The 44450-nt window shown below is 71.4% G+C and carries 38 protein-coding genes, 2 tRNA genes and 1 pseudogene; 17 read left to right on the top strand and 24 right to left on the bottom strand.

The genetic code is table 11. The features are described from left to right. From QSK31_RS09075 to QSK31_RS09060, 4 genes and pseudogenes are all read left to right on the top strand, one after another. A pseudogene (locus QSK31_RS09075) lies at nt 1-844 on the top strand (DAK2 domain-containing protein); the annotation flags it as partial. Beyond that, the gene (recG, locus tag QSK31_RS09070; RefSeq protein ID WP_285682758.1) at nt 841-3096 is read left to right on the top strand and encodes an ATP-dependent DNA helicase RecG; all 2256 of its coding nucleotides are present in this window, start codon (nt 841-843) and stop codon (nt 3094-3096) included. The pseudogene QSK31_RS09075 and the gene recG, both read left to right, overlap by 4 nt. Continuing rightward, on the top strand, nt 3093-3422 hold the full coding sequence (locus tag QSK31_RS09065; protein ID WP_285682756.1) for a DUF952 domain-containing protein: 330 nt from the start codon (nt 3093-3095) through the stop codon (nt 3420-3422). Before recG ends, QSK31_RS09065 begins: the two co-directional genes overlap by 4 nt. Continuing rightward, on the top strand, nt 3419-3886 hold the full coding sequence (locus tag QSK31_RS09060) for an ATP-binding protein (protein WP_285682755.1): 468 nt from the start codon (nt 3419-3421) through the stop codon (nt 3884-3886). Before QSK31_RS09065 ends, QSK31_RS09060 begins: the two co-directional genes overlap by 4 nt. Here the strand turns inward: QSK31_RS09060 and QSK31_RS09055 are convergent. The 4 genes from QSK31_RS09055 to QSK31_RS09040 are packed head-to-tail and all read right to left on the bottom strand — an operon-like array spanning nt 3852 to nt 12175. Further along, complete coding sequence (locus tag QSK31_RS09055; protein ID WP_502872918.1) at nt 3852-9332, bottom strand: ATP-binding protein; 5481 nt, start codon at nt 9330-9332, stop codon at nt 3852-3854. The two genes, QSK31_RS09060 and QSK31_RS09055, sit on opposite strands and share 35 nt — an antisense overlap. A gap of 28 nt (nt 9333-9360) precedes the next feature. Then, nucleotides 9361-10458, bottom strand: coding sequence for a cystathionine gamma-lyase (locus tag QSK31_RS09050; RefSeq protein ID WP_285682753.1), 1098 nt, complete (start codon nt 10456-10458; stop codon nt 9361-9363). Then, entirely contained in the window at nt 10455-11450 is a 996-nt protein-coding gene (locus tag QSK31_RS09045) for an NAD(P)H-dependent glycerol-3-phosphate dehydrogenase (protein ID WP_285682752.1), read from the bottom strand. Before QSK31_RS09045 ends, QSK31_RS09050 begins: the two co-directional genes overlap by 4 nt. Beyond that, a complete protein-coding gene (locus QSK31_RS09040; protein ID WP_285682751.1) occupies nt 11447-12175 on the bottom strand; it encodes a lysophospholipid acyltransferase family protein in 729 nt (242 codons plus the stop codon). The genes QSK31_RS09045 and QSK31_RS09040 overlap by 4 nt, the downstream gene beginning before the upstream one ends. A gap of 212 nt (nt 12176-12387) precedes the next feature. Here QSK31_RS09040 and cofC point away from each other — a divergent pair, with 212 nt between their 5' ends. From cofC to QSK31_RS09020, 4 genes are read left to right on the top strand one after another with little or no spacing between them, the layout of a single operon-like run. Next, the gene (gene cofC / locus QSK31_RS09035; RefSeq protein ID WP_285682750.1) at nt 12388-13032 is read left to right on the top strand and encodes a 2-phospho-L-lactate guanylyltransferase; all 645 of its coding nucleotides are present in this window, start codon (nt 12388-12390) and stop codon (nt 13030-13032) included. Between the two features lie 19 nt (nt 13033-13051). After that, nucleotides 13052-13255, top strand: a complete 204-nt coding sequence (locus QSK31_RS09030; protein WP_285682748.1) for a cold-shock protein — start codon at nt 13052-13054, stop codon at nt 13253-13255. A gap of 50 nt (nt 13256-13305) precedes the next feature. Continuing rightward, nucleotides 13306-15516 carry an RNA degradosome polyphosphate kinase gene (locus QSK31_RS09025; protein WP_285682746.1) on the top strand — a complete coding sequence of 737 codons (2211 nt, stop codon included), beginning with the start codon at nt 13306-13308 and terminating at the stop codon, nt 15514-15516. Nucleotides 15517-15518: 2 nt separating this feature from the next. Then, nucleotides 15519-16391, top strand: a complete 873-nt coding sequence (locus QSK31_RS09020) for an NUDIX hydrolase (RefSeq protein ID WP_285682744.1) — start codon at nt 15519-15521, stop codon at nt 16389-16391. Here QSK31_RS09020 and QSK31_RS09015 read toward each other — a convergent pair. The 4 genes from QSK31_RS09015 to leuC all read right to left on the bottom strand — a co-directional run bounded on the left by QSK31_RS09015 (nt 16375) and on the right by leuC (nt 20006). Beyond that, on the bottom strand, nt 16375-16812 hold the full coding sequence (locus QSK31_RS09015; protein WP_285682742.1) for a hypothetical protein: 438 nt from the start codon (nt 16810-16812) through the stop codon (nt 16375-16377). The genes QSK31_RS09020 and QSK31_RS09015 overlap by 17 nt on opposite strands. 103 nt (nt 16813-16915) lie before the next feature. Further along, a complete protein-coding gene (locus QSK31_RS09010; protein ID WP_285682740.1) occupies nt 16916-17779 on the bottom strand; it encodes an HU family DNA-binding protein in 864 nt (287 codons plus the stop codon). A 176-nt stretch (nt 17780-17955) separates the two neighbouring features. Beyond that, on the bottom strand, nt 17956-18543 hold the full coding sequence (gene leuD, locus QSK31_RS09005; protein ID WP_285682738.1) for a 3-isopropylmalate dehydratase small subunit: 588 nt from the start codon (nt 18541-18543) through the stop codon (nt 17956-17958). Nucleotides 18544-18548: 5 nt separating this feature from the next. Further along, on the bottom strand, nt 18549-20006 hold the full coding sequence (gene leuC, locus QSK31_RS09000) for a 3-isopropylmalate dehydratase large subunit (protein WP_285682736.1): 1458 nt from the start codon (nt 20004-20006) through the stop codon (nt 18549-18551). A 49-nt stretch (nt 20007-20055) separates the two neighbouring features. On the opposite strand from leuC, the gene QSK31_RS08995 reads away from it, so the two are divergent. Then, nucleotides 20056-20742, top strand: a complete 687-nt coding sequence (locus QSK31_RS08995; RefSeq protein ID WP_285682734.1) for an IclR family transcriptional regulator — start codon at nt 20056-20058, stop codon at nt 20740-20742. 806 nt (nt 20743-21548) lie between these two features. Here QSK31_RS08995 and QSK31_RS08990 read toward each other — a convergent pair. The 4 genes from QSK31_RS08990 to QSK31_RS08975 form a co-directional block, all read right to left on the bottom strand. After that, nucleotides 21549-22220 carry an N-acyl homoserine lactonase family protein gene (locus QSK31_RS08990; RefSeq protein WP_285682732.1) on the bottom strand — a complete coding sequence of 224 codons (672 nt, stop codon included), beginning with the start codon at nt 22218-22220 and terminating at the stop codon, nt 21549-21551. A 224-nt stretch (nt 22221-22444) separates the two neighbouring features. After that, nucleotides 22445-22517: transfer RNA gene (locus QSK31_RS08985), tRNA-Glu, on the bottom strand. 80 nt (nt 22518-22597) lie between these two features. Beyond that, nucleotides 22598-22669, bottom strand: a tRNA-Gln gene (locus QSK31_RS08980). A 64-nt stretch (nt 22670-22733) separates the two neighbouring features. Next, a complete protein-coding gene (locus tag QSK31_RS08975) occupies nt 22734-23576 on the bottom strand; it encodes an NAD(P)H-binding protein (RefSeq protein WP_285682731.1) in 843 nt (280 codons plus the stop codon). Nucleotides 23577-23585: 9 nt separating this feature from the next. Between QSK31_RS08975 and QSK31_RS08970 the strand changes: the two genes are divergently transcribed. Continuing rightward, nucleotides 23586-24335, top strand: a complete 750-nt coding sequence (locus QSK31_RS08970; RefSeq protein ID WP_285682729.1) for a TetR/AcrR family transcriptional regulator — start codon at nt 23586-23588, stop codon at nt 24333-24335. Here the strand turns inward: QSK31_RS08970 and QSK31_RS08965 are convergent. Then, nucleotides 24322-25113 carry a fumarylacetoacetate hydrolase family protein gene (locus tag QSK31_RS08965; protein WP_285682728.1) on the bottom strand — a complete coding sequence of 264 codons (792 nt, stop codon included), beginning with the start codon at nt 25111-25113 and terminating at the stop codon, nt 24322-24324. The genes QSK31_RS08970 and QSK31_RS08965 overlap by 14 nt on opposite strands. Nucleotides 25114-25183: 70 nt before the next feature. On the opposite strand from QSK31_RS08965, the gene QSK31_RS08960 reads away from it, so the two are divergent. Continuing rightward, a complete protein-coding gene (locus QSK31_RS08960; protein WP_285682725.1) occupies nt 25184-26101 on the top strand; it encodes a 3-methyladenine DNA glycosylase in 918 nt (305 codons plus the stop codon). Between the two features lie 100 nt (nt 26102-26201). On the opposite strand, the gene QSK31_RS08955 is transcribed toward QSK31_RS08960, so the two are convergent. From QSK31_RS08955 to QSK31_RS08920, 8 genes are all read right to left on the bottom strand, one after another. After that, on the bottom strand, nt 26202-26651 hold the full coding sequence (locus tag QSK31_RS08955) for a DUF6228 family protein (protein ID WP_285682723.1): 450 nt from the start codon (nt 26649-26651) through the stop codon (nt 26202-26204). A 10-nt stretch (nt 26652-26661) separates the two neighbouring features. Continuing rightward, a complete protein-coding gene (gene arfB / locus QSK31_RS08950; protein ID WP_285683302.1) occupies nt 26662-27099 on the bottom strand; it encodes an alternative ribosome rescue aminoacyl-tRNA hydrolase ArfB in 438 nt (145 codons plus the stop codon). A 107-nt stretch (nt 27100-27206) separates the two neighbouring features. Beyond that, the gene (locus tag QSK31_RS08945) at nt 27207-28454 is read right to left on the bottom strand and encodes a sensor histidine kinase (protein WP_285683300.1); all 1248 of its coding nucleotides are present in this window, start codon (nt 28452-28454) and stop codon (nt 27207-27209) included. Next, entirely contained in the window at nt 28454-29134 is a 681-nt protein-coding gene (locus QSK31_RS08940; protein ID WP_285682721.1) for a response regulator transcription factor, read from the bottom strand. Before QSK31_RS08940 ends, QSK31_RS08945 begins: the two co-directional genes overlap by 1 nt. A 7-nt stretch (nt 29135-29141) precedes the next feature. After that, nucleotides 29142-30011 carry a S1C family serine protease gene (locus QSK31_RS08935; protein WP_285682719.1) on the bottom strand — a complete coding sequence of 290 codons (870 nt, stop codon included), beginning with the start codon at nt 30009-30011 and terminating at the stop codon, nt 29142-29144. 33 nt (nt 30012-30044) lie between these two features. After that, on the bottom strand, nt 30045-30995 hold the full coding sequence (locus QSK31_RS08930) for a VWA domain-containing protein (RefSeq protein ID WP_285682716.1): 951 nt from the start codon (nt 30993-30995) through the stop codon (nt 30045-30047). Further along, nucleotides 30992-31969 carry a DUF58 domain-containing protein gene (locus tag QSK31_RS08925; protein WP_285682714.1) on the bottom strand — a complete coding sequence of 326 codons (978 nt, stop codon included), beginning with the start codon at nt 31967-31969 and terminating at the stop codon, nt 30992-30994. The genes QSK31_RS08930 and QSK31_RS08925 overlap by 4 nt, the downstream gene beginning before the upstream one ends. Beyond that, nucleotides 31966-32976 carry an AAA family ATPase gene (locus tag QSK31_RS08920; RefSeq protein ID WP_502872917.1) on the bottom strand — a complete coding sequence of 337 codons (1011 nt, stop codon included), beginning with the start codon at nt 32974-32976 and terminating at the stop codon, nt 31966-31968. Before QSK31_RS08920 ends, QSK31_RS08925 begins: the two co-directional genes overlap by 4 nt. A 133-nt stretch (nt 32977-33109) precedes the next feature. Between QSK31_RS08920 and QSK31_RS08915 the strand changes: the two genes are divergently transcribed. The 4 genes from QSK31_RS08915 (at nt 33110) to QSK31_RS08900 (ending at nt 38580) form a co-directional block, all read left to right on the top strand. Further along, nucleotides 33110-34417 (top strand): M16 family metallopeptidase, encoded by a 1308-nt coding sequence (locus QSK31_RS08915; RefSeq protein ID WP_285682712.1) that lies wholly within the window; start codon nt 33110-33112, stop codon nt 34415-34417. Further along, the gene (locus tag QSK31_RS08910; protein ID WP_285682710.1) at nt 34414-35760 is read left to right on the top strand and encodes a M16 family metallopeptidase; all 1347 of its coding nucleotides are present in this window, start codon (nt 34414-34416) and stop codon (nt 35758-35760) included. The genes QSK31_RS08915 and QSK31_RS08910 overlap by 4 nt, the downstream gene beginning before the upstream one ends. Nucleotides 35761-36024: 264 nt before the next feature. Next, the gene (locus tag QSK31_RS08905; RefSeq protein WP_285682709.1) at nt 36025-37494 is read left to right on the top strand and encodes a hypothetical protein; all 1470 of its coding nucleotides are present in this window, start codon (nt 36025-36027) and stop codon (nt 37492-37494) included. An 81-nt stretch (nt 37495-37575) separates the two neighbouring features. After that, complete coding sequence (locus tag QSK31_RS08900; RefSeq protein WP_285682707.1) at nt 37576-38580, top strand: endonuclease/exonuclease/phosphatase family protein; 1005 nt, start codon at nt 37576-37578, stop codon at nt 38578-38580. Here QSK31_RS08900 and cimA read toward each other — a convergent pair. Then, nucleotides 38550-40160 carry a citramalate synthase gene (gene cimA / locus QSK31_RS08895; protein ID WP_285682705.1) on the bottom strand — a complete coding sequence of 537 codons (1611 nt, stop codon included), beginning with the start codon at nt 40158-40160 and terminating at the stop codon, nt 38550-38552. The genes QSK31_RS08900 and cimA overlap by 31 nt on opposite strands. A gap of 201 nt (nt 40161-40361) precedes the next feature. Between cimA and QSK31_RS08890 the strand changes: the two genes are divergently transcribed. Next, the gene (locus QSK31_RS08890; protein ID WP_285682703.1) at nt 40362-41111 is read left to right on the top strand and encodes a tyrosine-protein phosphatase; all 750 of its coding nucleotides are present in this window, start codon (nt 40362-40364) and stop codon (nt 41109-41111) included. Here QSK31_RS08890 and QSK31_RS08885 read toward each other — a convergent pair. Both QSK31_RS08885 and QSK31_RS08880 read right to left on the bottom strand, forming a co-directional pair. Then, nucleotides 41108-42223: a branched-chain amino acid aminotransferase gene (locus tag QSK31_RS08885; protein ID WP_285682702.1), complete on the bottom strand. Its 1116-nt coding sequence runs from the start codon at nt 42221-42223 to the stop codon at nt 41108-41110. The genes QSK31_RS08890 and QSK31_RS08885 overlap by 4 nt on opposite strands. A gap of 120 nt (nt 42224-42343) precedes the next feature. Beyond that, a complete protein-coding gene (locus tag QSK31_RS08880; RefSeq protein ID WP_285683299.1) occupies nt 42344-43369 on the bottom strand; it encodes a 3-isopropylmalate dehydrogenase in 1026 nt (341 codons plus the stop codon). 394 nt (nt 43370-43763) lie between these two features. On the opposite strand from QSK31_RS08880, the gene QSK31_RS08875 reads away from it, so the two are divergent. After that, the gene (locus QSK31_RS08875; protein ID WP_502872929.1) at nt 43764-44084 is read left to right on the top strand and encodes a hypothetical protein; all 321 of its coding nucleotides are present in this window, start codon (nt 43764-43766) and stop codon (nt 44082-44084) included. Nucleotides 44085-44450: the final 366 nt, after the last annotated feature.

Raw genomic sequence — 44450 nt, 5'->3', positions numbered from 1 at the left:
AGGCGGCGAACGCGCCCGAGATCAGCTGGGCGGCGAGCGCACCTGGGACGGGCTGGGCGGCGAGCACGCGCATGAGCACGGCGGGGACGGGCTGGACGGACGGGACGGGCTGGACGAGTTGGACGAGCTTCCGGCGGAGCCTCGACGGCGGGTCGATGACGCGGACGGGCGGACGGCGCGGGCGGACGGGCGGACGGCGCGCGGGGCCGTTGTCGTGGCCGCCGGGGACGGGCTGACGGCGTTGTTCGTGGCGGAGGGGACAGTCGTCGTCGACCGGAACCCCTCGATCGCCGAGATGATCGAGGCGATCGAGCGGACCGGCGCGGGCCGGGTCGTGCTGCTGCCCAACGATGCCAACACTCACGCGGTGGCCAGTGCGGCGGCGCGTGAGGCCGCCGAGCGGGGGATCCGGGCGAGTGTCGTGCCGACCTCGTCGCCGGTGCAGGCGATGGCCGCCCTGGCCGTGCGGGATGCGGGGCGGTCGTTCGCGGACGACGTGATCGCCATGGCCGAGGCCGCGGGCGCCTGCCGGTACGGCGAGGTGTGCACGGCCCGGCGGGAGGCGCTGACCGTCGCGGGGCGGTGCCGGCCCGGTGACCTGCTCGGGCTGGTCGACGGCGAGGTGCACATCATCGGCGACGACCTCGCCGAGGTGGCCTGCCGGCTCGCCGACCGGATGCTCGGCGGCGGCGGTGAGCTGGTCACGCTGGTGCTGGGCGCGGACGCGCCGGCCAGCCTGGACGGGCGACTGAGAGCACACATCAGCCAGGGCTGGCCGTTCGCCGAGGTGCAATCCTTCACCGGTGGGCAGCCGCGTTACCACCTCTTGGTAGGAGTCGAGTGAGCGAGACGACGACCGCCGCCACCACGACCACGACGCCGCTCGGCAAGGTGCTCGGCGACAAGACCGCGAAGGCGCTCGCCGAGCATCTGGACCTGCACACCGCAGGCGATCTGGTCTACCACTTCCCTCGGCGCTACGACGAGCGTGGCGAGCACACCGACATGCGCAAGCTCGAGGTCGGCGAGCAGGTCACGTTGCTGGCGCAGGTGCGCTCGATCAATGTGCGGCCGATGCGGCAGCGCCGCGGTTCGATGCTCGAGGTCACCATCGGCGACGGGTCCGGCGCCACGCTCAGCTGCACGTTCTTCAATCAGGCGTGGCGGCAGCGCGAGCTGCGTACCGGAAGATGGGGTCTCTTCGCCGGGAAGGTGACCGATTTCCGGGGCAAGCGGCAGCTCAACGGCCCGGCCTACCAGCTGCTGTCGGCGGACGCGACGGAGGACGAGGCGGCCGAGGAGATCGAGGAGTTCGCGGGCGCGCTGATCCCGGTCTACCCGGCGGCGCAGGCGGTGCCGACCTGGGTGATCGCCAAGTGCGTGCGGACCGTGCTGGACACCTTTCAGCCGCCGGACGACCCGCTGCCACCGGCCACCCGGGCGACGAACAGCCTGGTGGGCATCGGGAAGGCCCTGCACGAGATCCACCGGCCGAGCTCCAAGGAGGACATGTACCGGGCGCAGTACCGGCTCAAGTGGGACGAGGCCTTCGCCGTACAGCTGACTCTGGTGCAGCGCAAGGCCCGCGCGGCCGCCGCACCGGCAATCGCGCGACCCCCCGCCGAGGCCGGTTTGCTCGCGAGGTTCGACGCGTCGCTGCCCTACGAGCTGACCGAGGGCCAGCGCGACGTCGGGGTCGAGATCGCCGCCGACCTGGCCCGGCCGCACCCGATGCACCGGCTGCTGCAGGGCGAGGTGGGTTCGGGCAAAACCTTGGTTTCGGTACGCGCGATGCTTCAGGTCGTCGACGCCGGTGGGCAGGCGGCTCTGCTCGCCCCCACCGAGGTGCTCGCCACCCAGCACTTCCGCGGGATCAGCGCCCAGCTCGGGCCGCTCGGCCGGGCCGGTGAGATCGACGGTGGCCCGGACGGCACCCGGATCACCCTGGTCACCGGTTCGCAGGGGGCGAAGGCGCGGCGGGCGGCGCTGGCCACGGTCGCGGACGGCACCGCCGGCATCGTGATCGGCACCCACGCCCTGCTGTACGAGGGGGTGGACTTCAAGGATCTGGGCCTGGTCGTGGTGGACGAGCAGCACCGCTTCGGGGTGGAGCAGCGGGACGCGTTGCGCGCGAAGGCCGCCCAGCCGCCACACGTGCTGGTGATGACCGCGACGCCCATCCCCCGCACCGTGGCGATGACGGTCTACGGCGACCTGGAGACGTCGGTGCTGTCCCAGTTGCCGCGCGGCCGTTCGCCGATCGCCTCGCATGTCGTGCCCGCCCTGGAGAAACCGGCCTTCCTGGACCGCGCGTGGCGCCGGCTGCGCGAGGAGGTGCAGAAGGGCCATCAGGCGTACGTGGTGTGCCCGCGGATCGGCACCGGGCCCGGCGACGACAACGAGGACGGCGAGCCGCTGAGTGACGCTGCCTTTAGTCCGGCCAAGGGTGGTGGCGGGGCTGCGGACGGCGAGTCGACCAAGCGGCCTCCGCTGGCCGTGACCGAGGTGGCGCCGATCCTCGAGGAGGGGCCGCTCAAGGGACTGCGGATCGGCGTGCTGCACGGCAAGCTGCCGGCCGACGAGAAGGACGCGGTGATGCGCTCGTTCGCGGGCGGCGACCTGGACGTGCTGGTGGCGACCACGGTGATCGAGGTGGGCGTGGACGTGCCCAACGCCACCGTGATGATCATCATGGACGCCGACCGGTTCGGCGTCTCCCAGCTGCACCAGTTGCGGGGCCGGGTGGGCCGGGGTTCGGCCGCCGGCATCTGCCTGCTGGTCAGCGAGGCAGCAGAGGGGTCGAACGCCCGGGAGCGGCTGGAGGCGGTGGCGTCCACCACGGACGGCTTCAAGCTTTCCGAGATCGACCTGGAGCAACGCCGGGAGGGCGACGTGCTGGGCGCCTCGCAATCCGGGAGGCATTCGCATTTGCGCTTGCTGTCGCTGCTGCGGGACGAGAAGCTCATCAAGGAGGCGCGCGCCGAGGCCGCTTCACTCGTCGAGGACGATCCGACGCTGTCGCGCTACCCCGCGCTGGCCGCGTCGGTGACCGCGCTGGTCGACGAGGAACGCGCCGAGTTCCTGGAGAAGGGATGATCTACCACTTCTGCCGGCGGGCCGACTTCGCCGCCGACGCCGAGCTCTACATCACCGAGACATTGTCGACGCAGGGGTTCATCCACTGCTCGCCGCGCGACCACGTGCATGTCCCGGCGACGATCCGTGCCCGCGGCCAGACCGACCTGGTGGTGCTGGAGATCGACGAGAAACGGCTGCCGAAGCCGCCGGTCTGGGAGGACGGCGACCCGCCGGACCCGGACGGGCGGTTGTTCCCGCACGTCTACGGCCCGATCCCGACGGCGGCCGTGGTCGCGGTGCACGAGCTGCCGCCCCGCCCGGACGGCTCCTTCGCGCCGCTGTGACCGTCTTCATCACCGGGATGTCCGGTGCGGGCAAGTCGACGCTCCTGGCGGAACTGGCCCGTCGCGGCCGCCACGTGGTCGACACCGACTACGGCGGCTACGCGGTGGAGACCGCCGACGGTCAGGTGTGGATTGAGGCCCGCATCAGCGAGCTGCTCGACGAACACCCGGACTATGTGGCCGGCTGCGTACCGAACCAGGGCGTGTTCTACCCGCGCTTCGCCGCGGTGGTGCTGCTGAGCGCGCCCCTCGAGGTTCTCCTGGAACGTGTGGCCGCCCGCACCACGAACCCCTTCGGCAAGACACCCGAGCAGCGGGCCCGGATCGTCGCGGACCACGCCGAGGTCGAGCCGCTGTTGCGGGCGGGCGCCACAGCCGAGCTGGACGCCCGCCAGCCACCAGCGGACCTGGCCGACGAGATCGAGGCGATCAGCGCTTCAGGCCGTGCTCGATCGCCTCGATGATGCGTGGCCGCAGCTCGGCGGCCTTGATGATGGCGTCCACCGACCCGACGTCCACTGCCCGCTGGATGCTGTGCACCCGGTCGAACTCGGCGGCCACCTCGCTCACCTTCTCCGCCCGCACCGCCGCCTGCACCTCGGCGAGTTCCACGTTCAGGGCCGCGCGGTCGGCGCCGCTGGCGGCGGACACCCGGGACACCAGGTCGGTGACCCGCGGGTCGTTCGCCGTGCGGTTGTTGACCTCGCCCGAGAAGACCACCGCCGCCGCGGGGGCGCCGCCCAGCACCGAGGCGAACGAGCCCTCCAGCGCCAGCACGGTCATGTTCGGGTTGAGCGCCTTGGAGAACACCACGAACGCGCCGCCGTGGTAGCGGGAGATCACGCAGAACACGATCGGGCCCTGGTAGTTCACGATCGCCCGGCCGATCTCCGCGCCGTACTCCAGCTGGAGCTTGAGCAGCGACTCCGGTGAGCCGTCGAAGCCGGACAGGTTGGCCAGCACCACCAGCGGGCGGTTGCCGGACGCCGCGTTGATCGCCCGGGCGGTCTTCTTCGACGACTGCGGGAACAACGTGCCCGCGGTGTAGGTGTCCGGCCCGTCGGTGGGCGGGAACCCGCGGCGCGGCACCGAGCGTGACTCGATGCCGATCAGGCAGACCGGCCAGCCGCCGATGTGGGCGTCCTGCACGACCGAGGTGTCCGCGTCGGCCATCCCGGCCCAGCGCTCCAGCACCTGGTGGTCCTGGTCGGCGAGGGCGCGCATCACCGTACGGATGTCGAAGGCCTTCTTGCGGTCGGGGTTGTGCGTCGCCGAGAAGATCTGGCCGACCGTGGTGAAGTCGCTGCCCGCGAAGGTGTGCGGGTAGCCGGAGACGTCCCGGTCGGCCGGATCGGTGGTGGTCGCCCGGCGCGGACCGGCCTCGCCCGGCACGACGTACGTGTGGTCGTAGTGCGCCATCAGCACGTCGCGGGCGGACGCCAGGTCGGGCGCCCAGTACTGCGCCTGCCCGTTCGGGCCCATCACCCGGTCGTAGCCGCCGATGCCGTAGTTGTCCTCGGCGGACACGCCGCCGGAGAAGTCCAGCGCCTGCTTGCCGGTGAGCACCATCGCCGAGTCCGGGGTCATGACCAGGACGCCCTTGGTGTGCATCAGCATGGTGGCCTCGGCGTTCCAGTACGGCTGGGCGCCCACGTTGATGCCGGTGACCACGACGTTGATCTCGCCGCCGTCCTGGGTGAACGTGACGATCCGCTTGAGCGCGGCGGCCACCCAGTCCATGTTCTCGGTGCCGGAGCTCATCGAGATCCGGGCGCCGGCCGACAGCGCGAACCACTCCAGCGGCACCCGCATCCGCTCGGCCAGGTCGAGCGCCGCGATCACCCGCGAGCACTCCGGCTCGGACAGCGCGCCGAGCGCCTTGGTCGGGTCGCCGAGCAGGATCACCCGGCTGACGCCCTCCGGGTGACGCGTGGTCGGCGTGCTGACCACCCCGGCGACGATGGCCGCCTTGTTGCGGCCGGGCTGCCGGTCCACCGGCACCAGGACGCCCGCCTCGTCGAGGTCGTGCTCGACGAAGGTGCCACGCGGCCCGGCCAGCATGCTGGTCAGCTCGTACGGGTAGACGTTGCCCCGGCGGGCGGCGCGCAGCACCTTCTGCCGGTAGTCGTCGAGCGGCTGCACCGGGTCGGTGGTCGGCTTGTCGACGTGCAGCCGGGCGCCGTCCCGCGAGTCGATGGTGATCCGCACGGCGACCTCGCTCAGCTCGCCGGACGCCCCGCGCTGCCGGGCGAGGAACTGGACCTCCTCGAGGCCCGCGCCGGCCGTGGTCGGCAGGATGCGCTGCACCAGGGCGTTGAGCTCCTCGGGCGACAGCTCGGTGGACGGCCAGACGTACATCATGATCCGGTTGGTGTCGAACCGCTTGTTCTGCGGCCGCTGCGCCTGGATGTTCCGGATCGCGTCCAGGCCCGCGGTGATCGCGTCCTCGACCGCCGGGAGCGCCACCAGCCGGCCGTCGGCCTCGCGCAGCGGCGTGAGGTCGCGCACCTGGCCCATCGCGATCAGCCGCTCGTCGGCCGGGTTGCTGTGCGCCACGGCCTTGAAGAGGTAGATCTCCTCGTCCGCCGACGGCAGCCGGGTGAGGTGGAACTCGCGCAGCCGCTGGAGCTGGAGGCGCCGGGCGATCTGCGGGTGCAGGCCGCGGATGAGCCGGTCCTCGACGAGACCGGGTCCGGCCTCCGACGGCCGGAAGGTGAAGTGGTGGTGCATCACGCCGCTGCTGCCGGCGATCGTGGTGGTGATCCGGCGCACGCCGGCCGGGAGGGAATGCGCGGCCAGGAACTCGGCGAGCCGCGCCGCCATGACGTCGACGTCCTCCGGCTGGCCGTCCCAGGTCATGTAGAGGTCGGCGACCAGCCCGCGGTCCTCCACGTCGGCCGCGAAGGCGCCGACCGCGGCGATCGCGGCGGGCAGGGCGGCGATGTCGACCGCGGTGGTGACCACCCGGGTCACCCTGTCCGGGGCGGTGTGCCGGGCGACGACGAAGCGGCAGCCGCCGGCCTCCTCGGTGACGATGCCGGAGAGCGACCTGTTGCCGTAGTAGCGGCGGGTGACCACCTCGAGCAGCGGGCCGAGGTCGCGGCCGGGCCGGCCGACGCGCTGGCCGATCAGCCGGACCAGCGGCTCGGAGCTCGCCACCATGGCCTGGATCCGCTCGTCGCGGTCCGGCGCGTCCGGGTTCTGGTCCAGGTGGCGCAGGTGGTTGCGGACGGCCGCGTACACGGTCGCGCGGGTACGCCGCAGCAACGGCTGGGCGAACCACCGGAACACCACGCCGCGGGCCAGGTCGGACAGGGCCGGGAAGCGGACCTGGGTGGCCTCGACGACGTGTTCCAGGGTGAGGCCGGCGGCCTCATCGAGCGGGGCCGCCGGCGGCGGTCCGGCGATCCACTGCCGGAGCAACTCGGACACCACCGAGACGTCGGCCGAGATCCGCTGCTGCGCCAGGAAGATGCGGAAGACCGCGGCCTCCAGCTCGGGCGTGCGGTCGAGGCCGATGACGCCGTAGTGCGCGAGCACCCGCTCCAGGCGGGCCTGGAAGGCCTCGGTGACCCCGGCCCGCTCGACGTCGAGGCTCTTCAGGTAGCTGTGCAGGTATTCGCGCGGGCTGTGCACCGGGCTGCCCGGCTCCAGCTCGATCTCGCCGCCGGGCTTGTTCCGGCTGAGCTCGAGCAGGTCGGCGAAGACGGTGAGCAGGCCGACCTCGCCCGCGCTGACCCGGCCGCCGGACTCGGCCCGGGCGGCCAGGTAGCCGGTGAGCACCCGGCCGCGGTCCTGCGGGTCGACGTCGAAGCCGAGCAGCAGGCTGCGCAGGTCTTCCAGGCCACGCGTGACGCGCTCGGCCGCGGGCGGGTGTGCCGCCTCGGGGGGCAGGTCGATGATGCCGTCCGCGGCGGCGGACTCCTCCTCCGCGTCGCCGAGGGGCTCCAGGCGCAGCACCGGCGCGCCGGTCTCGACCTGGCTGCCGACCGACACCGGCAGCTCGCGGACCCGGGCGCGGAACGGGGCGCGCAGGACGTTCTCCATCTTCATGCTCTCCAGCACGAGGATGGGCGCGCCCGCGTCGACGTCGTCGCCGACCGCCACCGGGGTGGCGACCACCAGCGCGGGGGCGGGAGAACGCACCACGCCGCCCTCGTCCCGGCTGACCCGGTGCGTGACGCCGTCGATCTCGACCAGGTGGATCGGGCCGTGGGTGGCGGTCACCAGGCGGAAGCGGTGGCCGTTGACCAGCATCCGGCCGCTGTGCTCGTCGTACCGCTCGATCTCGACGTCGGCGGGATACACCTCGGCGCCGCTGGAGATGCCGACCCGGAACCGGGTCTGGCCGACCCGGAAGACCCGCACCCGGTAGCTCGCCCCGCGCAGCTTGAGGTCGAGGGGCCGTCCGCTGTCGTGCCGGACCTGCGGGCGTCCGCCGTGCGCGGTGGCCAGCAGGCGCTGCCGGCTGACCTCTTCCTCGTCCTCGTACGCCTCGATCGCGGCGGCGGCCAGCGCTACCGCGGAGTGCCGGTGGCTGACCAGCCGGCCCTCGGCGCGCACCCGGTCGATCCAGCCGGTGTCGGCGCTGCCGTCGATCACCTCGGGCTGGTCGAGCAGGTCGAGCACGAAGCTCTTGTTGGTGGCGCCACCCTCGATGATCACGGTGGTCTCGGCCATCGCCCGGCGCAGACGGCCGAGCGCCTCGTCACGGTCCCGGCCGTACGCGATGATCTTGGCGATCATCGAGTCGAAGGCGGCCGGGATGGTGTCGCCCTCGGCAACGCCGGTGTCCACCCGGATGCCCGGGCCGGCCGGCAGCACCAGGCGCGTGATCCGGCCGGGCGAGGGCGCGAAGTCCCGGTCGGGGTCCTCGGCGTTGAGCCGCGCCTCGACCGCGTGCCCGCTCTCCGGCGGCTGCGGGCCCTCGAGCCGGCCGCCGCCCGCCACGTGCAGCTGCAGCTTGACCAGGTCGGTGCCGGTGGTGATCTCGGTGATCGGGTGCTCGACCTGGAGGCGGGTGTTGACCTCGAGGAAGGCGAACAGCTTGTCGGCCGGGTGGTAGAGGAACTCGACGGTGCCGGCGCCGCGGTAGCCCACGGCCAGGGCCAGGCGTACGGCCGACTCCTTGAGCTCGGCGGCCTGGTCCGGGCTCATCACCGGGGAGGACGACTCCTCGATGATCTTCTGGTTGCGGCGCTGCACCGAGCAGTCCCGCACGCCGAGCGCCCAGGCGCCACCCTGCCCGTCGGCGATGAGCTGCACCTCGACGTGCCGGGCACCGATCACCAGGCGCTCCAGGAAGACCACGCCGGAACCGAAGGCACGCAGCGCCTCCTGGCTGGTGCGCTCGTACGCGTCGGTGAGATCCGCCGCCGAGTCGACCCGGCGGATGCCCCGTCCGCCGCCACCGGCGGTCGCCTTGAGCATCAGCGGGTAGCCGATCTCGGCGCCGGCCCGCAGCGCCTCCTCGAGGGTCGCGACCTCGCCGCGGCTCCACGGCGCGACCGGGACGCCGACCTCCTCGGCGATCAGCTTCGACCCGATCTTGTCGCCGAGTTTGCGCATCGCCTCGGCGCCCGGCCCGACGAAGGTGACGCCGATCCGGTCGCAGAGCTCGGCGAACGCCGGGTCCTCGGCGACGAATCCCCAGCCGACCCAGGCGGCGTCGGCCCGCACCTCGACCAGTGCGGCCTCGAGGAGGGCGTGGTTCAGATAGGGGCGGCCGGACGCGGGGCCCAGCGGGTAGGCGACGTCGGCCTCCCGGACGAACGAGGAGTTACGGTCCTCGTCGGTGTAGAGGGCCACCGTCTCGATCCGGGCCCCCGTCTCGGCGGACAGATCGCGGACGGCATGGATGAGCCGCATCGCGGCCTCTCCACGATTGACGATGGCGACACGACTGAACAACGGTTGAGCCCTCCACTTGTCCTTGCGACTAGGACCGGTCGAGAGCGACGGTCAGGTCGGCGATCAGGTCCTCGGTGTCTTCGATCCCGCAGGAGAGCCGGACGAAGCCCTCCGCGGTGTCATCGCCCCACTGCGCGCGCCGGTCGGCGCTGGTGTGCAGCCCGCCGAACGACGTGGCCGCGAAGACCAGTGCCGACGCCTTCAGGAACCGGGCCACGCGGTCGGCGCCGCCCAGGTCGAAGGAGAGCACGCCGGGGATGCGGCGCATCTGCCGGGCGCAGATCTCGTACGACGGGTCGTCCGGCAACCCCGGCCAGCGCACGCCGGTCACGTCGGACCGGTCCCGCAGCATCGCCGCGATCGCCGCGGCGTTCGCCGTCTGCCGGCCCAGCCGCAGGTCGAGCGTGGCCAGCGACCGGTGGGCGAGCCAGCAGTCGAAGGCGCCCGGGATGCCGCCGGTCTGCGTACGCCAGGTGGTGATCTTGTCAAGAAGTTGATCGTCGTTGGTCGCCACGTAACCGAGGAGCACGTCGGAGTGCCCGGTCAGCGCCTTGGTCCCGGAGGCCACCACCAGGTCGGCGCCGAGCTCGAGCGGCCGCTGCCCGAGCGGTGTCGCGGTGGTGTTGTCGACCGCCAGAAGAGCGCCTGCGGCGTGCGCCGCGTCTGCCGTCTCACGCACGTCGCACACGTCCAGGCCGGGGTTGGCCGGTGTCTCGATCAGCACCAGGCGTACGCCGTCCAGCGCGGGACGCGGGCCGGCGGTCGGCGCCAGGATCGTGCTGACGCCGAGGTCCCGCAGCGTCCCCTCGGCGAACGCCCGGACCGGGAAGTACCCGTCGGAGGGCAGCACGACCGTGTCGCCGGAGCGCAGCACGCTCAGCAGCAGCGCGGTGATCGCCGCCTGCCCCGACGCGAACGCCCGGACCTGCCCGCCCTCCAGCGACCCGACGGCCGCCTCCAGACCGCGCCGGGTCGGGTTGTCCGGGCGGCCGTAGCCGTTGAGTCCCGGGCCGGCGTCGGGGTCGAGGTGGTAGGGCGCCGCGAACACCGGACCGGGCAGGAACGGCTGGCCCGGCACCGGCTCGGGCAGCCCCGCGTGCACCACGTGGGTGCCGTCGCCGCTCATTCGGGTTTCATCTCCCGGCCCATCAGCAGCTTCACGGCCACCCGCGGGTCGACGCCCTCGTGGCAGACCCGCTCGACCTGCTCGGTGATCGGCATCTCCACGCCGTGCGCGACGGCCAGGTCGCGGATGGCCAGGCAGCTCTTCACGCCCTCGGCGGTCTGCCGGGTCGCCTTCTGTGCCTGCTCGAGCGTCTCACCGCGGCCCAGGTGCTCGCCGAAGGTGTGGTTCCGGGACAGCGGCGAGGAACAGGTGGCGACCAGGTCGCCGAGCCCGGCCAGGCCGGCGAAGGTCATCGGGTCGGCGCCCAGGGCCACGCCCAGCCGCGCCGTCTCGGCCAGGCCGCGGGTGATCAGCGACGCCTTGGTGTTGTCGCCCATGCCCATCGCGGACGCCATCCCGTACGCCAGCGCGATCACGTTCTTGACCGCGCCGCCGATCTCGCACCCGATCACGTCGTCGCTGGTGTACGGGCGAAGGTAGGGCAACGCGATGGCGTGCTGGACGGCCTGCGCGCGGGCCGGGTCGGCGCTCGCGACGACCGTGGCGGCGGGCTGCTCGGCCGCGATCTCCGGCGCCAGGTTGGGCCCGGAGACGACCACCACCCGCCGCGGGTCGACCTTGGCGGTCTCCACGATGACCTGGCTCATCCGCTTGGTGGTGCCGAGCTCGATGCCCTTCATCAGAGAGATGAGCGTGGCGTCGGCGGGCAGGTGCGGCGCCCAGTCGGCGAGGTTGCCGCGCAGCGTCTGCGACGGCACGGCCAGGAAGACGAGGTCGGCGCCGGCGACGGCGGCGGCCAGGTCGCTGGTCGCGGTGACCCGGTCCGGCAGGCGCACGCCGGGCAGCGAGCCCTCGTTGACGTGCTGCTCGCGGATCGCGGCGGCCACCTGCTCGCGGCGTGCCCACATGGTGACGTCGGCGCCCGCCTCGGCCAGGATCTTGGCGAACGCGGTGCCCCACGCCCCGGAGCCGATCATCGCGGCGCGGGTCATCCGGTCACCTCCGGCGGCGTCTTGGCGCGGCCGGTCGGCTGGTAGAGGGGTGGCGGCGTGCCCTCGCGGATCTCGCCGAGCTGGTCCCGGATGGTCAGCATGATGTGCTCGGTGATCTCCTCGAGCACCTGCCGGGTGGGCTCCTGGCCCTGCCACCTGCCGAGGTCGATCGGCGGTCCGGCGATCGCGGCGACCGGCCGGCGCGGCTTCAGCCCGATCTTCTTGGTCCGCGAGTCGTAGATCTGGTACGCACCCCAGTTCGCCAGGGGGATGATCGGGGCGCCGGTCTTGAGGGCGAGCCGGGCGGCGCCGGTCTTGCCGCGCATCGGCCACAGATCGGGCTCCTTGGACGTGGTGCCCTCCGGGTAGATCACCACGGTCCCGCCGTCGTTCAGGGCGTCGACCAGCGCGTCGAGGCTCTTCACCGCCTCCACACTGCCGCGTTCCACCGGGATCTGCTTGACCTTCTTCAGGAAGGGGCCGAACAGCGGCACCTTCCACAGGCTGGCCTTGGCCAGGAAGCGCGGCCAGCGCCCGTTGTCGTAGAGGAAGTACGAAATGACCAGCGGGTCGAAGTGCGAGGCGTGGTTGGCGACCAGGATCACACCGCCGCCGGCCGGCAGATTGTCGGCGCCGCGCCAGGTCTTGCTGGTCCAGACCTTGAGGACCGGCAGCACGATCGCGACCGCCAGCCGCCGCCAGAACCCCAGCCGGGGTATCGCCACAACTCCTCCTGCACCTGTCGCCGGGGCGGAGAGCGCCGCACCGGTCGTCTGCGACGAAATCATGCCTGCTGGCACCGCGCCAAGCCAGGTCGGCCCGCCCGCCGATGCGTACCTGATGCGTATATGTGCTCAGAGCGGTAACGGAACCGTCCCGTCGCGGCCGGGTGATGCGTATATGTGCTCAGAGCAAAGCGGCGCGGCAGGATGGTGTGGTGAACGACTTGTGGACCGCGGTCATCCCGGTCAAGAGGCTGGGTCTGGCCAAGAGCCGGCTCCGCGGCGCGGTGCCCGCCGCTCGGCATCAGGACCTGGCGCTGGCGATGCTGGCCGACACCGCGGCGGCGGTGCTGGCCTGCGCCGAGATCGGCGAACTGGTGGTGGTCACGGACGATCCCGAGGCGGTGCGGATCACCCGTGAGCTGGGCGCCCGCCCGGTCGCGGACGAGCCGGACGCGGGGCTGAACGCGGCCTTCCGATTCGGCGCGGATGTGATCGCCGGCACCGGGCGCAACCGGGTCGCGCTGGCCGGTGACCTGCCGGCGGTGCGGCCGGCCGAGCTCGGCGAGGCGCTGCGGTCGGTGCGCGGCCGGGCGTTCGTCGCCGACGCGGCGGGCACCGGGACCGTGCTCCTCGGCGTACGCCAGGGAAGTGATCTTGATCCGAGGTTCGGGATCGGGTCGGCGGCGGCGCACGCGGGCTCGGGGGCGACGGCGCTGACCGGGGACTGGCCGGGGCTGCGGCAGGACGTGGACACCGCGGCGGACCTGCGGGAGGTCATGGCGCTCGGCGCGGGACCGCGGACCTGCGGGCTGCTACGTGATCTCGGACTCATCTCATCGTGTCTCCCGGCGGCCTGAAGAGCGGTAACTTCAGGGCATGCAGGGCACCATCGCCACCTTCGATCCCGACGGCCATACCGGGACATTGCTACTGGATGACGGCACTGAGCTGCCCTTCGGCCGGATTGCCTTCGCCGCGTCCGGTTTGCGCCTCCTGCGCCTGGGGCAGCGTGTCGTGATCGAGTCCGACGGCGCCGGATCGGTGACCAGCGTCTCGATACCCGGGATCGACGCCAGTTGATCATGGAGTTGTTCATTCCCCGTTAACCCTGATCGGGCGATGATGGAGCGATGCAAAACCCGCCCCGGACACCGAGCCCCGCGGTCCCCCCGCGGCGGGGACCGAACGGTCGCTTCCTGCCCCGCACCACCGTCGAGGAGGCGCCGACCATGACCGACACGACGGCCGAGATCGAGATCGACACCGACGACTACGAGCTGCCCGACGACCGCTTCCTCAACCGGGAGCTGTCCTGGCTCGACTTCAACGCCCGGGTGCTCGCGCTCGCCGAGGACCCGGAGACCCCGCTGCTCGAGCGGGCCAAGTTCCTCGCCATCTTCGCCAGCAACCTGGACGAGTTCTACATGGTCCGGGTGGCCGGGCTGAAACGGCGCCTCAAGGCCGGCCTGCCGATGCGCGGCGGCGACCGGGTCTCGCTGCGGCACCAGCTCGAGATGATCACCGAGTCGGCCGCCGACCTGGTCACCCGGCACGCCGCCTGCTTCGCCGAGGAGGTCCGGCCCAAGCTCTCCGCCGACGGCATCGAGCTGGTCACCTGGGGCGAGCTCAACGCGCCGGAGCGGGAACGGCTGCGGACCTACTTCCGGGAGCAGGTCTTCCCGGTGCTCACGCCGCTGGCCGTCGACCCGGCGCACCCCTTCCCGTACATCTCCAGCCGCTCACTCAACCTGGCCGTGGTCCTGCGCGACCCGGCCGACGGCAGCGTCGAGCTCTTCGCCCGCGTCAAGGTGCCGAACAACGTGCCGCGGTTCGTGACCGTGCAGAACGACAGCCGCGGCGTGCGCTTCCTGCCCGTCGAGGAGCTCATCGCGGTCCACCTCGGCCAGCTCTTCTCCGGCATGCAGGTGCTCGAGTGGCACCTGTTCCGGGTCACCCGCAACGCCGAGGTGGAGGTCGACGAGGACCGCGACGAGGACCTGCTGCAGGCGCTGGAACGCGAGCTGGCGCAGCGCCGGTTCGGCCCGCCGGTCCGTCTCGAGGTCGCCGCCTCGATCAGCGATCACGTTCTCGACCTGCTGCAACGCGAGCTCGACATGGACGGCAACGACGTGCTCCGGGTGCCCGGCCTGCTCGACCTGTCCGGGCTGTGGCAGGTCTTCGGCGAGTGCGACCGCGACGACCTCAAGGACCGCCCGTTCGTCCCGGCGACCCACCCGCAGCTGGCCGACGGCGAGGTGCCGCGCAGCGTCTTCAACCGGCTGCGCGAGTGCGACATCCTGGTGCACCACCCCTACCACTCGTTCTCGACCAGCGTGCAGCGCTTCATCGAGCAGGCCGCCGCCGACCCGAACGTGCTGGCCATCAAGCAGACGCTCTACCGCACCTCCGGCGACTCCCCGATCGTTGACGCACTGGTCGACGCGGCCGCCGCCGGCAAGCAGGTGGTCGTACTGGTGGAGGTCAAGGCGCGCTTCGACGAGGTGGCCAACATCGGCTGGGCGCGCACCCTGGAACGCGCCGGCTGCCACGTGGTCTACGGCCTGGTGGGTCTCAAGACGCACTGCAAGACCGCCCTGGTCGTGCGGCAGGAGGGCAACCAGATCAAGCGCTACTGCCACATCGGGACGGGCAACTACCACCCCAAGACCGCCCGGCTGTACGAGGACTTCGGCATGCTGACGGCCGACCCCGAGGTGGGCGCCGACGTCACCGACCTGTTCAACGTGCTGACCGGTTACAGCCGGCAGACCGCCTTCCGCCGCCTGCTCGTGGCGCCGCACGGCGTACGCCGGGGACTGATCGAACGGATCGAGGAGCAGGCCCGGATCGCCCGCGAGGGCGGCGAGGCCCTGGTGCAGTTCAAGGTGAACTCGCTGGTCGACGAGGAGAGCATCGACGCGCTCTACCGCGCCTCACAGGACGGTGTGAAGGTCGACCTGATCATCCGCGGCATGTGCGCGCTGCGGCCCGGAGTGCCCGGCCTCTCCGACAACATCCGGGTGCGCTCGATCGTCGGCCGCTTCCTGGAACACTCCCGGGTGTTCCGGTTCGGCGTCGGCGACGAGGCGGAGTACTGGATCGGCTCGGCCGATCTGATGCACCGCAACCTGGACCGCCGGGTCGAGGCGCTGGTCCGGGTGACGCTGCCGTCCGCCCAGGACGACCTGCGCAACGTCCTCGAGCTGTCGATGGCCGACGAGGGCGAGGGCTGGGACCTGTCCGGCGACGGCACCTGGCACCGCCGCCCGACCACGCCGACCGAGCCGCACATGCACCTCCAGGAGGCGTTACTGCGCCGGGTGATCGGGAAAAGCTCCTGACCGTGACCGATGATGTCCGGGCGGCCGGCGCCGTCCTCCGGCGTGGCGCCGAGATCTGCGTGGTGCACCGTCCGGCCTATGACGACTGGACCCTGCCCAAAGGCAAACTCGAGACCGGGGAGCCGTCCCTCACGGCCGCGGTGCGCGAGGTGGTCGAGGAGACGGGGGTACGCGGTGAGCCGCAGCTCCGCCTGCCCGACGTGACGTACACGCTGCCCGACGGCCGCGCCAAACACGTGGAATTCTGGCTGATGCGGGCATCCGGCGACCCGGTCCGCCCGGTCGCCGACCCGGACGAGGTGGACGCCGTCGAGTGGCTGTCGCCGGCCGCGGCGGCCGAGCGGCTCAGCTACCCCGCCGACCGTGACCTGCTCGGCCCGGCGGCCGTCGCCGACCAGCTGACCGGGGTCACACTGCTCGTCCGGCACGCGCACGCCGGGGAACGCAAGAAATGGCAGGGCAACGACGCGCTCCGGCCGATCGACCCGCAGGGCCGGGACGAGGCCGAGCTGATCGCCGGGACGCTGACGCACTTCGGACCGCGGCGGCTGGTCGCGGCCACGCCGTTGCGGTGCAAGCAGACCCTCGAACCCCTGGCTTCCGAACTCGGCCTGCCGATCGTCACCGACCACGCGTTCGCCGAGCCCCCGGACAGGTCCGAGACGCCGGCCCGGGTGCAGGTGGCGCTGACCCGGCTGGCCGAGCTGCGTACCGGCCCGACGGCAGCGGTCTGCAGCCAGGGCAAGCTGATGCCGCACCTGCTGGCGGCGCTGGCCGGCACCGACGACCCGGAGCAGTACCGGACGCCGAAGGGCGGCGGCTGGGCGATCGCCTGGGCCGGCGACCGCGCGGTGGCGATCAGCCGGCTGCTCTGACCTTCTGCGTCTTCTTGCGCACCGGCTGCGCCAGGTCGGTGCGCCAGTAACCGACCAGTTCCCCGGTCAGCCACCGCGCCCGCCACATCTCGTCGGCGCGCGGTTCCCAGTCCCGGTACGGCAGCAGCGCCACCCGCCACGCCAGCACCGCGATCAGATACCAGCCGTACAGCGGCAGCAGCCCGAGCCATGCGTCCCGCCGCCGGTAGGACACCTGCCGGGCGAGCACCGCGACGGCCGCCGCGGAACAGGCGCAGGTGGTCAGCCAGTCCAGCAAAGCGTTGCCGGTCCAGCGTTCGGTCAGGTCGCCGAGTGTCCACCCGGGGACGACCGCGGCGGCGAAGACCGCCACGGCGACGAACGAGCGGCCGGTGAGCCCGCGCGGCGGGCTGAGTGGCGGGCGGCTGGGCCTTCGGTCCATGCCCGGACGGTAGGCTCAGCGGCCCGTTCAGCGCTTGAACACACGAAAGGCGTCCACCGTACGGGTGGACGCCTTTCGTTTCTCAGCGGAGCGCTCAGACCCCTTACTTGGCGGTCTTGCGAGCGGTGGTGGTGGCCCGGGCCGTGGTCGCCTTGGCGGCCGGAGTGGTCCGGGCGGTGGCGGCCGTGGTCTTCTTGGCCGCCGTCTTCTTGGCGGCAGTCGACTTGGTGGCCGTCGACTTGGTGGCCGTCGACTTGGTGGCCGTCGCCTTCTTGGCCGGCGCCGACTTTGCCGCCGTGGCCTTCGTTGCCGTCGTCTTCTTGGCGGCGGTCGTCTTGGCCGGGGCGGACTTGGTCGCCGTGGCCTTGGTCGCCGTCGTCTTCTTGGCGGCGGTCGTCTTCGCCGGCGCCGACTTGGTCGCCGTCGTCTTCTTGGCCGCGGTGGCCGTGGTCTTCTTCGCCGCCGCCGTCTTGGTGGCGGCCGCCTTCGTCGGAGCGGCCTTCGTGGCGGCCGTCTTCCGCGCCGCCGTGGCCGTCGTCTTCTTCGCCGCGGCCGCCTTGGTCGCGGTGGCCTTCGTGGCCGTCGACTTCGCCGGCGCCGCCTTCGTGGCGGTCGCCTTCGTAGCGGTCGCCTTGGTGGCGGTCGACTTGGCCGCTGCCGTGGTCTTCTTCGCCGCGGCAGCCTTGGCGACCTTGCCGCTGGCGACCATCTCCCGGAATGCCGTGCCGGGCTTGAAGGCCGGCACGGACGTCTTCTTCACCTTCACCGGTTCGCCGGTGCGGGGATTCCTAGCGGTACGCGCATTGCGCGCCCGCTTCTCGAAGACGCCGAAGCCGGTGATGGCCACCCGGTCGCCCTTCGTGACAGCGTTCTCCACCTCACTGATGACCGCATCCAGCGCCGCAGTCGCTGTTTTCCGGTCCCCCAGTCGGGCGGCGAGCGCCTCGATGAGCTCGGCCTTGTTCATGGTTTTCCTCCCGAACGCGAGAACTGGCCCAATGCGAGCCATTCTGGCCGCACCGTATGCCCTCTGACCAGCAGACACAAACATCTGCATAAAAAAAAGCGTTGTGTCACAAGGAAATCGCCCCTGCCGGGGGACTCGGCAGGGGCGAAAAGGGGGCTCTGACTAGGGTTTTCGGCCTAGATGGTGACGGGCTTGAAACCAGGGCGAGTTTTCTCGTACGAGGTAATGGTTTCCTCGTGCCGGAGGGTCAGTCCGATGTCGTCGAGGCCCTCCAGCAGGCGCCAGCGGCTGAAATCGTCGATCGGGAAGGTCCAGACCGCATCGTCCACGCGCACCTCGCGGGCGCCCAGGTCGACCGTGATCTGCTTCTGCGGCTCGCTCTCGGCCATGTCCCACAGGGCTTCCACAGCTTTCAGGTCCAGCTGCACCGGCAACAGACCCTCCTTGAGGGCGTTGCCGCGGAAGATGTCGCCGAAACGGGGCGCGATGACGACCTTGAAACCCCAGTCGCGCAGCGCCCAGACGGCGTGCTGCCGGGACGACCCGGTGCCGAAGTTGGGCCCGGCCACCAGGATCGTGGCGCCGCTGTAGGCCGGGTTGTTCAGCACGAACGAGGGGTCGTCCCGCCAGGCCCGGAACAGCCCGTCCTCGAACCCGGTCCGGGTGACCCGCTTGAGGTAGACCGCCGGGATGATCTGGTCCGTGTCCACATCAGAACGGCGCAGCGGCATCACGGTGCCATCGTGGGTGGTGAATTTGTCCATGTCTCTCAGCTCTCCAGATCGGCCGGGGCGGCCAGCTTGCCGGTGACAGCGGTGGCGGCGGCGACCTGCGGCGAGACCAGATGCGTACGCCCGCCCTTGCCCTGCCGGCCCTCGAAGTTGCGGTTGGACGTGGAGGCGGCGCGCTGCCCCGGGCTCAACGTGTCCGGGTTCATGCCCAGGCACATCGAGCACCCGGCGAACCGCCACTCGGCGCCGGCCTCGGTGAAGACCTTGTCCAGCCCTTCCGCCTCGGCGGCCTCCCGGACCTGGTAGGAACCCGGGACGATCATCATGCGTACGTCCTGGTGCACCCGATGCCCGCGGATCACCTCGGCCGCGGCCCGCAGGTCCTCCAGCCGGCCGTTGGTGCAGGAGCCGACGAACACCACGTCCACCGGAACGTCCTTGAGCGGCGTGCCCGGCTCCAGCGCCATGTACTCCAGCGCGCGGCGGGCGGCGTTGCGCTCCACCTCGTCGACGAACTCCTCCGGGTCCGGCACCGCGCCGTCCAGCGCCGCGCCCTGCCCCGGGTTCGTGCCCCAGGTGACGAACGGGCTGATCGCCGACGCGTCCAGGATCACCTCGGTGTCGTACTCGGCGTCGGAGTCGGTGGCCAGCGACCGCCAGTACGCGACGGCGGCGTCCCACTCGGCGCCCTTCGGGGCGTGCTGCTTGCCCTCCAGGTAGGCGAACGTGGTCTCGTCCGGCGCGATCATCCCGGCCTTGGCGCCCCACTCGATGGACATGTTGCAGATCGTCATCCGGCCCTCCATGGAGAGCTTGCGGATGGCCTCGCCGCGGTACTCCACGATGTGGCCGTTGCCACCGCCGGTGCCGACCTGGGTGATCAGCGCGAGGATCAGGTCCTTGGCGGTCACCCCCGGCCGCAGCTCACCGGTGACCGTGACGGCCATCGTCTTCGGCTTCGACTGCGGCAGCGTCTGGGTGGCGAGCACGTGCTCCACCTCGCTGGTGCCGATGCCGAAGGCCAGCGCGCCGAACGCGCCGTGGGTCGCGGTGTGCGAGTCACCGCACACGATCGTCATGCCCGGCTGGGTGAGACCCAGCTGCGGCCCGATCACGTGCACGATGCCCTGCTCGGTGTTGCCGAGCGAGCGGATCTGCACACCGAACTCGGCGCAGTTCTTGCGCAACGTCTCGATCTGCGTACGCGAGACGGTGTCCGCGATCGTCAGCAGATCGCCGCGGCGCGTGTTGAAGGACGGGTCGTCATAGCCCGTCGGGGTGTTGTGGTCCTCTGTCGCCAGTGTGAGATCGACCCGCCGGACCGAGCGCTTCGCCAGCCGCAGCCCGTCGAAGGCCTGCGGGCTGGTGACCTCGTGCAGCAGGTGCAGGTCGATGAAGAGCAGATCGGGCTCACCATCGGCGGACCGGACAACGTGGTCGTCCCAGACCTTCTCGGCCAAGGTCCTCGGCTTGGGTTCTGGCGTGACTCCCACCATCTGGACATCCTAAATTCTGGGAGGTATGTTTCGGCTTGTGGGACACAGTATGAGCGGTGTAGGCGTTCTCGACAAGGCGGTGGTCATCCTCGCCGCCTGCGTCGACGGTGCCAGTCTGGCCGAGCTGGTCGACCGGACCAAACTCCCGCGGGCAACCGCACATCGCCTGGCCCAGGCGTTGGAGATCCACCGGATGCTGGTCCGCGACACCCAGGGCCGCTGGCGCCCCGGCCCCCGCCTCGGCGAGCTCGCGAACGCCGCACCCGACGTCCTGCTGACCGCCGCGGAGCCGCTGCTGTCCGCATTGCGGGACGCGACCGGGGAGAGTGCACAACTTTACTTGCGTCGGGCGGATGAACGCATCTGCGTCGCCGCGGCCGAACGCGCGAGCGGTCTCCGCGACACCGTGCCGGTCGGCTCGGTGCTCCCGATGACGGCCGGCAGCGCCGCGCAGATCCTCCTCGCGTGGGAGCCGCCCGAGGCCGTGATGCCGCTGCTGCCCCGCTGCAAGTTCACCGGCCGCACCCTCGCCGAGGTCCGCCGCCGCGGCTGGGCGCAGAGCGTCGCCGAACGCGAGGCCGGCGTCGCCAGCGTCTCGGCACCCATCCGCGACCGGACGGGGCGGGTCATCGCGTCCATCTCGATAAGCGGTCCGATAGAACGCCTCGGCCGCCGCCCCGGCGAACGCCACGCCATGGCCGTGGTCCGCGCGGGCCAGCGTTTGTCCGGCCTCTGACCCCCGACCCCCACCCGAGCCACCCCACCGCCCGCCGGGCCACCGCCCGCAGCCCCACCGCCCGCCGGGCCACCGCCCGCAGCCCCACCGCCCGCCGGGCCACCGCCCGCAGCCCCACCGCCCGCCGGGCCACCGCCCGCAGCCCCACCGCCCGCCGGGCCACCGCCCGCCGAGCCGTCGCCCGCAGCCCCACCGCCCGCCGAGCCGTCGCCCTGCGCCAAGGCCGCCAACCCGACGCTTGCGACGCGGCTCCAAGGCCGTCGCTGGAGCCAAAGTGGTAGGACAGAGCGGTATCCGGGCCGCGGACAGCGCTCTGTCCCACCATTCGCCCAACCGCCGCGCCGGGTCGCGGTCAGAGCAGGAGCACCACGCCGGCGAGGCGTCCACTCACCCTTCGTGCCGCCGCTCAAGGTCGACCGCCGAACCGCCAATGGTGGAGCAGCGCGACAGCGACAGATCCGGGAGAGAGTGGTGGATCCGGGCGACAGCGGTAGATCCGCGCGACAGCGGTAGATCCGCGCGACAGCGGTAGACCAGAGCGGCATCTGACTCACGAATGCGCGTTCCGCTACCACCGCCCGCGCGGGTGGTGGACCAGCGCGCTATCCGGGCTACGGATGCCGCTCTCCGCTACCACTGCCGACGCGCCGGATCGCGATTGGCGCCCTCCGCTGCAACTGCTCGCCCATCGGACTGCGAATAGCGGCTCCGCTATCACCGCCCGCCCGCCGGCCGGGCCGCGGATTGCGCGCTCCGCTACCACTGGCCGCGCGTTGGGTTGTGAATAGCGCGGTGGGGCACCACTTTCAGGGCGTCCATTCGGCGTTGTCGTGGGCGAAGACGATGCGCCGAGGATCGAACTCCAGCAGCCGGGCCACCCACGCCGGCGGTGTTCCCTCGCCTGCTCGCAGGGCCATCGCGTCGTACGTGAAGAACGATGCGTTGTCGTGGCTCTGGCCGGCCACGATCACTGATCCGTCGCCCTGGCGCACGACCACCGACTGGTGGCCGGCCGTGTGTCCGGGCGTCGGGATGATGTGTACGCCCGGGAGGATCTCGGCTTCGCCGTCCAGCTCGACGTGGGTGATGCCCGGCGGGTCGACCAGTTCGGGCAGGGTGTGGCTGTCGGCGGCGCGGGCGAGCGACAGTTCCGCGCGCTGGGTGAAGATCGGGCGGCCGGGCAGCATCGGGTTGCCGCCGCAGTGGTCGAAGTGCAGGTGGCAGTTCGTCACGTAGCGGATGTCGTCCAGCCGCGCGCCCGCCCGGGCCAACGCTTCCGGCAACGCGATCCGTTTCGGTTGGTAGTGCCCGTCGACCCACGGATCCGACCCCATCCCGCTGTCCACGAGCAACCGCCCGTCGGGGTGCGAGATCAGATAGCCCAGTGTCGGCTCCACCCGTGGGGCGCCGGTGTCGGTCTCCGAGCCGGGCCGGACGAAGTATCCGAAGTCCACCCGCCGCACATCGATCTGATCCATGACTCCACCCTCGCATCACCGACGGGCCGGGAAGCCAAGCCGAGAGCGAACACGGGCCGCGAAGCCAAACCGAGAGCGAACACGGACCGCGAAGCCAAACCGAGAGCGAACACGGACCGCGAAGCCAAACCGAGAGCGAACACGGACCGCGAAGCCAAGCCGAGAGCGCACTATGAAAAGCAAAACGGCCCGCGACCAAACAGGTCACGGACCGAACCGCTTTGTAGCCCCGAAGGGATTCGAACCCTCGCTACCGCCTTGAGAGGGCGGCGTCCTAGGCCGCTAGACGACGGGGCCAGGACTGCCGTTCACGCTCCGAACGACGGTGTAGAACCTATCAGATCCAGCACCGGCGCCCCTCGCGGGAACGTCTTGCGCTGGGGTACCAGGACTCGAACCTAGACTAACTGGACCAGAACCAGTCGGGCTGCCAATTACCCCATACCCCATTCGGTACGGCTTCCCGTACCGGGACAGAACTCTACCCGAGCCCATGGTGCCCGCCAAATCGGGTTACCGTCTGGCGTTTTCCGCAGGTCGGAAGAGGTCGACGTGGTCGCGGGCCCATTCCGCGAAGGTCGTCGCGGGCCGGCCGAGCACGTCGGCGACCGTCGTCAGGGGCGTCTGGGGATGCTCGGCGAGCAGCGGCCGGTCGCGGAAGTACCAGTCGGCGTTGTCGGCGCCCATCGTCGGTGCGTAGTAGGCGATCGCCTCCGCCAGCGGCAGGTCGAGGTAGCGCAGTTCGCGACCCAGGGCCGCCCCGATCTGGGTGACGAGGGAGCATCTGGTGACCGACGCGGGGCCGGTGAGTTCGTACGACCTGCCGGGGTGCCCGCCGTCGAGGAGCACCCGGGCGGCGACGTCGGCGATGTCCTCCAGCGCGATGACCGCCGTGGCCGATTCGCCGGCGTGATCGCGTACCAGATCACCGGTCTTGATCTGCGGCGCCCACATCTGCGTGTTGGTCATGAACTCGCCCGCCTCCAGATGTGTCCACGGGATGCCACTGGCCTCGACGGCCCGCTCGACCGCCTCCCAGGGCGAGCCGGTGACGCCGGCCAGGTCGACGATGTGCCGCACCCCGGCGCCGGCGGCCATCCGGCACACCTCGTCGCATGTCTCGACCTTGGGCGCCAGGTACATCAGGTCCACGCCGTCGAGTGCCGCGAGCAGCGACGACGGCCGGCCGAGGTAGCCGGTGAACACCCCCACCGACGGTGGCAGCGCGGCTCGGGAAGGGTTCACGGTGAGCGCCCGCACGTTCCGGGCGCCGAGGGCGAGCAACGAGTCGACGACCAGCCGGCCGACGTTGCCGGTGGCGCCGGTGACAAGGATGGACGCGTTTTCGTATACCATACGGAAACTATGCCGGAGTTCAGCGGAAGAAGCGACCCCGATCGGATCCTGCCGCTGCTCTGGCGTCGCACAAAAGGGACAAAACCAAGAACCACCGGCCGGCCGTCCAAGCTGACCGTGGACGCCGTCGTCACCACCGCGATCGCCCGCGCCGACACCGACGGCCTGGAGTCCACGTCGATGGCCCGGCTGGCCACCGACCTCAATGTCGGCACGATGACCCTCTACAGCTACGTGCCGTCGCACGACGAACTGGTCGACCTGATGATCGACGAGGTGCTGCTGAGCCGCGACCTGCCCGGCCCAGGCGATCCGCGCCCGGCGCACTGGCGCGAGCAGGTGATGCTCTACGCCGACCGGACGCTGGCCATGTACGCCGCGCATCCGTGGATGGGTCAGGTCTCCCAGATCCGCCCGCCGATCGGGCCCGGCATGCTGGCCGAGAGCGAGTACGTGCTGTCCTGCCTGACTTTCCTCGACGACCCGAACACCGCCGCCGGGGCGATCCAGATGTTCGTGACCGGCGCGGCCCGGGGCGTCGCCGAGACCGAGCTGCTGCGCCGGGCCAGCGGCGAGACCACCAACGAGTGGTGGCTGCACCGCTCGCAACTGTGGGAGGACTGGTTCGACGTCGAGCGGCACCCGACCATGACCGCCCTGTGGAACGCCGGCCGGTTCACCGGCGGGCCGGACGAGCAGGCGGATGCCGCGTACGCCTATGGGCTGGGGTTGATCCTCGACGGGATCAATCCAGGGTGACCACCGGGTTGTTGATCGAGCCGATCCCCTGGACCGTGCACGACACGGTGTCGCCGGTCACGATGGTGCCGACCCCGGCCGGGGTGCCGGTGAGGATCACGTCGCCGGGGAGCAGCGTCATCACGTGCGAGACGTAGGAGATCAGCGTCGGCACGTCGAAGATCATGTCCTTGGTGCGGCCGAGCTGGCGCACCTCCATCGCGTCCGGGTTGCGGCCCACCTCGCAGCGCACCTCGAGGTCGCTGACGTCGAGGTCGGTGACGATCCACGGGCCGAGCGGGCAGAACGAGTCGAAACCCTTCGCCCGGGTCCACTGTGGGTCGGAGCGCTGCAGGTCACGGGCGGTCACGTCGTTGGCGACGGTGTATCCGAAGATCGCCTTCTCGGCGCCGGCCCGGTCCACCCGGCGGGCGCCGGTCGCGCCGATCACGACGGCCAGCTCGGCCTCGTGCTCGACCTGCTGGGACACGACGGGGAGCCGGATCGCGTCGTTCGGGCCGATCACCGTGGTGGACGGCTTGATGAAGATCAGCGGCTCCTTGGGCACCTCGTTGCCCAGTTCCTTGGCGTGGTCGGCGTAGTTGCGCCCGACCCCGATCACCTTGCTGGAGAAGATCGGCGCGAGCAGCCGCACGTCGGCCAGGGCCCACCGCTGCCCGGTGAACCGCACGTCGTCGAACGGGATGCTCTCGATCTCCGCGACGGTCAGAGCGGCTTCCGAACCCTCGACTACCCCGAACGACACCCCGCCGGCATGCACAAAGCGAGCAAAACGCACCGATTACCCCATCCCTCGAAAGCCTGTACGCCTCCTCAACCTACGCGCCTCCGGTGGCTACGCTGGCTGGGTGCTCACCACGACGCTGCCACCGCAGACGTGGGTGCCCCTTGCCCAGGCGCATGCCGAGCGATCCGACCAGATGACGGCCGGCCACCGGACCCGCAAGTCCCGCGGTGAGAAGCACGCGATCGAGGACTTCCTGTACGACTACTACGGCACCCGCCCGGCGCAGCTCCGCCGCTGGCACCCCGGCGTCGGCACCGGCCTGTCCCCCGGCCCCGGCGCCGACCCTCCGCACGTCGGCTGGAAGTGGTACACCACCTACCCCGACGGCGTGGTGACCTTGGACACCAAGGCGTTCATGCAGGCCCGCGGCGAGAGCGTCCGCTACATCCACGGCCTGCTCACCGCGACCGCGTCCCGTCCCGTCTTCACCGGCTGCTTCGGCCTGCACGAGTGGGCGATGGTCTACCGCCAGCCCGAGCACCGCCACCCGCTCCCGCTGCGCCTCGGCCAGGCCGCCACGAACGAGGTCGTCGAGCGCCACCCGATCCGCTGCACCCACTTCGACGCGTTCCGCTTCTTCACCCCCGAGGCGGTCGGCCTGAACCGCCTGCAGCCGACCCGCGCCACCCAGATCGACCTGGACCAGCCGGGCTGCCTGCACGCCGCGATGGACTGCCACAAGTGGGCGTCCAAGCTGGGCCCCGCGGTCCCCGGCGCGCTGGCCCTGGACTGCTTCGCGCTGGCCGCCGACATCCGCCTCCTCGACATGCAGGCGTCCCCCTACGACCTGACCAGCTACGGCCACCCCGCCGTGAAGATCGAGACCGCCGAGGGCAAGGCCGAGTACATCTCCCGCCAGCGCGAGTTCGCCCGGCGCGCGGCAGGCTTGCGCGCCCGGCTCATCCGCGTCTGCGACGAGTTGCTCGGCCCCACAGCCGCCCAGGCCAATCGTCTAGCGGTGGCACCGCACAACCAGTAAGACCTTCCTGAGGTACGCCGGGCACACAGTCCCCGATGCCGAAGCGACCACCGAGGTGGTCCAGACCGTTGCGCCCGCATCCGGGCTGAGGCGTCGCTGGTCACCCGAGCCCCGGCCGTGGCAGCCAGTCGTCCAGATCAGCGGCGAGCCGGCGCATCTGCTCACCCGCTTCGACCCAGGTCGTCAGGGCCCCTTCCCAGCTGTCCGCCATCGACAGCCAGGGCCGCAGTTCCCACCGCAGCGCCACATGCCCGCCACGGTGAAAGGTCGCGCCCACAGCCAGATAGGCGACCCGCCACTCCTTGACGCCGCTCCACCCCGCATAGCCGGACGCGAGCCCCGCGAAGAAATCCGGCAGCCACTGTTCATCCCACGACGAGATCTCCACCGCGTCGAGTTCGAGCCGCAGCCCCGGCGCGACCGCCTCGACGGCGAACCCGGCGCCGTCCGCATGCACCGAACGCCGATGCAGCAACACATGCGTGTCCGGCTGTTCCGCACACCGAATCCCCACGCCGAACCCCTCGGCGCTGAACCCGTAACCCGGCACGTCGACCGGCTCAGTCGGGGTCGGCGCGGCGGTTGCGTTTGGTCTGGCCGCGGCGTTTCTTGTCGGCGATGCGGCGTTCGGTGGCGCCGCGGGACGGGCGGGTGGCGCGGCGTGTTCGTGGTGGCGGGGCGATCGCGCCGGCGACCAGGCCCGCCAGGCGCGCGGCGGCGGCCTCGCGGTTGCGGAGCTGCGACCGGTGCTCGGACGCGGTCACCGTGATGACGCCCTGGACCAAGCGGGCGCCCAGCCGCTCGAGGGCACGCTCCTTGAGGGAGGCCGGCAGCAGTTCCGAGCCGCCCAGGTCCCAGGACAGCTCGACCCTCGAATCGGTCGTGTTGACGCCCTGGCCGCCGGGGCCGCTGGAACGGGAGAAGCGCCACGACAACTCGGCGGCGGGAATCGTCAACCGCTCGCTCACATGGACGTCGTCAGGCACGCGCCCCAGCATCGCACCCCGCGCCACCTCCCGCCACGCGATTGTGATCAGCTCGCCGGGCGCGGCCACGGTCAGCTCGCCGGGCGCGGCCACGGTCAGCTCGCCGGGCGCGGCCACGGTCAGCCCGCCGGGCGCGGCCACGGGCTGGACAGAGGCGGCGGATCGTTGTCGGTGCGGTCCGCCTCGGGGAGCCAGATCACGAACGTGCTGCCCGAACCGAGCGTCGAGTGGGCGGTCACCTGACCGCCGTGCGACTCCACGATCTGACGCACGATCGCCAGCCCCAGCCCGGTCCGACGCTCACGGGAGGACGAGGAGGACCGTGCGGAAGACCCCGTGCCGCGCCAGAAGCGGTCGAAGACGCGAGGCAGGTCCTCCGCGGCGATGCCCGGCCCCTGGTCGACGACGGCCAGCCAGAGCCACGACTCCACGCGGCCGGTGGCGATCGTGATGACGCTGTGGGCGGGAGCCAGGCGGATCGCGTTGGAGAGCAGGTTGCCCGCGGCGCGGCGCAACGCATCCGGGTCGCCGATCAGGTGCAGCGACTCCGCCAGGTCGTAGCGCACCCGCCACGGCTCGGCGCCGGACTCCTCGCCGGCCTCGCGCGCCACCACCGAGAGATCGACCTCGGTGTCGGACTCGGACTGGGCCTCCCGCCGCGCGGTGGCGAGCAGATCCTCGACCAGGCGCGACATCCGCGTGGTCGCCCGATCGATCACGGCGACAGCACGAACGCGGTCGTCGTCACCGGAAACAGAACCGGAGCCGGAGCCAGAACCGGAAGCGGACCCCGAAGCAGCCTCCGAGTCGGTCTGGATCAGCGACGCGTCCAGGTTGGTGCGGATGATCGCCAGCGGGCTGCGCAACTCGTGCGACGCGTCGTCGATCAGCTGGCGCTGCGCCTGGAACGCGTCGTCCAACCGGTCCAGCATCGAGTCGATCGTGTCGGCCAGGTCGCGGAGTTCGTCGCGCGGGCCGGTCAGCCGGATCCGCCGGGACAGGTCGGTGGCCTGGATGTCGCGCGCGGTCCGGGTGATCGCGCCGACCGGCCGCAGCGCCCGCCCGGACAACACCCATCCGATGGCCAGGCTGGCGAGGAACAGCCCGCCCATCGCGATCAGCGAGTAGTTCCGCAGATTCTGCAGCGTGTTGAAGTTCACCGCGGCCTCGATCTCACTGATCTCCCCCACCGTGATCACGCCGACCGGCCGGTAGTTCTCGTAGACCTTCGCGGTGCGTTCGGTGATCGGCTGCGGTTCGGTGGTCTGCGCCACCGCGAAGTAGGTGATCGCGAGCGCGGTGCCGGCCAGGGCGAACAGCAGCGTCGAGTACAGCACCGTGAGCCGGAACCGGATGGACCGGAACATCACGCCGCCTCCCGCAGGCGGTAGCCGCGCCCGACGACCGTCTCGATCCAGCCCTCGCCGAGCTTGCGCCGCAACGTGCCGACGGTCACGCGCACGGTCTGGGTGAACGGGTCCGCGTTGGCGTCCCACACGTGTTCCAGCAACTCTTCGCTGGACACCACGTGGCCGGGCCTGGTCATCAGGTATTCCAGGACGCCGAACTCCTTGGGTGTCGGCGACAGCGGCTTGTCGTCCAGGGTGGCCACGTGCCGCGACGAGTCCAGGCGCAGCGGTCCGACGCTGAGCACCGCGGACGAGCCGCTGGTGTCGCGCCGCAGCAGCGCCCGGACCCGGGCCAGCAACTCGGCCAGCGCGAACGGCTTGACCAGGTAGTCGTCGGCGCCTTCGTCGAGGCCGCGGACCCGGTCGTCGATCCGGCCGCGGGCGGTGAGCATGAGCACCCGGAGGTCGCCCTCCCCGGGTGTCTCCAGCTCGCCGGAGCGCAGGGCGCGGCACAGCAGGAATCCGTCGCCGTCGGGCAGGTTGATGTCGAGCAGCATCAGGTCGTACGCGTTCACGGTCAGCAGCTCGTACGCCTCGCCCGCGTCCAGCGCGACGTCGACGGCGTACCCGGCCCGGGTGAGCCCGACGCGCAAGCCCTCGGCCAGGTCCTCCTCGTCCTCCACCACCAGCAGCCTCATCTGTCGACTATCCCCGCCCGATCAGCGAAGTGGCCACTTCCCGGGCCTCGTCGATGGGCACGGCGAACCCGATGCCGATGTTCCCGCCGCCCTCGAGCGTCGCGATCGCGGTGTTCACCCCGATCACCTCGCCGCGGGCGTTGACCAGCGGTCCGCCCGAATTGCCGGGGTTGATGGCGGCGTCGGTCTGCACCGCCGTCCGCCGGCCCCCGCCGCCGAGGCGTACCTCGCGGTCGAGCGCGCTGACGATGCCGGCGGTGACCGACCCGTTCAGCCCGAGCGGCGAGCCGACCGCGAGCACCGATTCGCCGACCCGGGTGCTGCCGGACGCGGCCAGGTCGAGCGCGCGCAGGGCGGCGGTGGGTTCGACGCGCAGCACGGCGATGTCGCTGGCCGGGTCAGTGCCGACGACCTCGGCGGTGAGCCGGCGGCCGTCCGAGCCGACGACGGTGACCGTGCCGTTCCGCCCGGCCGCCACGACGACGTGGTTGTTGGTGACGATGTGCCCGTTGCTGTCGAAGACGAAGCCGGATCCCGAGCCGCCTCCGGCGGAGGTGCGGATCTGCACGGAGACCACGCCGGGGAGGGCTCGGGCCGCGGCCGCGACGAGATCCGACGGTACGCCCGGAGCGGGCGGCGCCGCGGCCTCGGCGGCCGGGGAGTCCTCCGGCCCGGTGGAGGACTCCCCGGCGTAATAGCCGGCGACACCGCCGGAGCCCGCGGCGACCGCGATCACCGCGACACCGGCCGCCGCGAGGAGCGGCCAGCGACGCGAGGATGACGCCGGAGAGGGAAGCAAAGCGGCTGGGCGGTCGGAAAGGTCAGGCGACAGGAACGACGGGCCGCGCGGTTCGCCGCCCAATCCGGGATATGACATGGCGATCTCCTAACCAGGAAGCAGGGAAGCGAGTCAGGGCAGACGGGCGAACCAGAACAGGGAGGCGATCGCGGCGAGCGCGGCCAGCGCCAGCCCGATCCCGATGAAGCGAGCCGACACGTCCTGCGTCTCGGTCTCGTAGCCGACCGACGATTCGATGTCGGCGTACGCGGCCCGCAGCTCGTCCGCGTTGGCCGCCTCGAAGTAGTTGCCGCCGGTGGCCTGCGCCACGGCTCGCAACGTCTCACCGTCGACCGGCACCGCCTGCGACCCTTCGATGGTTCCGGCCTCCGTACCGAAGGAGATCGCGTCGACCGGCACCCCGAGCTCGCCGGCGAGCGTGGCGGCCTGGTCCGGGTCCTGCCCCGCCGTGTTGGCGCCGTCCGAGAGCACGACCACCCGCGCGGGTGGGGTGTCCTCGCCGGCCTGCGCGTCGAGGGTCCGGATCTGGTCCAGCGAGGTCGCGATCGCGTCCCCGATGGCGGTTCCGGCCCGTCCCGCCGCGCCTTCGGTCAGCCGGGAGATGCCGGCCGTGACGGCGGCCCGGTCGGTGACCGGCGGCACGAACACCGAGGCGCTGCCCGCGAAGCCGACGAGCCCGACGTTGAACTGTTCCGGCAGGTTGGTCACGAACTCGTCGGCGGCGGCCTTCGCGGCGGAGAGCCGGTCGGGCGCCACGTCGTCGGCCAGCATCGACCGGGACACGTCGACCGCCACCAGCACGGTCGCCCGTTCCCGGGGCACCCGCACCTCGGCGGTGGGTCGGGCGAAGCCGACCACGAGCAGCCCGAGCATGGCCAGGAACAGACCCGCCGGTACGTGCCGGCGCCACGCGGGCCGTTTCGGCGCGACCCGGTCGAGCAGTTTGAGGTTGGTGAAACGGACGGCGTAGCGGCTGCGACGGCGTTGCATCACGACGTACGCGACGGCCATCGCGACGACGGCGGCCAGCAGCCACAGCCGTTGCGGGGACTCCCAGGTCATGCTGATCCTCCAGGGACAGCCGGCCGTCGTGCGGCGCGGCTCAACCGGCGTTGGGCGTGCACGTGGCGGACGATGTCGGCGACCCAGTCGCCGTCCGTCCGAAGTGGAAGATGCTGGGCGCCGGAGCGGCGGAGCGCGCCGGTGACGGTGTCCTGCTGCTGCCGGGCGGCGGCCGCATACCGCTCGCGGAGCCGGCGCCCGGCGGTGGAGACCTCACGCCGGCGGCCGGTCTCCGGGTCGACGAGGGTGAGCAGGCCGACGTCCGGCAGGTCACGTTCCCGCGGGTCGGTGACCTGGACGGCGAGCACCTGGTGCCGGGCGGCGAGCCGGCGCAGCGGCTTCTCCCACTCCGGCGCCGCCGGCCCCAGACCGTCCTGGTCGAGCCCGTCGAGGAAGTCGCTGACCACGACCACCAGCCCGCGCCGGTTTACGGCCCGGTGCAGCCCCTCCATCGCGTCCGCGAGGCCGGTGGGATCGGTCTGCGGCGCCCCGCGCGGGATCGCGAGCAGATTGCGCAAGATCCCGAGCAGATGGGTACGCCCGGTACGCGCCGGATAGCGGCGTACTCCGAACGGGCCGAGCACGTGCGCGCCCAGCCGGTTGCCGAGTCCCGCGGCGAGGAAGCCGACCGCGGCGACCGACGCGGTCGCGAGCTCCCGCTTCTCCAGCTCGGCGGTGCCGAAGTCCATGCTGGGCGAGGCGTCCACCAGCACCCAGGTGGCGAGCTCGCGGTCCGCCTCGACGGTACGGACGTGCGGCACCGTGGTGCGCGCGGTGACCGCCCAGTCCATCCGGCGCACCTCGTCCTCGCCGGGCCGGTACTCCCGGGTGCCCGCCGGTTCGCTGCCGAGCCCGGGAAGCAGCCCGAGATACTGGCCGTGCAGAAGCCCGTCGAGCCTTCGGGTGACCGCGAGTTCGAGGCGACGCAACCGGCGCTCGGGGGCGAGCTCGTTGATCGAAGCGCCCTCGTTCATGCCGCTACTCCGAGGCCTGGGCCCTGCTGTTCCTGCTGCGGCGCGATGGTCGGCAGCGGGATGGCGTCGACGATCCGCTGGATCACCGATTCGGCCGCGACCCCGTCGGCGACCGCGTCGAAGGACAGCACGAGCCGATGCGCCAGCACGTCCGGCGCGATGTCCAGGATGTCGTTGGGCAGCACGTAGTCGCGGCCCCGGAGCAGGGCCAGGGCACGGCCGGCGGCGACCAGGCCGAGGGTCGCTCGCGGGCTGGCTCCGTACGCCAGCATGTCCTTGATCTCGGGTAGGCCGAAGCGGGACGGATCGCGGGTGGCGAGGACCAGCCGCACCACGTATTCGGCGAGCGCGTGATGCACGAAGACCTGCTGCGCCCGTGTCTGGAGGGCGATCAGCCGGGCCGGGTCGAGGACCGGTTGCGCGACCGGGCGGCCCTGTCCCATCCGGTAGAGGATGCCCAGCTCGTCCTGGTCGGTCGGATAGCCCACGACGACCCGCATGAGGAACCGGTCGCGCTGCGCCTCGGGCAGCTGGTAGACGCCCTCGCTCTCGATCGGGTTCTGGGTGGCCAGCACCAGGAACGGCCGGGGCACCGGGTAGGTCCGGCCGCCGATCGACACCTGTCCCTCGGCCATCACCTCGAGCAGCGCGGACTGCACCTTGGCGGGCGCCCGGTTGATCTCGTCGGTCAGGACCAGGTTGGCCATCACCGGGCCGAGTTCCACGTCGAACGACTCGGTGGAGGCCCGGTAGATGCGGGTGCCCAGGATGTCCGAGGGCACCAGGTCGGGGGTGAACTGGATGCGGTGGAAGGTGCCGCCGACGGCCACCGCGAGCGTCTCCGCGGCGAGCGTCTTCGCGACGCCGGGCACGCCTTCGAGCAGGCAGTGGCCGCCCGCGAGCAACGCCGTCAGCAGCCGCTCGACCAGCCGGTCCTGCCCGACGATCACCTTCTTGACCTCGAACAGCGTCTGCTCGAGGAGCCGGAAATCGGCGGTGGAGTCCATCTGAATCCCCTAGCTCGTTCGTGGGAGGCGGCGGGCGCCCGGGCCTTGGGGGATGTGCACGCCGAGCGCCCGCCTGGATCACCAGGACACCAGGACGGACCGAAAGCCCGGCGAAGGAAGGAATACTGGTCAGGTGACGTCGCAAACCGCGCCGGTGGAGACCGGTTATCCGTGGCCCATCGCAACCACCCGCCTCGACAACGGCCTCCGGGTCGTGGTCAGTGAGGACCGCAACAATCCGGTCGTCTGCGTCAACCTCTGGTACGACGTCGGCTCTCGGCACGAACCGGAAGGGCAGACCGGCTTCGCCCACCTCTTCGAGCACCTGATGTTCGAGGGTTCGGTGAACGTGCCGAAGAACGAGCACATGCGCTCGGTGCAGGGCAACGGCGGCTCGCTGAACGCGACCACCAACCCGGACCGGACCAACTACTTCGAGACGATGCCGTCCGAGCATCTCGAGCTGGCGCTGTGGCTGGAGGCGGACCGGATGGGCGGTCTGGTTCCGGCGCTCACCCAGGAGACGCTGGACAACCAGCGCGAGGTGGTCAAGAACGAGAGGCGGCAGCGGTACGAGAACGTGCCGTACGGCGACGCGTGGCTGCGCCTGCTGCCGTTGCTGTACCCGCCGGGCCATCCGTACCACCACTCCACGATCGGGTCGATGGAGGACCTGAACGCGGCCGCGCTGGAGACGTTCCAGGCGTTCCACGCGAGCTACTACGCGCCCAACAACGCCGTGCTCACGGTCGTCGGCGACGCCTCGCCGGACGAGGTGTTCGCGCTGGCCGGCAAGTACTTCGGCGGGCTGGAGCCGGTGAGCAGCATCCCGCCGGCGCCGCACGGCCACCTGTCCGGCCCGGCCGCCGCGCCGGCCCGGGAGACGGTGACCGGACCGGTCCCGGCGCCGCGGATCTACCTGTCGCACCGGACCCATCCGTTCGGCACCGCCGGGTACGACGCGATCACGGTGCTCGCCACCGTCATCGGCAGCGGCCGGGGCAGCCGGCTCTACCAGCGGCTGGCCGACGGCAAGCGGATCGCCCAGCCGGACTACGTCGGCGCGTACGGCGTCGACCTGGCACACGCGCCCGCCCCGCTGATCATCACCGCCACGGCGAAGGACGGCGTGGACGCGTCGACGCTGGAGGAGGGCCTGACCGAGGTCCTCGACGGTCTCGCCGCCGAGCCGGTCACCGAGGCCGAGCTGGAGCGGGCCAAGGCGCTGCTGACCACCTCGTGGTGGCGGCAGATGTCCACAGTCGGCGGTCGCGCCGACACCCTGGGGCGGTACGCGACCCAGTTCGGCGACCCGGCCGCGGCCGGCTACCGGCTGCCCGGCTGGCAGGCGGTGACCAGCGACGACATCAACGACGCGCTGCTCACCCTGCGGCCGGAGTCCCGCGTCACCCTCACCTACCTGCCAGGAGAACAGTCGTGACCCTCGTCGCCGACCGGCCCGACCCGGGCGCCGCCCGCCCGTACTCGTTCCCCGGCGTGGTCCGCACGCCGGTCGCCGGTGGCCTGGTGGTCGCCGCGCATCTGCCCGGCCAGCGCCTCGCGTACGCGTCGCTGCTTCTCGACGCCGGCGCCGTGCACGAGACGGCCGGCCGCGAGGGCACCGCAACGATCCTGGCCAAGTGCCTGGAGGAGGGCACCGCCCAGCGCGACTCGGCCGGTTTCGCGCTGGCCCTGGAACGGCTGGGCGCCGAGCTGTCCACCGCCGTCGACTGGGACTCGTTCCGGGCCGGCGTCTCGGTGCCGGCCGCCCTGCTGCCCGGCGCGGTGGAACTGCTCGCCGAGGCGGTACGCACCCCGCGGCTCGACCCGGGCGACGTGTCCCGGGTCCGCGACGACGAGGTGACCGCGCTGCGCATGGACTGGGCGCAGCCCGGCCCGCGGGCCGACGCCGCGCTGCGCGCCGACCTGTTCGGCGCCGACGAGCGGTACGGCCGCCCGCCGCACGGCGACCCCGCCTCGGTGGCCGCCGTGACCGTGGAGGACGTGCTGGCCTTCCACGCCGACCGGTTGCGTCGTCCCGGCGTCCTGCTGGTGGCCGGCGACCTGGACCAACTGGACCTGGCCGCCCTGGGCGCGGCGGCCTTCGGCGGCACGTCGGGCGACCCGGCGCCGGCCCAGCCGCCGCTGGACGTGCCGGTGGCCGCGCAGCGCCGGATCATCCTGGTGGACCGCCCCGGCTCGGTGCAGTCCACGCTGCGCCTGGGCCACCGCGCGCCGCACCGAGCACATCCGGACTACGTGACGAACACGCTGGCCGCGACCGTGCTGGGCGGCGCCTTCACGTCCCGGCTCAACCACCTGATCCGCGAGGTGAAGGGCTACTCGTACGGCATCCGCGGCGACTTCGCGATGACCCGCCGGTTCGGCCGGTTCGGGGTGTCGTCGGCGGTGCAGACCGCGGTGACCGCTCCGGCGCTGGTCGACACGGTCGGCGAGATCACCCGTACCAAGGACGAGGGCGTGACCGAGGACGAGCTGGCGGTGGCCCGTTCGTGGCGGGCCGGCCAGCTGTCGGTGGAGATGCAGACGCCCGGCTCGATCCTGAGCGCCCTGGCCACGCTGGTGGTGCACGGCCTGCCGGACGACTACCACGCGACGCTGCGCAGCCAGTACCTGGACGCCACGGTCGAGGAGGTCTCGGCGGCGGCCGCGGCGCACCTGCACCCGGCCGGCCTGACGCTGGTCGTCGAGGGCGACGGCGCCGTCATCCGCGACGACCTGGCCGCCACGGGCCTCGGCGAGGTCATCGACGCGGCCGTCTGAACGAGAGGAATCAGCGCGAGCCGCGGCTACGACTGCGGTCCGTGAGCGCACGGACCGCGGTTTTGGTCTTGCGCGCACGGACCCGGAAGGGCGAGGGGCACCGTTCAGGTGGGCCCCTCGCCCGGTGCCCGCGGGAGCATACGGTCCGTACCCCGACGGACGCGGGTAAAGAAAGCACTTGATCTGCGGGGATTGCCATTCAGTGACTGAGGCGTTTCAATGTGTCGGCCCCCTGAGAGCGCTCTCACGAAATTGGTGAACGCCATGCCCGCGACCTTCTCGGTCACCTCCGTACCCGTCTCCCGGCGCCGTCTGCTCGCGCTGCCGGCCGCGGCCGCCGCCGCCACCGTGACCGCCGGCGCTCTGCCCGACCCCGCCTCGGCCAGCTCCGACCGCCCGCGCCATCTCGTCGATCCGACGCTGTCCGGGCCGGTCGCCCGCGCCTACCGCTACCTCGACGTGGTGCAGGACGCGTACCTCAAGGGCGCCGAGCCGCGGCTGCTCCAGTCGTACAACAACGAGAGCGGCCTGATGACCGCCGCGTTCGTCTACGACAACGCGCTGGCCATGCTCGCCTACCTGGCCAACCCGTCGGTTGCCAACGTGCGCCGCGCGCGGCTGATCGGCGACGCGTTCCTCTGGATCCAGGCCAACGACGAGGCGTTCAGCGACGGGCGGGTGCGGCAGGCGTACGCGGCCGGGCCGATGCAGTTCTACGGCGGCGGCGCGTACTTCCCCGGCCTGAAGCGGGAGGACGGCAAGGCGGCGTTCCTCTGGCCGTACGGGTTCGGCGGCTCCTCGGTCGGCGACATGGCCTGGACCGGGCTGGCCCTGGCGCAGCTCTACGTCGACACGCGCATCCCGCGGTACCTCGACGGCGCGGTGGCGCTGGGCGGGTGGATCGCCCAGCACGAGTCCGGGTACGCCAACGGCGGCTACCACGGTGGCCTGCAGGCCGACGGCGTCACCCCGCAGAAGTGGTGCTCGACCGAGCACAACATCGACACGTACGCCCTGTTCACGCTGCTCGCCAAGCTGACCCGGGACCGCCGCTGGACGCATCGGGCGACCGTGGCGGCCGGCTTCGTGCGCAACATGTGGAACCCGGCCGACCGGTTCCTCTGGACCGGCACGCTGGGCGGCAACCCGGGCGAGGACCCCAACCTCATCAACACCGGCAACATCCCGGAGGACGTGCAGACCTGGGCGGTGCTCGGGATGGGCGACAAGCGGTACGACGCCTCGCTGGACTGGGTCACCGGCAACCTGTGGAACACCGACGGGGGCGGCACCACCCAGCTGCCGGAGGGCGTGCGGGTCTCCGGCGTCACGTACTCGTCGCAGGCGAAGTCCCTGACCGGCCCGGTGTCCGGCAGCGATCTGCCGAACAACCGCAACGCCGTCTGGCTGGAGGGCAACGGCCACGCGGCACTGGCCCTGCTCACCCGCAAGGACACCGGCGACCGGGGCATCGCCAAGCGGCTGCTCGGCGAGACCGTGGTGGCGCAGCGCAAGGTGGGCGCGGGGCAGACCGTGGGCCGGACCACCGACCCGCAGGACGGCAAGCTCTCCGAAGGCAACTGGAACGGAACGGCGCTTCCGGACAAGTCCGGCATCGTGGCGGCGACCAGCGCGTTCGACACCGGCTTCGCGTTCGGCTACTTCCAGCGCCAGCACGTGGGCGCTACGTCCTGGTTCCTCATGGCCGCGCAGAATTTCAATCCCTACACCTGACGTCCACATACCTGAGAGAGCGCTGTGACCTGGGACGCCAGGGTTACCAGGACGTAGCGACCGCCGGATACCGTCGGCGGCATGACGATCACCAGCTCGCGGCCACCCGTGACCGCGAAGCGGCACCGCAAGCGCGTCGCCGTCACCGTGCTGGTCTGGTTGCTCCTGCTGCCGATGGCCGGCTGGGCGGTGCTGCGGTTCGGCGGCTGGGAGCGCGGCGCGCTGGTGCAGCTGTTCGCCTTCACTCCGTACGCGGCGGCCTGGTCCCTGGTGCCCGCGCTGATCGCGTTGCTCACCCGGCGCTGGCTGGGCGCGGCCGTCGCCGTGGTCGCCGCCGCGCTGCTGGCCGTCGCGATCCTGCCCCGCGTGATGTCCGACCGGGACACCGGGCCGGCGACCGGCGTCACCCTGAACATCATGTCCTCGAACGTCGAGCTCGGCGGCGCCGACGCCGACGCGGTGGTCAAGCTGGTCCGCGACCAGGACGTGGCGGTGCTGGCGCTGCAGGAGTTCACGCCCGGCATCCAGGAACGGCTCGAGGCCGCCGGCCTGAAGACCCTGCTCCCCTACTCGTCGGCGGCGCCGGTGCGTGGGGCGTCCGGCTCGGCGGTCTACTCCCGCTTCCCGATCACGTCACCCGGGGCGAGGCGCAACGGCGGCGGCTTCATGCAGGCGTACGGGACGATCACGCCGCCGGGAGCCGGTCCGATCGTCGTCGAGTCCGCGCACCCGCTGGCGCCGTACGCGGTGGAGGTCCTCGACGACTGGAGCACCGACCTGGCGAACGAGCCGCACACCGACCCGGACGGCCCGCCGCGCATCCTGCTGGGCGACTTCAACTCGACGCTCGACCACCACGCCCTGCGCGAGCTGATCGCCCGCGGCGACTACCGGGACGCGGCCGCCGCCACCGGCGCCGGCCTGGTCGGCACCTGGGGACCGTACGGCGGGGCGCCGCTCCCCCCGGTGACCATCGATCACGTGCTGGTGGACAAGCGGATCGGGGTACGCGACGTGCGGGTGCACGGCGTACCCCGAACCGATCATCGCTCGATCTACGCCTCGCTGACGGTGCCCGCCGCCTGAGCGGTCGAACGCTGCGCGAGGCCGAAGGTGAGGGCGTCGACCAGCGCGTGCCAGGACGCCTCGACGACGTTCTCGTGCACGCCGACGGTGGTCCAGTCGCGCTGCCCGTCGGTGGTCTCGACCAGCACCCGGGTGATCGCGCCGGTGCCGTGCGAACCCTCCAGGATGCGCACCTTGTAGTCGGCCAGCTCGAACGACCGGAGTTCCGCGTAGTGCCGGATCAGCGCCTTGCGCAAGGCCTCGTCCAGGGCGTTCACCGGGCCGTTCCCCTCGGCCGTGGTGATCATCCGCTCGCCGCGCACCTTGACCTTGACGGTGGCCTCGGAGACCACCGTGCCGTCCTCCCGGTGCTCGGTCTGCACCCGGTACGACTCCAGCGAGAACGGCCGGCTGTAGGCCTCGCCCGGCAGCACGTCCCGCACCAGCAGTTCGAAGCTCGCGTCCGCGGCTTCGAAAGACCATCCTCCGGCCTCCAGGTCCTTGACCCGGTTGGTCACGGCGGACAGGGTGTCCGGGTGGCCGGCCAGGTCCAGCCCGAGCTCACGGCTCTTGAGCTCGATGCTGGCCCGGCCGGCCATCTCCGTCACCAGGATCCGCATGTCGTTGCCCACCACCGACGGGTCGACGTGGTTGTAGAGCAGCGGATCCACCTTGATCGCACTCGCGTGCAGCCCCGCCTTGTGAGCGAATGCCGCGGCCCCGACGTAGGCCTGGTGGGTGTCGGGGGCGATATTGGCGATCTCGGCGAGCGCGGAGGAAACCCGCGTCGCCTTCTCCAGGCACCCGTCCGGTAGGACGGTCAGCCCGAGCTTGAGTTGCAGGTTCGCCACCGTGGCAAAGAGGTCGGCGTTGCCGGGGCGCTCGCCGTATCCGTTGGCGGTGCACTGGAAGTGCTTGACCCCGGCCTCGACCGCGGCGACCGTGTTGGCCACCGCGCAGGAGGTGTCGTTCTGGCAGTGGATGCCGAGCCGGTCCGGCGTGACGCCGGTGCGCTCGACGAGTTCGGTGATGGCCCTGGTGACCATGGACGGGAGCATGCCGCCGTTGGTGTCGCACATGATGACCCGCTCGGCGCCGGCGTCGATCGCGGCGCGGACCACCGAGGCGGTGTACGCCGGGTCGTACCGGAAGCCGTCGAAGAAGTGCTCGCAGTCGACGAACGCGCGGCGGCCGTTGGCGACCAGGTGGCGCACGGTGTCCCGGACCATCGCGAGGTTCTCCTCGCCGGTGGTGCGCAGCGCCCGCTCGACGTGCCGGATGTCGGACTTGGCGACCACGCAGACGACCGGCGTCTCGGCGTCCAGCAGAGCCTGGACCTGCTTGTCGCCCGTGACGTCGACACCGGCCTTGCGGGTCGCGCCGAAGGCCACCAGCAGCGCGTGCTTGAGGTCGAGCTCGGTCTTCGCCCGCTGGAAGAACTCGGTGTCCTTGGGCATCGCGCCCGGCCAGCCGCCCTCGATGAACCCGACGCCGAACTCGTCCAGCAGCTTCGCGACCGCGAGCTTGTCGACGACCGAGTAGCTGATGCCCTCGCGTTGCCCGCCGTCGCGGAGCGTCGTGTCGAAGACCTGGTAGTCCATGGCGATGGTTCCCTTCGAAGATTTGTGTGAGCCCAACAAAAAGACCCCCCGCGGATGCGGGAGGTCTGCGCGTCGGCGAGAGAAAGTCAGCCGGCGCGCTGGGTGCCAATAATGAGCACGAGGTGGGTCACGGGATGAAGTGTGCCACCGTTCGTCGCCGTGGGAAGCAATGTTCCACCTTTCGGGACTAGGTTCGATCGTGTGGCCGACCTCCCGTACCCCCGGAATGTGTCCTTCACCTCGACCTACAACTTCCGTGACGTCGGCGGTTACGCCGGTCTGGACGCACGCCCCGTGCGCTGGCGGCGGTTGTTCCGCGCGGACGCGCTGCACCGGCTGATCAACGGAACGGACTGGGAGACCTACGCGGCGCTGGGCGTCCGCACCGTGATCGACCTGCGGCGCGAGTTCGAGGTGGAGAAGGCCGGGCGGATCCGGGAGTACGACGGACTGGTCTACAAGAACCTGCCGTTACGGCACGTCGACTGGGACGAGGTGCCGCACCCCGAGGGCATCGACCACGAGCGCTGGCTGGCCGACCGCTACCTGAACTTCGCGGAGGACGGCACCGAGGCGCTGCTCGGCGCGCTGAGCACCATCGCCGACCCGGAGTCGGCGCCCGTTCTGGTGCACTGCATGGCGGGCAAGGACCGCACCGGCGTCACGCTGGCCCTGACGCTCGCGTTGCTGGGTGTCTCCGACGACGACATCGCCGCGGACTACGCGCTGACCACGACGTCGATGCGGGGCCTGGTCGAGTACCTGCGGGTCAGCAACCCCGCGGCCGTCGAGGGCAACGAGCACATGTTCGACTCACCCGAGCAGGCCATCCGCCTCTTCCTGCGCGACCTGCGGGCGTTGCACGGCTCGGTGGAGAACTACACCCGCGAGATCGGGCTGACCGACAAGCAGGTGGCCACGTTGCGCGACCACCTGCTCGAACCGGCTTAGAGAACGCGGTGGACCCAGCCGAACGGGTCCTCGGCGCGGCCACGCTGGATGTCGACCAGCTCCTGGCGCAGGGCCATGGTGACCTCGCCGGAACCGCCGTCGGCCACGGTGAACTCGCCGTCCAGCGACTTGACCGTTCCGATCGGGGTGATCACGGCCGCCGTGCCGCAGGCGAACGCCTCGCGGACCCGGCCCGAAGCGGCGCCGTCGCGCCACTCGTCCAGGCTGATCGGCCGTTCCTCGACCGCCCGTCCGGACCGCCGAGCCAGCTTGAGGATCGAGTCGCGGGTGATGCCCGGCAGGATCGTGCCGGTCAGCGGCGGCGTGACCAGGGTGCCGTCGTCCAGCACCAGCACCACGTTCATGCCGCCGAGCTCGTCCACGTAGCGCCGCTCCACCGCGTCCAGGTAGACGACCTGGTCGCAGCCGTGCTCGATGGCCTCGGCCTGGGCCGCCAGCCCGGCCGCGTAGTTGCCGCCGCACTTGGCCGCGCCGGTGCCGCCGGGCGCCGCCCGCGTGTAGTCCGGCGAGACCCACACCGTCACCGGCTTGACCCCGCCGGAGAAGTACGAGCCCACCGGTGACGCGATCACCACGTAGAGGTACTCGTTGGCCGGCCGCACGCCGAGGAACGCCTCGGTGGCGAAGGCGAACGGGCGCAGGTAGAGGCTGCCCTCCGGGTCCTGTGGGATCCACGGCCGGTCGATCGCGATGACCTGCCGCAGCGACTCGAGGAAGGTCTCCTCGGGCAGCGCCGGCATCGCCATCCGCTTGGCCGAGTCGACGAACCGGGCCGCGTTGGCGTCCGGCCGGAACATCGCCACGCCACCGTCCGGCGTCGTGTACGCCTTCAGACCCTCGAAGATCTCCTGGGCGTAGTGCAGCACCGCCGTCGCCGGGTCCATCGGGATCGAGCCGCGCGCCTCGACGCGCGGCTCGTACCACCCCTTGCCCTCGGCATAGCGGATGGTGACCATGTGGTCCGTGAAAATCCGGCCGAAGCCGGGGTTCGCCAGTAACGCCGCCCGCTCCGCGTCGCTCACCGGGGAGCTGTTGCGGCGGACATCGAAGCGCTCGCTAAGGAGGCTGAGGCTGCTGTCACCACCACTCATGGCACGTGACCTGCTTTCTAGAAAGATTTTGTGTGCACGAAGATACCCGAACGGTCGTTAAAACCGACCGTCCTAGGTGAGATGTAGTGCGAAGGGGCTGAGCTTGCCGAGTAACAGTGCTCAGGCCGCGGTGGCGACCCGGTCTCCAACGTCGGCGGTACGCAGCGGCGCGCCCGGCGTGCGGGACGCGACCTCGGCCGCGACCGCCCCGGATACTCGGCGGGCGGCGTCGTCGTGACCGAGATGCTCGAGCAGGAGGGCCGCGGAGAGGATGGCAGCGGCCGGATCGGCGATGCCCTGGCCGGCGATGTCGGGCGCCGAGCCGTGCACGGGCTCGAAGGTCGACGGGTAGGCGCGCTCCGGGTTGACCGAGCCGCTGGCCGCCATGCCGATGCCGCCGGTGACGGCGGCGGCGATGTCGGTGAGGATGTCACCGAAGAGGTTGTCGGTCACCACGACGTCGTAGCGCTGCGGGTTGCTCACCATGAACATGGACGCCGCGTCGATGTGCTGATATTCGGTCGTGACCTCGGGGAACTCGGCGGCCACGGCCTGGAAGGTGCGCGACCACAGGCCACCGGCCTTGGTCAGCACGTTGGTCTTGTGGACCATCGTGAGATGGCGGCGCTCGCGGCGCCGGGCGCGGGCGAAGGCATCCCGGATGACCCGCTCGACGCCGTGCCGCGTGTTCAGACTTTCCTCGGTCGCGATCTCGGCGGGCGTGCCCTGGTGCAAGGTGCCGCCGGCGCCCACGTAGAGACCCTCGACGCCCTCGCGGACCACGACCATGTCGATCTCGCCCGGTTTCACCCCGGCGAGCGGGCTGGTGGTGCCCGGCCAGAGCTTGCTGGGGCGCAGGTTGACGTACTGATCGAAGTCGAACCGCAGCTTGAGCAGCAGGCCGCGCTCGAGGACGCCCGGCGGGACACTCGGGTCGCCGATCGCGCCGAGCAGGATCGCGTCATGGCCGGCCAGCTCGTCCTCGACCGTCTGCGGGAGGACCTCGCCGGTGCGGTTGTAGAAGCGCGCGCCCAGGTCGTAGTCGGACCACTCGACACCGGGCAACACGGCGTCGATCACCTTGCGCGCCTGCGCGGTCACCTCGGTCCCGATGCCGTCCCCGGCCACCACCGCGATCCGCGCCACGCTCACGTCTGCTCCCTGAAGGTCCGCTCCGACTCGCAGAAGCCTAACCGGGCGTCCCGATCTTCGGTCGCTCGGTCCCACTTAATGGACGTTAAAGTCGGCGCGAGGAGAAAAACGGCCCCCGGGATCGCGGCATCGATCACGGGGGCCGTACGACGAAAACGCGTGGCTCGCGCCCGCCGGGGGGTGCTAGCCGCACACCAACAGCGAGAACGTCACCCGAAGACGAGCCCACCGCAGCAATGCGACGGTACTAACGCTAGCTATGCGGACTAATAACGCGCAAGACGCATCCACCGCGTGTCGGCCCAAGGATCAACGGATGCGACGAGCGGTATGGCACCATGCGCCGGTGAGTTTCGACCTCGTGGTGTGGGCCCTGGACAAGACGGATATGCCGGACGCGGTCCGGGCGGCCAACGCCCGATGCGTGCGCGGCGAGCATCCGCAACGCCCCGCCGACCCGCGCGTCGTCGCCTTCTATGACGCCCTGACCTCGGAATACCCCGATCGGGGACCGCAGGCGAACACGCCCGGCACGCCGTGGGCGAGCGCGCCGCTGCACGCCGCCGCCGACCACATCAAGATGCGGCTCGACGAGACGTGCCCCGACGCCGTCCTCGAGCGCATCGAGAAACTCGCCGGCGAGCTCAACCTCGACCTCCTCGACCTCCAGGACGGCACCGTCTACCCACCGCCCGTGAAAACCCGCTGAGGACTTTTCGCGGTGGGCTCGTAGTCCGGACCGGTGCGCTGGTCCTGGATGAGCCGCTGGTCCTTCGGTGCGCGCCCTTGCTGCCGGCGCGTCGGCTCTGGTTTGTCAGGCGGCCCGGGTGCCCATTCACGTTCGGCGCCGCCGCTCACGCTGAGCGTGAGGTCGAGCCCGGCTGCCAGGCGGCCCGGGTGCCCACTCACGGTGGTAGCCGCCACTCACGCTGAACATGAAGTCACGCCCGGCTGCCAGGCGGCCCGGGTGCCCACTCACGGTGGTAGCCGCCACTCACGCTGAACATGAAGTCACGCCCGGCTGCCAGGCGGCCCGAGTGCCCACTCACGGTGGTAGCCGCCACTCACGCTGGAC

This window comes from Actinoplanes sp. NBRC 103695, assembly GCF_030269485.1.
GTDB lineage: Bacteria > Actinomycetota > Actinomycetes > Mycobacteriales > Micromonosporaceae > Actinoplanes.
This window is presented reverse-complemented; position numbering and strand designations above follow the sequence as displayed.

Bases quoted from the DNA above. Each gene is read 5' to 3' on its own strand.
- QSK31_RS08945 (WP_285683300.1), bottom strand. From the start codon at position 28,454: ATGTTCCGGTCCATCCGGTTCCGGCTCACGGTGCTGTACTCGACGCTG.
- QSK31_RS08925 (WP_285682714.1), bottom strand. From the start codon at position 31,969: ATGAACGAGGGCGCTTCGATCAACGAGCTCGCCCCCGAGCGCCGGTTG.
- QSK31_RS09065 (WP_285682756.1), top strand. From the start codon at position 3,093: ATGATCTACCACTTCTGCCGGCGGGCCGACTTCGCCGCCGACGCCGAG.
- QSK31_RS09015 (WP_285682742.1), bottom strand. From the start codon at position 16,812: ATGGACCGAAGGCCCAGCCGCCCGCCACTCAGCCCGCCGCGCGGGCTC.
- QSK31_RS08935 (WP_285682719.1), bottom strand. From the start codon at position 30,011: ATGTCATATCCCGGATTGGGCGGCGAACCGCGCGGCCCGTCGTTCCTG.
- leuD (WP_285682738.1), bottom strand. From the start codon at position 18,543: ATGGACAAATTCACCACCCACGATGGCACCGTGATGCCGCTGCGCCGT.
- QSK31_RS09010 (WP_285682740.1), bottom strand. From the start codon at position 17,779: ATGAACAAGGCCGAGCTCATCGAGGCGCTCGCCGCCCGACTGGGGGAC.
- QSK31_RS08875 (WP_502872929.1), top strand. From the start codon at position 43,764: ATGCCGGACGCGGTCCGGGCGGCCAACGCCCGATGCGTGCGCGGCGAG.
- QSK31_RS08930 (WP_285682716.1), bottom strand. From the start codon at position 30,995: ATGACCTGGGAGTCCCCGCAACGGCTGTGGCTGCTGGCCGCCGTCGTC.
- QSK31_RS09030 (WP_285682748.1), top strand. From the start codon at position 13,052: ATGCAGGGCACCATCGCCACCTTCGATCCCGACGGCCATACCGGGACA.
- QSK31_RS09025 (WP_285682746.1), top strand. From the start codon at position 13,306: ATGCAAAACCCGCCCCGGACACCGAGCCCCGCGGTCCCCCCGCGGCGG.
- QSK31_RS09045 (WP_285682752.1), bottom strand. From the start codon at position 11,450: ATGACCCGCGCCGCGATGATCGGCTCCGGGGCGTGGGGCACCGCGTTC.
- QSK31_RS08975 (WP_285682731.1), bottom strand. From the start codon at position 23,576: ATGGTATACGAAAACGCGTCCATCCTTGTCACCGGCGCCACCGGCAAC.
- QSK31_RS08920 (WP_502872917.1), bottom strand. From the start codon at position 32,976: ATGGACTCCACCGCCGATTTCCGGCTCCTCGAGCAGACGCTGTTCGAG.
- QSK31_RS08905 (WP_285682709.1), top strand. From the start codon at position 36,025: ATGCCCGCGACCTTCTCGGTCACCTCCGTACCCGTCTCCCGGCGCCGT.
- arfB (WP_285683302.1), bottom strand. From the start codon at position 27,099: ATGCTGGGGCGCGTGCCTGACGACGTCCATGTGAGCGAGCGGTTGACG.
- QSK31_RS08995 (WP_285682734.1), top strand. From the start codon at position 20,056: ATGAGCGGTGTAGGCGTTCTCGACAAGGCGGTGGTCATCCTCGCCGCC.
- cimA (WP_285682705.1), bottom strand. From the start codon at position 40,160: ATGGACTACCAGGTCTTCGACACGACGCTCCGCGACGGCGGGCAACGC.
- QSK31_RS08990 (WP_285682732.1), bottom strand. From the start codon at position 22,220: ATGGATCAGATCGATGTGCGGCGGGTGGACTTCGGATACTTCGTCCGG.
- QSK31_RS08970 (WP_285682729.1), top strand. From the start codon at position 23,586: ATGCCGGAGTTCAGCGGAAGAAGCGACCCCGATCGGATCCTGCCGCTG.
- leuC (WP_285682736.1), bottom strand. From the start codon at position 20,006: ATGGTGGGAGTCACGCCAGAACCCAAGCCGAGGACCTTGGCCGAGAAG.
- QSK31_RS09050 (WP_285682753.1), bottom strand. From the start codon at position 10,458: ATGAGCGGCGACGGCACCCACGTGGTGCACGCGGGGCTGCCCGAGCCG.
- QSK31_RS08940 (WP_285682721.1), bottom strand. From the start codon at position 29,134: ATGAGGCTGCTGGTGGTGGAGGACGAGGAGGACCTGGCCGAGGGCTTG.
- QSK31_RS08900 (WP_285682707.1), top strand. From the start codon at position 37,576: ATGACGATCACCAGCTCGCGGCCACCCGTGACCGCGAAGCGGCACCGC.
- QSK31_RS08885 (WP_285682702.1), bottom strand. From the start codon at position 42,223: ATGAGTGGTGGTGACAGCAGCCTCAGCCTCCTTAGCGAGCGCTTCGAT.